The sequence below is a fragment of the Bacillus sp. REN3 genome (assembly GCF_017912555.1).
Taxonomy (GTDB): Bacteria; Bacillota; Bacilli; order Bacillales; family Cytobacillaceae; genus Mesobacillus.
Window position 1 is genome coordinate 1 of record NZ_JAERSD010000016.1, and the last position, 57,671, is coordinate 57,671.

The window sequence follows — 57,671 nt, forward strand, 5'->3', positions numbered from 1 at the left end:
TCAAAGGATAGGACGCTTGGTTGGGGATGCCAATGGATGGCTGGCTAGAATTGTCCGGCCCATTGTAAATATTAATTTATGGATACATACCCGTTCTGCATTCACTGTCCAATAACCTCTGATTTACACTCATGATAGACACAGAGAGGAGTGTATATCATGGGTTATGGTAAGAGATCAGAGGAATTGGCAGTTCAGCGTTATCAGCTGATAGCCCCCCTCTTGGCAGAGGGGCTCGATGCAGGGAAAGCAAAGGAGTTAAAAGATCAAATAACGAAGGCCAGCGGCCTATCGGAGAGGACCATCAGGAGATATTTGGCCCAATACCGAAAAGAGGGATTTGAGGGCTTAAAGCCACAAGCTAGGACAGGTACCCGGAATACAGAAGCCGTTCCCCATCATTTGTTGGAACAGGCGATCATCCTTCGCAAGGAAGTTCCTAGCCGGAGTGTATCGCAGATCATCCAGATTCTCGAATGGGAAGTTACATTAATAGATGTAGTAAAAAGAGGGTCAGTTCCGATAAGGAAGTGACCCTCTTTTTTTAATAAAATAAATAATTATTTTATTGATTTAATTAACGAGTGCAAATTTTGCTACGTTGTTTAATGGAATGGATTAGGTGAATGTAACGAACCAAATCAAGAATCTCCAATAAATATTTAAAGGTAAAAATACTCCAAACTAAATGAGAGGAACGAGTGTTTATGATGAATAAATACACGCACGTAAAGTGTTTAAAAGATGTTTTTATAGATGATGTAATCGTTTTTAAGAAGGATAAAATTTATAAAATAGTGGGGACGGATTTTCGCTCATTTGTTTATTATATCGAACCTGAATATTATGAAGGTGATTGGTTGCCTGAGGAATTTACTGTGACTCCCTTAGATACAAATTTTAAGTTTTTAGTTATCCATGAAAAAAAATAAGGGATTGCAGAAATCACATCTTCAATTCATTAAAATTGTGTAAGTTTAACAAAGTTAATACATTTTAATTTAATACATCCATTTTTTCTCCCTTCTCTACCCTATATGAGCGATAAGGAATAGGACAATCCGACGCTTACATATTTTGTGGTGAGGAGGCGGAGAAATGAAGAAAAAAAAATATACTTTGATATTAAAAGAGGTTTCTTCAGGTAAAACCGCAGATGAAGTTATTGAGGATCTGATTGAAAAAACAATAAAGGAAGTAAGAACAAAGTTTGAATTAAATCATTTTCTGAAAAATAACAACAAAAGAAACATTCCTCATAGCTGAGATGTGGGGACTTTTTATAGGAGTTGAAGGTAATTATGTCAAACGATTATATAACAGCAAGTTACACAAGGGTGTCAACTTTAAAAGCTTCGCAAAAGGATTCTCCTGAGCATCAAAGAATGTTATGTAAAGAAAAGGCAATGGTTGAAGGATTACAGCTGGATTATGAGTATGAGGATAGAAGTTCAGGAACTTCAATTATCAACCGAGATGATATACAAAATATGATTAAAGATGCCGAAAAGGGTTTTTTTAAAACAATAATATTCTCATCATTATCAAGGTTTTCAAGGGATACTTTAGATTCCTTGAGTTTAAAAAGAATTCTTGTTGATAAATTAAATGTTCGTTTAATTTCAATTGAAGAAGGATATGATTCGAAATTTGACAAAGATGAATTAAAATTTCAAATTCTTTCTGCTGTAAATCAAAAACTATCTGAGCAGATATCTATTTCAAGCAGGCGAGGGATTCGGCAATCTGCAAAAAAAGGGAATTTTACAGGTTCCCATGCACCATATGGGTATCGAAAGGAGAATAACGAAAAAATAAAAACTTTAAAGATAGTAGAAAAAGACGCTAACATTGTAAAACTAATCTTCGACCTTTACTGTAATAATAATATGGGGGAAAAAGCAATTACTATTTTTTTAAATGAAAAAGATATCCCTTCACCCAAAGGGGAAATATGGGGAGTTACAACCATCCAGAGGATTTTGCAAAACGAAGCTTATACTGGTCGGAATGTTTATAATAAATATGAGATAAAGAATGTCTACAATGATATAAATAATTTACAAGACCGTTCGAAAAAATTGGTACAAAGGGAAAAAGAAAAATGGGAAAGAAATGAGGGGAAAAATTGGGAGCCAATAGTTGATGATGAAGTTTTTAACAAAGCTCAAATATTGAGATTAAAACGAGGTGGAGGGAAACGTGGAGGAATTAGAAATAATAAAGTGAATCCATTTGCAGGTATTTTAAAATGTGCTCACTGTGGAAGTAATTTTGTTTCTATGAAATCAGGAAACAAAGGAAATGAATATAGATATCTCATTTGTTCTACCCGAAGAAGGAAAGGATCAAAGGGGTGTGAAAATAAAACCTGGCTTCCACTCACTGATTTCCGAAATGATGTTTTAAAGAACATCATACAAAAGTTATCTAAAGTCATTGATTCTAATAAAAGAAGTAATTCTTTAGAAATAATTGAAGAACCCAAATATAGTCATATTAATGAAAAAAAGAAAAAAGAAATCGAAAATAAAATTAACCAAACCCGCAAATTGTTGTTTGAGGCAAGAAGGGATTATAAATTAGGAGAGATTGACCAGGAACAATATGAATTTGACAAAAAAGAGTTTGAGAAAGAACTGGAAGAATGTAAATTTAAATTGGCAAACCTAACAAATAATGTTGATACACACATCAAACAAGAGGTATTTCAACTCGAAGTAAAGAAAGCATTGATTAATTTAACGAATATGGACTTCAAAGATACTGGAAAACTTCAAGAGGTTTTACGAGGCGTGATTTATGAAATATTAGTTGACAAAGATGGGAATTCAGAAGTTTTCTTCCCGGTCGGTTTTTTATCTGACTAGATTGATTTTATTTATTCAAAACACATTTCAAACGCCATGCAAAAGCTTGGTGTAAAGGGGCGTTCCCAAGCTGTTGTAGAGCTCCTGCGAATGGGAGAGCTAAAGCTATAATAACAAAACCGGCTTTCCTTCAGGAGGCCGGTTTTGGATTTCCGATATGCAGATGAGATATCCACACTTTAATTTCGAGGTAAGGGTTAATTTTGCCTCTGGGTAACCTCTGCTTCATACTCCAAGATTTCATTCAAGAAATGGTCTAATGTACGGAACATACGAACCTCCTTGGTTTCCTCTTTTCCAGTGGGCTGCTTAAGCCCACTCTATCAGATTTAACATCGCCTGGAATAAAAGGCGATGGAAAATCGCAAGAGAAGAGCCTAACCTTTTTCCGCCTGAATGCATCCAAATCACTTGGCAGATGTTCCTTATATTATGGATTGCATTGTGCCTTTTTTCTAGGAATGATGAATTGACAGGGCCTGCTTGAGTCTGGCAACGCCTTCTTCTATTTCTTCGTTGTTTAGATGCCCATACCCCAGAATAAGCTGGTTAAGATTTTTTCCTTTTTCAATGGCATGTTCCTGTACAGAATAGACCTTTACTCCAAATTGTTCAATTTTTCCAAGCATTTCTTCTGAAAACGGCATTTCCTCAAACTCAGCAATGAGGTGCAGGCCTGTGGAATGGCCCAGAATTTCAACCTTATTTGAAAAAGAACTTTCTAAACACTGGATAAGGATATCCCTTCTGCTTTTGTAAATTTTTTTCATTTTTGCGATATGTTTTTCTAGATAGCCTTCTTGTATAAAATAGGCAAGAACAAGCTGGTCTATTGAAGGCGTATGGAGATCTGAGAACCATTTTAGCCTGCGGCCTTCCTCAATCAGCTGTGACGGCAGGATTAAATAGCCCATCCTGAGTGCCGGTGACAAAATTTTGCTGAATGAACCAATATAGAGGACACGAGCAGGCTCTACTCCCTGCAATGAACTTACAGGGGGGCCATCATACCGGAACTCACTGTCATAGTCGTCCTCAATGATATAACAATTTCTTTTTCTTGAATAATGGATCAATTGAATTCTTCGCTGAATCGGAAGTGTGCCTCCCAGTGGAAACTGGTGGGAGGGAGTCACATAGACGAGCCTAGGGCTCAGCTCCAAAGGCAGCATCGAGGTCATCATCCCATCTTTATCAACCGGAATTGGGTAAAGCTGTGCGCCAGTTGATTCAAATATTGCTTGAATATCTTGAGTGATTGGATCCTCCATCATAACCGTTTCACCTGGTGATAATAGCAATTTAGAGACAAGTGCCATAGCCTGGGTGGCGCCGGATGTAATTACAATTTGATCAGGGTGGCATTCGACACCTCTCGTTTTCAGTAAATAGAGCGACAAAGCCCGCCTTAATTCCATGCGCCCTTCCGGAATATCATACCCGAACGTATAAGGCGGCGTATCATTCCAGATGGCAGAGGATAATCTGGCCCATATTTTTCGCGGGAATAAATCCAATGCAGGTATACCGGAACGAAAATCAATGATGTTATGGGCAGTATTGTTCTTTTCATCCTCGCCGGACAAACGGAACGGAGACGCGTTTCTATACTGTTCCAGAAAAGTTCCTGAAGCAACATAGGTCCCTGCACCCGTCCGCGAGTTAATGAAACCTTCGGCGGCAAGTTGATCATACGCTTCAATTACGATGTTCCGGGAAACTTTCAATTCAGCTGAAAGCTCTCGCGTAGAGGGGAGCTTATCACCGGATTTTAAATGGCCAGATAAGATTCTTTCGCGGATATGCTGATGAATCTGCCTGATTAACGGAATATCGAGTGATCGGTCAATGGGAATCCAAAGCATCGTTTTCATTTTCTCCTTTGTAAAAGTGGTACCATCAAAAAACATGATAAGTGGTACTAATCCAAACCATTTTATCATGATAAAGTGGACTAAAATATAATAAAAGAGGAGAGATACGATCTTGAAGAGCCCTGAAGTCCAAGTTGCTCAAGCCCTAAAGTCGATTGCGCGAAATCTGCATATTAAATCCTATATCCAGCAATCCGAGGAACTGTACCCTTTATTATTAAAGGCGGCCAACCGGTTTGTTGCCGGTGAAAAGAAAAAAGATGGAATCGAGATCGCAAATGAATTGATTTCCAGAGGATACTCGATCTCACTGGAATATATAGGAGAAAATACAGGCGAGAGTGAAGAATGCATTAAGGCTAAAGACGAATTTTTGCATCTGATTGAAGAAATGGGTTCAATGGCCATAAAGCAAACTGTATCACTGGATCTTTCCCATATTGGATTATTGGCAAGTCGAGAGAAAGCTTACAGCCATTTGCATCAAATAGCCCAAAAAGCAGCCCGGTATGGAATAACAGTTATGATCAGTATGGAAGAATCAGCTAAAACAGATGCCATTTTGAATCTTTACAAAAAAGCTTCGGAACAGTATCAAAATGTAGGGATAACAATTCAGGCACACTTAAATCGGTCTTTTGACGATCTTCAGGAACTCATTCACTATCCAGGAAAAATCCGGGTTGTCAAAGGAGCTTACCAGGAACCTTCCAGCATTGCAATGACAAGGTCAAAGGAATTAGATAATCGCTATCTGGAGTTTGTCGAACGGTTAACTGAAGCCGGGCACCCGGTATCCATAGCAACACATGATGAATACCTTATTCAGGAAATAGAGCGCCGCCAGATATTGGACCAATCGATTACGGAAATTGAAATGCTCTACGGAATACGACCGGATTTATCCAAGACCTTGAGATCAAAAGGGTACAATTGCAAAGTTTACTTAACTTATGGGCAAGAGTGGTATCTGTATTTATGCCATCGAATCGCTGAATATCCGGAGAACCTGTACATTGCGGTAAAAGATATGATTGAACCAAGCGATAAACACAAAAGCCTTTCCTACTATTAAAAAATTGTTGGATTAAGAGTTCAGCCGCACTTAGTTTGGATAGAGCGAATATGAAGGACTTAAAATGGGAGGCAGTAACAGCAATATCCTTTGATAACGGGGGAAAGCTCCAAAACGTAAGCAATGGATGTTTTATTGATCGCAACACATGCTCCATCGATTGATGAATAACGCCAGGGGGAGCGGCTCTTCCTGAGAGAGTGCTTTCCTAATAAAGAATTGCGAAAGCAAAAAGCCATTTGTATAAAAATAAAATTCTTCGAATAACTTCCATTCAGCAAGGAATGGATCAGAATTCCATCATTAAGGCCGGCCACCGTGACAGGGGCCGGTTAAGTTGTTTTTTAGAGTTGTTTTCATCAGCCAGGGTGGTCTATTATGAATTCTTCCTTGAAATTTGTGTGAAAAAAGTAGAAAATAAGGGCAATAGGGCGCTATATTGAAAAGCTTGATCCCTTCAAGGTTTTCTCAGATAAAATAGTGGATGCTGTCATCTAGGAGGTGTGGGTATGAATACAGAAGATGTCCAAAATGAAATGGATCTGGAAACAGTTGCAGGCATAGAAAAAGACTTGCGTTACATAGCGGGGCTCATTAAGCAAAAAGGCCGTGAACTCTTAAGCAATTATACTATTACACCGCCTCAATTCGTTGCTTTGCAATGGTTGTTTGAAGATGGGGATATGACGATCGGGGAATTGTCGAACAAAATGTTCCTTGCGTGCAGCACGACGACGGACCTTGTAGACAGGATGGAGAAAAACGAACTTGTTGTAAGGGTGAAGGATCCGAGTGATAGGAGGGTTGTCAGGATCCATCTGCTCGAAGAAGGAGAAAGGATCATCGATGAGGTAATCAAGAAACGCCAGCTTTACCTTATGGAAATCCTCAGGGACTTTTCGGGGAATGAAATTTTATCCCTGAAAAGCAATTTATCGAAATTACATCATGAAATGCGTAGAGAATGAGGCGAATTTTTTTGAACAAACCAATCGGCATCATTGATTCAGGAGTTGGCGGATTGACTGTCGCAAAAGAAGTGATGCGCCAGCTGCCATATGAGGAAATTATTTATCTGGGCGATACAGCAAGATGCCCTTATGGACCGAGACCGGTTGAAGAAGTGAAGAAGTTCACCTGGGAAATGACCCGGTTCCTGCTGGGGAAAAATATTAAAATGCTAGTGATTGCCTGCAATACGGCAACGGCTGTCGTCCTCGAAGAAATCAGGGAAAAGCTATCCATACCTGTTCTGGGGGTTATCAATCCTGGGGCAAGGACAGCGATCAAGGTGACCGACAATTATAGAATCGGAATCATCGGAACTATAGGCACCGTAAAAAGCCGGGCATACGAGCATGCGCTGAAAGCAATCAATCGCAGCGCCTTCGTGGAAAGCCTGGCATGTCCCAAATTCGTTCCGCTTGTCGAGAGCGGTGAATATGATGGTCCGGTTGCCAAAAAAGTCGTCACAGAAACATTGGAGCCCTTGATTGGGAAAGGGCTGGATACATTGATATTAGGATGCACTCACTATCCCTTGCTGGAACCGCTGATCAAGGATGTCATGGGCGAGGGCATTCAAGTGATCAGCTCAGGTGAGGAAACTGCAAGGGAAGTCAGCACAATCCTCGACCATAATGATATGTTCGCGGATAGAGATGAGCTGCCGGTGCATTCATTTTACACGACCGGATCCAGGACGATTTTCTCGAACATCGCCTCCCAATGGCTAGAACGCCCGATTGATCAAGTGGAAAAAATCAAATTAGGCTGAGGAGGCTGTCCCAAACGCATAACTTTTGGGACAGCCTTTTTACTTTTTCTTGTTAGACAACCTGTTGTTTTGCGCTCCAGGCCCTTCGACGGATAGGAAGTCCTAGTGCCAACTTTGCCCGAGGACGCGGCGGTTTTAGTCGGCCAGCGCTTGTCGGGGCTGGCCAATGGGCTTCCGCTTTTCTTTCTCCTCGTCGTCCTGCTCCTGCGGGGTCTCCCCTGCCCTGTACTCCCGCAGGACACTGAATGGGCTTCCTCAAGTTTGCCCACGTTCGACGGAATTGGGTTAGCATTTTCGAGGAGTCTCCGTGCAACCCACTCTAATGCTAACGCTGGAGAAAGTCTTTACGAATTTTGGCTCGTTCTCACTAAATTAGAAGACAAAAGTGCTAGATAACCGGGAAACCGCCAAAATTCCTGCTATATAATCCGTGGTTCCTTAATCCTCCGGTTGCTGCGCAGTCCGAGGGAAGGCAGGCCCAGATCCTTCGCTCCATGCTTTAAGCTCCCTGAGAAATCTGTCATGAGTAAGGGACTGGAAAAGCAGGAAAACGAGTTTGCTGAGGTACCGATCGGATGGTTTGCCTCTCCCCTGATTGGAAGGATATCAACAAGGTTAAATGCTCCAGGCACGCAAAAAGCTTTCTGTCACTTTCGGCATTCAAACGCATAGACTTAGGCGATAGTAGCAATCATCACATTAAAATCTTTTTCCAAAGACGGTCTAAAATATCCTGAGGCTCGTATACATGATAGTACAAACTGTCTTTGGAGGGATTTACATGCCAAAAAATAAAAAAGCGGCCATTGTGATTGCAGCGACGGTGGCCAGCTCTGTTTTCCTGTCAGGCTGCGGTTTGTTCGGAGGAGAGGAAAAAAAGAAGATTGACCCGCCCCAGGATGTGACATTGACGGAAGATGGCGAAGCTGTAAAGGATAATGATGCGGCCGAAACAAAGCAGGATGGAAAAGAAGCCGTGGAGACGACTGTCCAGACAGAGCTATATTTAATCGACAAAAATGGCTATGTCGTATCACAATCGATGAATCTTCCAAAAACTGAGAGCGTGGCCAAGCAGGCACTTGAATACCTGGTCGCAAACGGACCAGTGGAAGAAATGCTTCCAAATGGTTTCCGGGCAGTCCTCCCAGCCGATACCCAAATGACGGTGAACATAGAGGGTGGAACAGCCACCGTCGATTTCTCGAAGGAGTTTGCCACTTACAAGAAAGAAGATGAGAAAAGGATTCTCCAGGCTATTACCTGGACGCTGACTCAGTTCGATTCGGTCAAAAAGGTCAAGCTGCAGATGAATGGAGAGCCGCTTGAAGAGATGCCAGTCAATGGTACGCCGATTGGGGAAGAATTAAGCAGGGATGACGGCATCAACTTCGATCACTCTGATGTTGTCGATATAACGAACACTAAGGCGGTGACCGTCTACTACCTTGGCGGTGAAGAAGGTTCGTATTATTATGTTCCGGTTACCCGTCGCGTCAGCAATAAAATCAGGAATAACGCAGCTGCTATCGTCAATGAGCTTATAGAGGGGCCTGCATATGCTTCGAACCTGTTGAGCGACTTCCAGGCTGATGTCAAGCTGCTTGATGATCCCAAGCTTGAGGGCGGGAAATTGACTCTTAATTTCAACGAATCGATTTACGGAAGCTTTGAAGAAAAGATGGTATCCGAACATGCCCTTAATTCCCTTGTCTTGTCACTGACAGAACAGGAGGGGATCGAAAGTGTGGCCTTGATGGTCAAGGGAGAGGCGAATGTTTTGACTGAAAAAGGCGAAAAGCTTTCAGAGCCAGTAACTAGACCAGAAAAAGTAAACACCGTTAGTTTTTAATGCGAGGATTTTGGTATACTAGTAAAGACGAAATGAAGGGGCAGTCACTATGCTGCCTCTTCTTTCTTTCCATCCTGATTTACAACGGCATTTGGATAAGAAAATCTGTGAAGAAACCCAAGGAGGTCAACAAAAATGCGATTTGATGGCAGAGAACCTTTACAGTTGAGGCCAATACATATTGAAACAGACTATTTAAAGCATCCTGAAGGCTCCGTCCTGATTTCTGTTGGAGATACAAAGGTGATTTGCACTGCAAGCATTGAAGACAGGGTTCCCCCTTTTATGCGAGGGGAAGGAAAGGGCTGGATCACGGCAGAATATTCAATGCTGCCGAGGGCAACCGACCAGCGGAATATCAGAGAAGCCGCAAAAGGCAAGGTTTCCGGAAGGACGATGGAAATCCAGCGTTTGATTGGCAGGGCATTGAGGGCTGTGGTGAATCTTGAAGTGATCGGGGAAAGAACGGTCTGGATCGATTGCGATGTGATCCAGGCGGATGGGGGAACAAGGACCGCTTCTATCACAGGATCTTTCGTGGCAATGGCAATGGCACTTGACAAGCTTAATAGGGAGAAAAAACTTGCATCTTTTCCTGTTACCGATTTCCTGTCAGCCACAAGTGTCGGGATCCTGGAAGATGGCCAGGCTGTCGTTGATTTGAATTATGTGGAGGATTCTGCTGCGATGGTTGATATGAATGTTGTGATGACCGGAAATGGTGATTTTGTCGAGATTCAGGGTACAGGAGAAGAGGCGACCTTTTCATACATGCAGCTTCAGGACCTGCTGAAAGCTGCTCAGGAAGGGCTCAAGGAATTATTTGAACTACAAAAGGATGTACTCGGTGAAGAATTGGCAGGAAAGATTTCCAGAACAAAACAGGGATAGGAGAGACCGAGCAATGAACACAGTCATTATCGCAACAGGGAACAAGGGAAAAGCAAAGGAATTCGAAAAGCTGTTCCAGCCGCTTGGGATGACAGTAAAGACACTGCAGGATTTTCCAGAACTAGAAGAAGTTGAAGAGACAGGGACAACATTCGAAGAAAATGCTAGGCTGAAAGCAGAAACGATTGCAAAACAGCTAGGCGTCAGGGTGATCGCGGATGATTCAGGGCTTGAAATCGATGCGCTTGGAGGACGGCCTGGCATTTTTTCGGCAAGGTACGCTGGAATCGAAAAGAATGACGAAGCGAATATCGACAAGGTTTTGCAGGAACTTGAAAATGTACAGGAAAGTGAAAGGACTGCAAGGTTTTGCTGTGCTCTGGCGATGGCAGAGCCAGCCAGGGAAACAGTAATGGTGTTTGGGACGTGTGAAGGCAGGATTCTTCATGAGCGAAGAGGAACCAATGGCTTCGGTTATGACCCAATTTTTTATGTACCAGAAGAAGGAAAGACGATGGCAGAGTTGCCATCAGAACATAAAAACAAGATCAGCCACCGTGCCCGGGCGATAGCAAAGCTTGAAAAAATCCTGCGAAGACAGAGTGCTGCCAATGAGTAGGATTGTGGTTGTAAGTGACAGCCATGGGTCAACGGGTCTGCTGGAAGAACTAAAAATGCGCCACGGAAACAATGCCGACTTAATGCTCCATTGCGGTGATTCCGAACTTGCAGAAACGGATCCAGCGATGGATGGTTTCAGGTCGGTAAAGGGAAACTGCGACTTTTTGGGGGATTATCCGGAATATGATACGCATGTCATCGATGGGGTGAAGATTTTTGTCACTCACGGTCATCTCTATTCAGTTAAGTCGACGCTTATGAATTTGTATTATAAAGCAAAAGAACTTAATGCAAGCGTTGTTTGCTTTGGCCATTCACATGAACTCGGAGCTGAGCTGGTCGATGACATCCTTTTCATCAACCCTGGAAGCATCAGGCTGCCTCGGGGACGCCAGGAACGTACCTACGTTATACTCGAGCTGAATCAGGGAAAAGCAGCACTGAGGGTCCATGATATTGGACATGGAGAATTGAAGGAACTTAGGCAGGAGTTCATACTTCACAAAACTGTGTAAAACGGCTATAATGTTTTTTTGAGAGGAGTTTTTAGCTCCTCTCGTAAAAGCTGATTTAGATATTGACATTTAGTTATTTGCCTAATATAATAAATCATGTCTTTCAAAAATGGTTCCTGTCCCAGTAGCTCAGTTGGATAGAGCATACGCCTTCTAAGCGTACGGTCGGGAGTTCGAATCTCTCCTGGGACGCCACTTTTCACTACATACCTTAACTCACCTTTTGAGGGTGAGTTTTTTTTGAATAACTTGTTGATAACAAGCGATTTTCCTCCGATTTTTCCAAGAATATTTTTAATAGAAATTTGCCCTCCGCTTTTTATTATGCAGGATTTCCTAACTTTAACTGGATTTATTAAAAAATTTTATTTTTTAACAAATGTGAATATATCAACAATGTAAGCGGATTCAAGTTCATTAACTAGTCTAAATTATCAAATAATTTAGATAAAACCTGTTGACGCCAGCGACAAATGAGCGTAAGATAATCCTCAAATATAAAAACAAGTTGGCATCATCAACTAAAGAAAAAAACCTTAAATATTGCGGGATGCCGGGATGTATAGGGTGTATTTTTTTAATCTTTCATTTTATTAATTTAAAGCGTCTATTCATTAAAGGAGTGTTGATTGTGCCCGATCAATGGATTTACTTGAACGGTGAATTTGTCACCAAGGAAAATGCTAAAGTTTCCGTTTACGACCATGGATTTTTGTATGGGGACGGTATTTTTGAAGGAATTCGGGTATACAGCGGCAACATTTTCAGGATGGATGAACATATGGACCGGCTTTACCGCTCGGCGAAATCGATCATGCTGAACATACCATACTCTAAGGAGGAGTTCACAGATCTTGTAGTGGAAACCGTGCATCGGAATGACCTGGAAGATGCTTACATCAGGGTTGTAGTATCAAGAGGTATTGGGGATCTCGGGCTGGATCCATATAATTGCCCAAAAGCCAATGTCGTCATCATCGTCGAACCGCTATCCATCTTTCCGAAGGAACTTTATGAACGCGGGCTGGAAATCGTCACGGTCGCAACGAGAAGGAATAGGCCAGATGTCCTGAGCCCGAAAGTTAAATCGCTGAACTATTTGAATAATGTCCTAGTAAGGATTGAGGCTCATCTGGCGAATGTCAGTGAAGCACTTATGCTCAACGACCAGGGATATGTCGCTGAAGGATCCGCTGACAATGTTTTCATTGTCAGGGGCAACACTCTCCTTACCCCGCCAGGCTATATTGGCGCACTTGAAGGCATCACAAGGAATGCGGTGCTTGAAATCGGAAGGGAATTGGGCTACGAAGTGAAGGAGGAGCCATTTACCCGGCATGATGTCTACACTGCAGATGAAGTTTTCCTTACCGGGACTGCTGCGGAAGTCATTGCAGTTGTCAAAGTTGATGGAAGGGTCATTGGAAACGGAGTTCCTGGAAGCCATACCCAGAATATCCTCCGTGAATTCCGCGCAAGAGTAGTAGCAGAGGGAGTCAAGGTTTATCCGGGAAAGACCGCACATCAAGTAAGCTAATAAAATAACGGGAAAGCGAAGACAGGGACAAGTAATTTTTCGTTTGAAGCATGGACAGAGAGCCGGGAGAGCTGAGAACCGGTAATGCTGCGAAAGATGAACTCACCCTCGAGCGCAGGTTTGAAAGGGTCCGCCAAGTAAAACCGGCCGGGTGCCATTGCACTCGTTATCTAAAAGGCAGCAGCAGCTGCCGTGAGCGCACGCGTTAAGCGTGAAGAAGGGTGGTACCGTGGAATAGGTGTTAATAGCCTCTTTCATCCCTTTGCCTGGCAGAGCCAGGCATTTGGGGATGGAAGGGGCTTTTTATCATGAAGTTAAAAGGAGGATCATTCAATGTTGCAGGAAGCTGCCTTGGAGGAAACACAGTCACAGGCAAGCCTTAGTGGAGCGGATTTGTTGCTGAAAGCACTGGAGAGGGAAAACGTTGAGGTCATATTTGGCTATCCAGGAGGAGCGGTTCTCCCGATTTATGACAAATTATACGATTCGAAAATCCTGCATGTACTGCCCAGGCATGAACAGGGCGGAATCCATGCTGCTGAAGGGTACGCAAGGATCAGCGGGAAACCAGGAGTGGTTATTGCTACATCCGGTCCAGGGGCAACTAATATCATCACTGGCCTTGCGGACGCGATGATGGATTCATTGCCGCTCATCGTTTTCACTGGCCAGGTGGCAACGGGGGTCATAGGGACAGATGCCTTCCAGGAGGCAGACATCATTGGGATTACAACCCCAATCACCAAATACAACTACCAGGTACGTGATCCAAAAGACATCCCGCGGATTATCAAAGAAGCATTCTATATTGCCACAAGCGGGCGGCCGGGACCTGTTGTCATCGATTTTCCAAAGGATATGGCAGTCTCGCTGGCAGAGGAGCCTGAAGAACAAGAGGTTTCCCTTCCTGGGTATCAGCCAACCGTGGAGCCAAATTACCTTCAGGTAAGGAAACTTGCAGATGCGGTAAGCCGTGCGAAAAGGCCAGTCATCCTGGCTGGCGCAGGCGTCCTGCACGCAAAAGCTTCGGATCAACTGAAAGAATATGCTGAACAGCAAGGTCTTCCTGTCGTCCACACGCTTTTGGGGCTTGGAGGATTTCCTGCAGGTCACGAACTGTTCCTTGGGATGGCAGGCATGCATGGCTGTTATACGGCAAACATGGCACTATACCATTGCGACCTGCTGATCAACATTGGTGCCAGGTTCGATGACCGGCTTACAGGAAACCTTAAGCATTTCGCGCCAAAGGCAACAGTAGCCCATATCGATATAGACCCGGCGGAAATTGGCAAGAATGTTCCAACTCATATTCCAGTTGTCGGGGATGCTAGAGCAGCGCTGGAACAGCTGATCAGGCAGGATGGAAAGCCGCCGCAGCAGTCAGAATGGAAGGAGACGATCGCATCCTGGAAAGAACAATATCCCTATTATTATGAAGAGAACGGCATATTGAAGCCACAGCAGGTCATGGAGCTGCTGCATAAGAAAACAGGCGGAGAAGCAATCATTGTTACCGATGTCGGCCAGCATCAAATGTGGGCGGCGCAATATTACCCATTCCAGAAGGCTGACTGCTGGGTTACCTCCGGTGGCCTAGGGACGATGGGATTTGGCCTTCCGGCAAGCATTGGCGCCCAGTTCGCCAATCCGCAAGCAAATGTCATAGCGGTACTCGGCGACGGAGGGTTCCAGATGTCGACACAGGAACTGGCGGTCATTGCTGAATATCAGCTGCCGATAAAAATCGCGATCTTTAATAACAAATCTCTCGGAATGGTAAGGCAGTGGCAGGAAATTTTTTACGACGAACGGTATTCCCACAGCAAAATCCCAGTCCAGCCATCCTTCGTCAAGCTCGCTGACGCCTATGGCATAAAAGCTTATGAAATCAATTCCTTTGAGGAGGCAAATGAAATCCTCGAGCAAGTCATCAATGACAGAGAGCCTGTTCTATTCGACTTTAAGATCGATGGCGGCGAAAATGTCTATCCGATGATAGCGCCAGGAAAAGGAATCCATGAAATGGTGGGTGTGAAGAAATGAAAAGAATCATCACGCTGACAGTTTTGAACAGGCCAGGGGTGCTGAACAGGATCACGAATTTGTTCACTAAGCGAAACTATAACATCGAGAGCATCTCTGTCGGCCCGGCAGAACAGGAGGGCATCTCACGCATGACTTGTGTCATCCATGTCGAAGACGAGAGGATGGCCGAGCAAATCACAAAACAGCTTAACAAACAGATTGACGTCATTAAAGTGGCAGATATCAGCGACCAGGCGATTGTTGCAAGGGAACTTGCTCTCGTCAAAGTTCCGGTACTTCCGCACAACCGCTCGGAACTTTACTCGTTGATTGAACCGTTCCGGGCATCAGTGATCGATGTGAGCAAGGACAGCATCATTATCCAGCTGACAGGCGAGGCCGATAAAATCGAGGCGTTCATTGATTTGATCAAGCCATACGGAATCAGGGAACTGGCCCGGACAGGGACAACAGCCTTCCCGCGCGGGAACCAGCGTTCAAGCCAGCAGAAGATGACGTACTCGCTTGTCTAAGCGGATTTTTGAAGAAATGTACAAATAGCCAATCTTAAAAAACTAATCAGAAGAAGGGGAGAGGGAAAATGGCAAAGATGTATTATAACGGAGATGCAAATGAAGCATATTTCAACGGGAAGAAGGTGGCCGTAATCGGTTACGGTTCACAGGGGCATGCACATGCACAAAACCTTCGCGATAGTGGAGTCGATGTGGTCGTCGGTCTCAGGCAGGGAAAGTCATGGGAGAAAGCTGCCAAGGATGGGTTCGATGTCAAAACGGTAGCTGAGGCAGTTGCTGAATCCAATGCGGTTATGATCCTTTTGCCTGACGAACTTCAGCCAGCTGTTTATAAAAATGAAATCGAGCCGCAGCTGAATAATCAATCGCTCATGTTCGCGCATGGCTTCAATGTCCATTTCAAGCAAATTGTCCCACCGGAATCTTGTGATGTCCTGCTTGTTGCTCCAAAGGGGCCAGGACACCTGGTAAGGAGGACGTACCAGGAAGGCGCGGGAGTGCCAGCACTATTTGCGGTCCATCAGGATGTAACAGGGGAAGCCAGGGAACTCGCGCTTGCCTACGCCAGAGCAATCGGGGCGTTGCGTGCGGGAGCGTTGGAAACGTCATTCCAAGAGGAGACAGAAACCGACTTGTTCGGGGAACAGGCAGTCCTTTGCGGGGGGCTGACATCGCTCGTCAAAGCTGGGTTTGAAACTCTTGTTGAAGCAGGCTACCAGCCAGAACTGGCCTATTTCGAAACGATGCACGAGCTGAAGCTGATTGTCGACCTTATGTACGAAGGCGGACTTGAAGGAATGCGTTACTCTATCTCAGACACCGCCCAATGGGGAGATTTTGTCAGCGGCCCGAGAGTCGTGAATGAACAAGTGAAGGACGAAATGAAAAAGGTACTGGAAGATATCCAGGAGGGCAACTTCGCTAAAGGCTGGATATCCGAGAATGAAGCAGGCCGACCGGTGTTCAACGCGATCAATGAAAAAGAAAATCGCCATCAAATTGAGGTGGTAGGAAGGGAACTCAGGAAGATGATGCCTTTCGTCAATAAAGAAAAACAGAGAGAAGTGGCTACTAGTGCAAAAAATTAAAATTTTTGATACAACATTGCGGGATGGCGAACAGTCAGCCGGTGTCAACTTAAATCTTTCAGAGAAGCTTGAAATTGCCAGACAACTGGAACGGTTGAATGTCGACATTATCGAAGCGGGATTTCCAGCAGCTTCGAAAGGGGATTTTGCATCCGTCTCGGAAATTGCCCGTACGGTGACAGGCTGTTCGGTAACAGGCTTGGCGCGATCGGTAATGACGGATATTGATGCGGCATGGGAAGCGTTAAGGCATGGTGCAGAGCCCAGGCTCCATGTATTCATCGCCACCTCCCCGATCCACAGGGTGCATAAGCTGAAGCAAACAAAGGAAGAAGTCATCGAGACTGCAGTCAGGAGCGTGAAGTATGCGGCGGCGAAGTTTCCTGTCATTCAATGGTCAGCTGAGGATGCATGTCGGACAGAGCTTGATTTTCTGGCGGAAATCGTTGAGGAAGTAATCAAGGCCGGGGCACATGTGATCAACATCCCCGACACAGTCGGATACATTTCACCCCAGGAATACGGCAATATTTTCAGATACCTGCAGGATCATGTTCCTTCTATTAATAATATTGAATTGTCCACCCATTGCCATGATGATCTCGGGATGGCAATTGCGAACACACTTGCTGGCGTTTCCGCAGGGGCAACCCAAGTAGAAGGCACGATCAATGGAATCGGGGAACGGGCCGGGAATGCTGCACTTGAAGAATTCGCGGTAGCCCTCCATATCCGGAAAGATTTTTATCAGGCGGAAACGAGGATGAACCTCAAGGAAATCAGCCGAACGAGCAGTCTTGTCAGCAAATTGACGGGGATGGCTGTACCGGCTAATAAGGCTGTTGTCGGCAGGAATGCTTTTGCCCATGAATCCGGGATCCATCAGGATGGCGTTTTGAAGGAGAAAACGACCTATGAAATCATATCACCTGAACTCGTCGGTCTCCAGAATAATTCAATGGTACTCGGAAAGCACTCAGGCAGGCATGCATTCCGCAACCGCCTGATTGAAATGGGGCTTACGGTTCCGGAGCAGGAAATAAATCATTTATTCTCAGTTTTTAAAGAACTCGCAGACCGGAAAAAAGAAATGACGGACGAAGACCTGGCTGCAATCATCCTGGAAGAGAAACTTGCCAAAGAGAAGCAGTATTATCGGCTAGACTCCATCCAGGTGCAATACGGAACAAACCAGGTCCCTACTGCGACGGTCACGCTTTCAGGCTGTCAAAACGAGCAGATCCAGGAGGCGGCGACAGGTTCGGGGAGCATCGAAGCTTTATACAACACCCTTGAAAAATGCATGGATGAAAGGACGAACTTGCTTGACTATAGGATTCAATCAGTCGGTGCCGGTAGGGACGCTCTTGCCCAGGTGTATGTAAAGCTTAGGTTCGGCGATGTGGAAACGAGCGGCAGAGGGCTAGCGCAGGATGTACTTGAAGCATCGGCAAAAGCGTACTTGAATGCTGTGAACAGAGTTTTATATTTGGAGGAAAACAAAAAAGTGGCAGTAACTGGATAAAAAAATGAAAAATTGGAGGCGAGTGTAATGCATAAAAGGATCGCAGTCCTGCCAGGAGATGGCGTAGGCAAAGAAGTAACAAAGGGGGCAGTCAGCGTCCTACAGGCAGCGGGGGAGCTGTTTGGCCATAAGTTCCAGTTTACTTATGGTGAAATCGGCGGGAACGCGATCGATGAACATGGCACACCCCTTCCGCAGCAAACGATCGACCTGTGCAAATCAAGTGATGCTGTCCTTCTGGGAGCGGTCGGAGGACCAAAATGGGATCGGCTGCCAGGACATATCAGGCCTGAAAAAGGCCTATTGAAGATCAGGAAGGATCTTGGGCTGTATGCCAATATCCGCCCAGTCCATTACTACTCCAGCATTTCCGATATTTCACCATTGCGTAGGGAAGTGATCGAAGGTGCTGATATGGTGGTTGTCCGTGAACTCACAGGCGGCCTTTACTTCGGGAAACCAAGTGAGAGGACTGTAGAGAAAGGGGAAGCCTCCGCGGTCGATACATTATTTTACAAGAAGAAAGAAATGGAAAGAGTTCTGCGCTATGCCTTCAAATTGGCATCTGGACGAAGAGGCAAGGTAACTTCTGTCGACAAGGCCAATGTTCTTGAATCAAGCAGGATGTGGCGTGAGACTGCTGAAGAAATTGCTAAGGATTTTCCTGGTATCGAGCTTGACCATATGCTCGTGGATAACGCAGCTATGCAGTTAATCAAAAACCCTCGCCAGTTCGATGTTATGGTCACTGAGAACATGTTTGGCGACATCCTGAGCGATGAAGCTTCCGTACTGACAGGCTCGCTTGGAATGCTTCCTTCTGCAAGCATTTCGGCAAATGGACCATATCTTTATGAGCCAATTCATGGATCCGCGCCGGATATTGCCGGTCAGAATGCCGCAAATCCAATTGCGATGATCTTGTCGGTGGCGATGATGTTGAGGCTTTCATTCGGGCTAAAAGAGGAAGCTGATGCGGTTGAGCATGCTGTTTCCCAGGTGCTCGATTCGGGGAGCAGGACACGCGATATCGCGAGGGATGGAGCGGTGCCGCTGACAACTCAGGAGATGACTGATGAAATCAAGGCGGCTTTGCTGGATAATGAAGCAATCATGAATATCATGGGTGTATATGCATGACTTTTAAAAAAGAAGGAAAGGAGGCGTCCGGTATTGGGGAAAACAATGATTGATAAAATCTGGGAAAGGCATGTTGTCCACAAGGAAGAAGGAAAGCCAGACCTTATTTATATAGATTTGCATTTAGTCCATGAAGTAACTTCCCCTCAAGCTTTTTCAGGGCTCAGGATGAAAAATCGAGCTGTCAGGAGACCGGATTTGACATTCGCCACAATGGACCACAATGTTCCCACGGTGGACCGGACCCGGATTCTTGACCCTGTCGCAAAGAACCAAATGGATACATTGCGCAAGAATTGCCAGGAATACGGGATCCAGCTTGCGGATTTGAATAGCCCTGATCAAGGAATCGTACACGTGATCGGCCCTGAACTCGGGTTGACGAAACCGGGAATGACTATTGTCTGCGGTGACAGCCATACATCGACACATGGTGCTTTTGGTTCGCTTGCTTTTGGAATTGGAACAAGCGAAGTCGAGCATGTTCTTGCTACACAAACATTGTGGCAGACAAAGCCAAGGACGATGAAGGTCGAAGTAAGCGGCAGGCTCGGGCAAGGCGTTAGCGCCAAAGATGTTATCCTGTATATTTTGAGCAGGTATGGAGTGGACTTTGGAACTGGATATGTAATCGAATTTTGCGGAGAGGCCATCAGGCGCATGTCGATGGAGGAGAGAATGACGATCTGCAATATGTCGATCGAAGGCGGCGCGAAAGCATCTGTCGTAGCGCCTGATGAAAAGACATTTGCTTATTTAAGGGGAAGGAAGTATGTTCCAGAGGGTGCCGCGTTTGATTCCCTTACCAGGGAATGGGCTCAGCTTGCTTCGGATCCTGACGCTTTCTATGATGCGGAAATCGAGATTGATGGCGGTGAAGTTGAACCAATGGTTAGCTGGGGCACAAATCCCTCGATGACTGCGCCTGCCTCAGGCAGAGTTCCTTTTTTGCACGAATGCCATAGTGAGGCAGAGAAAAATTCAGTCTGCCGTGCCCTTGAATATATGGGGCTAGAAGAAGGGCAGGCGATCACGGACATCCAGGTGACCAAGGTATTTATTGGTTCGTGTACTAACTCAAGGCTGGAGGATTTACGGGCCGCAGCAGAGATCGTACATGGGAAAAGAACTGCCCCTGGTGTGCAGGCAATCGTTGTGCCAGGGTCGCAGAATGTCAAACTGCTCGCTGAAGCAGAGGGACTTGACAGGATTTTCATCGAGGCGGGGTTTGAATGGAGAGAATCGGGGTGCAGCATGTGTCTGAGCATGAACGCCGATGTCGTGCTTCCGCAGGAACATTGCGCCTCGACTTCAAATCGGAACTTCGAAGGCAGGCAGGGTGCAGGAGCGCGTACCCACCTTGTCAGCCCGGCAATGGCTGCCGCGGCTGCAATCCATGGCCGCTTTGTAGATGTCAGAACACTCGCTGGCGCTGCAGTCTAGCAGGAAGGAGCGTTTCATGAGCTTTAGAAAATTCACCGGGAAAGCGATCGGCATGGACCGGTCAAACGTCGATACAGATCAGATTATCCCTAAACAATTCCTGAAAAGGATAGAAAAGACAGGATTTGGACAATTCTTATTTTACGATTGGCGATTCCGTCCAGACGGCCAGCCTGACGAAAAGTTCGAACTCAATCTGCCAGGGAATGAAAATGCTTCGATTTTGATAGCAAAGCACAACTTTGGCTGCGGTTCTTCAAGGGAGCATGCGCCATGGGCATTGCAGGACTACGGATTTAAAGTTATCATTGCCCCGTCGTTTGCTGATATCTTCCGGCAGAACTGCCTGAAGAATGGAGTGCTTCCGATTGTTTTGAGTGAGGAAAAAGTGGACTATTTATTGGAACAGACGAAAACCCAGCCTTATGAAATGACCGTCTCATTGGAACAAAAGTCAGTCAAGGATGAAAGGGGATTTGAATCAAGCTTTGAAATTCACCCCTACTGGTATAACATGCTGCTGAATGGCTGGGATGAAATCGAATTGACGCTCCAATTGGAGCAGCAGATTGAAAATTTCGAGAAAGAACATTGTCTTGCTTAGAAAAAAACTTAAGGATTGCTGGATTCACAGGCGCTGCCTGTGAATCTTTTTGTTTTTTTCCTGATTCATGCTAAACTAACCTCAATAAAAAATGAGAATAAGGCGGTATGTTTATGAATAAACGGGACGCTAAAAATGATAATGTCATCCTGTTCCCGGGACTTGAAAAACGTCTGTTGGAAAAGGGCCTTGATTATTTGAAGCAAAGGAAGTACAGGGATGCAATCCAATATTTAGAGCAGGCCCTTGAACATAACCCGGATAATAGTGATATCTACGTTGGACTTGTCCTTGCAAACTATGAATCAGGTAATGCAGAGCAGGCGAAAGAGGTTGCTGTTGAAATGCTCCAGGGCGGATTAGGTGATTACATCCAGGTCATTGACCTCTATTTAATGATTCTTGTCCAAATGAATCAATATGATGAGGTAGTTTCCACGATTGAAGCGCTCCTTGAGGAACGGGAGGTTCCGGCGGATAAGCTTGAGCATTTCACCAGGATGCTTGAATTCGGAAAGAAGATGCAGAATGGGTCGGGGGGTAAGGAAGCTTCCCTGTCACTTGAGAAAGAGTCGGAAGAGCTTGGGTTCAGTTTATTCGATTATGAAGATCCAAAGGAACAGGTGATGGTCGCTGCCAGGCTGGCAAAAGAAAATATTCGTCCATATATAGAAGAAATAAGGAAGTACGTTGCTTCTGAAGAAGGTCATCCTTTTCAAAAAACCATGTTGTTGAATATATTAAGAGAACAAGAATATGCAGAAGAATTGGATGTTCGCAAATTTGGCTGGAAAAGTTCATTCATCCCCGCGAAGCTCCCTGACATAAAGGATTATATCGCGATGAATGAAGTCACAAAGCTGTTAAGCGATCAAATTGAAAATGATGATCCTGTCTTGTATGAAAATATTCTCAGCCTGATTGAAAGGAATTTCTTCCTCGTCTATCCTTTTATGTTGCCGGAAAAACAAGCTGAAGCGTGGGCTTCAGCCTATCATTTCATTGCCAATGAATATTATGGCTTTGAGGACCAGTTGGAATCATTCGCCGAGATTTACAATTGCAGCGTGGAAGTAGCGGAGGAGGCCCTATCTTTTATCAGAATGCTAGAAGAAATTTCTTACCCGATAATATAATCATGGCTGTTGAAACAGAAGAAACCTGTGTTATAATGTAGTGGTTGTATTATGTAAAAATCATTCTATTTTACATTTAAATCTGGAATATTGCTTGGATGACAAGAGATATTCATCGTCGAATGAAAATGATAATAGATTGTTGGAGGGAAATAGTATGTCTGCAAAAGTGGAAAAAGTAGAGAGGAACCAAGCGGTTCTGACAATTGAAGTTGAAGCGGAAAAAGTCGGCCAGGGGCTTGACGCTGCATTCAAAAAAGTCGTTAAGCAAATTAATGTGCCGGGATTCCGCAAAGGAAAAATGCCGCGCCAAATGTTCGAGAAGCGCTTTGGCGTAGAATCATTGTATCAGGATGCCATCGATATCCTTCTTCCGGAAGCATATGCGAATGCCATCGCTGAAACAGGAATCGAGCCTGTTGACCGCCCTGAAATCGATGTAGAGCAAATTGAAAAAGGCAAAAGCCTCATCTTCAAGGCGACAGTAACAGTGAAGCCTGAAGTGAAGCTTGGCGAATATAAAGGAATTGAAGTAGAAGCATTTGATACAAATGTAACAGATGAAGAAGTTGAAAATGAATTGAAACAGATGCAGGAACGACAGGCAGAACTGGTTGTCAAAGAAGAGGGAACAGCTTCTGAAGGCGATACTGTCGTTATCGATTTCGAAGGTTTCGTCGATGGAGAAGCATTCGAAGGCGGCAAAGCGGAAAACTACTCTCTTGAGCTCGGAACAGGTTCTTTCATCCCTGGTTTTGAAGACCAGCTGGTTGGAACTGGCACCGGCGAAGAAAAAGACGTAGAAGTAACTTTCCCGGAAGAATACCATGCTGCTGACCTAGCAGGGAAGCCCGCGGTATTCAAAGTGAAGGTACATGAAATCAAAGGGAAAGAGCTTCCTCAACTGGATGATGAGTTCGCGAAAGATGCAGATGAAGAAGTTGAGACTCTCGAAGAACTGAAAACAAAGATCAAGGATCGCCTGGCTCACGACAAGGAGCATCAGAAAGAACACCACGTACGTGATACTGTAGTCGAAAAGGCAGCCGAAAATGCTGAAATCGAAATTCCTGATGCGATGGTTGAGACTGAGATCGACCGCATGGTGAATGAATTCGAACAGCGCCTTCAGATGCAAGGCATGAACCTTGAGCTTTATTATCAGTTCTCAGGGCAAGATGAAGGAGCCCTTCGCGGACAGATGAAGGAAGATGCAGCTTCCCGTGTACGCGCGAACCTGACGCTTGAGGCAATCGCAAAAGCTGAGAACATTGAAGTTACAGATGAAGAAGTCAATGCTGAACTTGAAAAGATGGCTGAAATGTACAATATGACTGTTGATAACATCAAAGCAGCACTTGGCAGCATTGAAGGCTTGAAGGGCGATCTTCAATTGAAAAAAGCAGTTGATTTCCTTGTAGAAAACAGCAAAACTGTTGCATAATAGAATCAGGACAAATAGGAAACAAGGCGCGAGTTGCTCGTGCCTTGTTTTCTACAATAAAAATGGTTATTTTAACGGTTTTGTGGCATATACATACATAAAATTTTCAGTAATTTCCATTCTGCCGACTTAACAGGCATGTTTCTGGATAAGATGTTTTAGTACATATTTTTTGGAAGGATTCATAAGCGCGAAAGTTGTCCATATCGAGTGTTATCATTTCCTGTATGCTGGGAATATATGATACAATGCAATACATAACTGCTGGCACTCCAGCAGAAAAACCGTTAAGTAACATTTCGTTTGCTTATGAATCGCAGCTTTATATATTGTTTAGAAGTATTCAAGGGGTGAAGGCATTGTTCAAATTTAATGATGAAAAAGGACAGCTTAAGTGTTCTTTCTGCGGCAAGACCCAGGAACAAGTCCGCAAGCTGGTTGCGGGGCCTGGCGTCTATATTTGTGACGAGTGTATCGAGTTATGCACTGAAATCGTGGAAGAAGAGCTGGGCACAGAGGAAGAAGTTGAATTCAAAGATGTACCAAAGCCAAAGGAAATCCGCGATATTCTGGATGAGTATGTAATCGGGCAGGACCAGGCAAAGAAGAACCTGTCTGTTGCTGTTTACAACCATTATAAACGGATCAATTCGAATAGCAAGATTGATGAGGTCGAGCTTTCAAAAAGCAATATTGCGATGATTGGACCGACTGGGAGCGGAAAAACATTGCTTGCCCAAACCCTGGCTCGCATCTTGAATGTTCCGTTCGCGATTGCTGACGCTACCTCCCTTACAGAAGCAGGCTATGTTGGGGAAGATGTTGAGAACATCTTATTGAAGCTGATCCAGTCAGCTGATTACGATGTGGAAAAAGCTGAAAAAGGGATCATCTATATCGACGAAATCGATAAAATCGCCAGGAAATCAGAGAATCCTTCGATAACAAGGGATGTATCTGGTGAAGGCGTTCAGCAAGCCTTGCTTAAAATCCTTGAAGGCACAGTCGCCAGTGTGCCGCCACAAGGAGGAAGGAAACATCCGCATCAGGAATTCATCCAGATTGATACGACGAATATCCTGTTCATTTGCGGCGGAGCATTCGATGGCATCGAGTCCATCATCAAACGCCGCCTGGGACAAAAAGTGATCGGCTTCGGTGCCGATACGAAACAGGAAGAGCTGGACAAGAAAGAACTCCTATCAAAGGTACTTCCAGAAGACTTGTTGAAATTCGGATTGATTCCAGAATTCATCGGCCGTCTGCCAGTCATCGCCAGCCTGACTCCTCTTGATGAAGACGCTCTTGTTGAAATCCTGACGAAGCCAAAAAATGCATTGGTGAAGCAATATCAAAAGATGCTTGAGCTGGATAATGTGGAGCTTGAGTTCGAGGATGATGCCCTGATTGAAATCGCAAAAAGGGCAATCGAAAGGAAGACCGGTGCGCGTGGCCTTCGTTCAATCATCGAAAGCGTCATGCTCGATGTCATGTTTGATTTGCCATCTCGTGACGACATTGTCAAGTGCATCATCACAAAAGAAACAATCGAGAAAAATGTGGCTCCAAAGCTTATCCTTGAAGACGGAACTGTCATCGAGGATGAAAGGGACTCTGCATAATAGTCATGATTCGAAAACCCGATGATCTGTCATCGGGTTTTTTGTTGTGAAAATCAGAAGTTTAACTGGAACATCGAACAATTTTTAGCTTAAAGTACCATCGATTCGGGGTTAAAACCAGTTCAGTCCGACCACATTCAGCCGGAGCATTATATGATTTAGGCCATTACCTGGGGAAGCACCGAAAGCACTATTAGCTTTTTAGCGCAACCGGAAAAAGAACGCCTCTTAAAAAGAATGTGGCACAGGAAAATCGCCATTCTTCTCTATGTCGCAGCATAACTTTATTCTTTTCCGATGATTTTTTCAGTAAATATCCTGTTGGAAATTTCATTGGATATATTGTTTATTTTGGCCAGCCGAAGGGGAAACTAGGGTAAAGCGGACAGTCATCAATTTTGGGAGGGAATCTATTTTGAGTTGGACCGGTATCGCCTTATTCATACAGCTGTTTTTTGGGATTGTCATCGGGCTGTATTTCTGGAATTTGCTTAGGAATCAAAGGACTCAAAAAGTGTCGATCGACCGAGAATCCAGGAAAGAAATGGAGCAGCTGAAAAAGATGAGATCGATTTCGCTTAGTGAGCCCCTTGCTGAAAAAGTCAGGCCATCAAGCTTCAAAGATATAGTCGGCCAGGAGGATGGAATCAAAGCATTGAGAGCGGCACTTTGCGGACCTAATCCCCAGCACGTCATCATTTATGGACCGCCGGGAGTAGGCAAGACAGCGGCTGCAAGACTGGTGCTTGAGGAAGCGAAGCAAAATGCGAAAACACCTTTCAAGGATACCTCGGTGTTTGTCGAGCTGGATGCAACAACTGCAAGGTTTGATGAAAGAGGAATTGCTGATCCGTTGATTGGGTCAGTCCATGATCCGATTTACCAGGGGGCAGGCGCAATGGGACAAGCCGGGATCCCACAGCCAAAGCAGGGAGCTGTGACCAACGCACACGGCGGAGTTCTCTTCATTGATGAAATCGGCGAGCTGCACCCTATCCAGATGAATAAACTGTTGAAAGTACTTGAAGACCGAAAAGTGTTCCTCGAAAGCGCCTATTATAGTGAAGAAAATGCCCAAATCCCAAGCCATATCCACGATATTTTCAAAAACGGGCTACCCGCTGATTTCAGGCTCGTCGGCGCGACCACAAGAACGCCAAATGAGATTCCCCCGGCAATCAGGTCGCGGTGTATGGAAGTGTTTTTCCGGGAGCTGACCCAGGAGGAAATCGCCGAGGTGGCAAGGAATGCAGCGGAGAAAGTGAATTTGACAGTGAGCGACGCTGCGATTGAAATTCTTTCGAACTATGCCCGCAATGGAAGAGAAGCTGTTAATATGGTGCAAATCGCGGCTGGGCTTGCCATCACGGATGACCGTTCCTATATAAAGGAAGAGGAAATTGAGTGGGTCGTACATTCAAGCCAGCTTACACCGAGAATGGAACGGAGGATCAATGAAAAATCAGCTGTCGGGCTTGTTAACGGGCTGGCGGTATACGGACCGAATACAGGAGCGCTTCTTGAAATCGAAGTGACGGTCATTAAAGCAAAGGAAAAAGGATTAATAAATATTACCGGGATTGTTGATGAGGAAAGCATTGGCGGGCAGGGCAAATCGATTAGAAGGAAGAGCATGGCGAGAAGTTCGATTGAAAATGTCATTACCGTCCTTAGGTCAATGGGTGTTCCGGCGGATGAATTCGACATTCATGTGAATTTCCCTGGCGGCACGCCGATTGACGGACCCTCCGCTGGTATCGCGATGGCAACAGGGATCTACTCAGCGATCTACAAAATCCCAATGGACAACACAGTTGCGATGACTGGCGAAATCAGCATCCATGGCTATGTTAAACCGATCGGGGGCGTCTATCCGAAGGTAAAGGCAGCGAAAAAAGCTGGCGCCAAGAAAGTAATCATCCCAAAAGAAAACATGCAGACCATCCTGAATGAAATTACAGATATTGAAATCATCCCGGTGACCCACCTTGATGAAGTATTCGATATCGCGCTGGTCAAGGGGCATGCAAGGGAGCAAATGCTTTCAGCCGCACCAGATTTGGCTAAAAAAGAAACGAGCTGAAAAGAACGCCGACCAAGCGTTCTTTTTTTGCGGTCGGATTTCCTTGAAAGGGAATGTAATGAGAGGCCACCAATGAAAAGGAACTGATTGAGGGCTGGTTTTAGAATCGAAAGCATAAGAACCTTAACCCACCTGAATCGTTCCCATTTTGCTTTTTTGAAAAGCGATATCGCCCCTAACAGTCCCGGATAGTTCCCGTTATGCTTATCTGGGAAGTCAATTGGGCATTATCGGTGCCTGATCGTTCTCGTTTTACTAGTTCGGACATCCACTGGATCCCTATCTGTCCCGAAACATTTTCAGGATTGCATATTCCGCGCCTCCACATGTTCCTCAGCAGCCTTGATAAGATCCCGTTTTACCAGTCCAAAAGCGGCATGGTAATTACCTTTCCGCAGGGAAGTCACTTCCGCATAAATGGACACATCCAGAAAAGAAATACGGCCCGCGAATGTGTCCAAAAGACATATTTAAACGCCGAATACAGGATAATAAAATAGAAAGGAGTGAATGGGCATATTAATGCTCCTGAATATTAGACACTGTAAAATAAATACGATAGAATTGAACAACAAAGTATAATTATGCTTATAGATTGATTTCAAGCATGTTGGAGGTGCAATTTCATGGCGAAGGAAAAAGAGCTCACTGTCCCTTTGCTTCCGCTTCGTGGACTTCTCGTCTATCCGACGATGGTCCTCCATCTGGATGTGGGAAGGGAAAAATCGGTACAGGCTCTTGAAAAGGCTATGGTAGATGACCATTTGATCTATCTAACAACACAAAAAGATATTTCCATAGATGACCCGGGTGAAGAGGATGTATACCAGATGGGTACGCTCACCAAGGTGAAGCAGATGCTGAAGCTTCCTAACGGGACGATCCGTGTGCTCGTTGAAGGCTTGTCTAGAGCAGAAATCATCGAGTTTTTTGATGGGAAAGACCATTTCTCCTGTTCGCTGAAAACATTTGAGGACAGGGAAACGAAAGATGTTGAAGATGAAGCATTGATGAGGACGATGCTGGAGTACTTTGAACAGTACATAAAGATGTCCAAGAAAATATCCGCAGAAACATATGCCTCGGTATCTGATATTGAAGAACCAGGAAGAATGGCGGATATCATCGCGTCACATTTGCCTCTCAAGCTGAAGGAAAAGCAGGAAATCCTTGAGACCGTCGATATCAAGGAACGGATGAACAAGGTGATTGAAATCATCCATAATGAAAAAGAAGTACTTGGGCTTGAAAAGAAAATCGGCCAGCGTGTCAAACGATCAATGGAGCGGACACAAAAGGAATACTACTTACGCGAACAGCTGAAAGCGATCCAGAAGGAACTCGGTGAAAAAGAGGGCAAGACAGGGGAAGTCGCTGAGCTTTCCGAGAAAATCGAACTAGCCGGGATGCCGGAACATGTAAAAGAAACGGCGTTGAAGGAATTGGACAGATATGAAAAGGTTCCATCCACTTCAGCAGAAAGTGCAGTCATCCGCAATTACATCGAGTGGCTCGTTTCCCTTCCGTGGTCAAAGGCGACGGAAGATGACCTTGATATCAATAAAGCTGAAAAAATCCTGAACCAGGACCACTATGGGCTTGAGAAGGTTAAAGAGAGGGTCCTAGAGTATCTTGCTGTCCAGCAGCTGACAAACTCGCTGAGGGGCCCGATCCTTTGTCTTGCCGGCCCCCCGGGTGTCGGCAAAACCAGCCTTGCGCGTTCGATCGCGAAATCTATGAACCGGAATTTTGTCCGTGTTTCATTGGGCGGGGTAAGGGATGAATCGGAAATCCGCGGGCACAGGCGCACATATGTCGGGGCAATGCCTGGAAGGATCATACAAGGAATGAAGAAATCCGGTACGGTCAATCCAGTCTTCCTGCTTGATGAAATTGATAAAATGTCGAGCGATTTCAGGGGAGACCCTTCAGCTGCAATGCTCGAAGTACTTGATCCTGAACAAAACCACAACTTCAGCGACCATTATATCGAGGAACCGTATGATCTTTCAAAGGTCATGTTCATTGCGACAGCAAATAACCTGGCAACCGTTCCCGGACCATTGCTTGACAGGATGGAAATCATCAATATCGCGGGATACACGGAGCTCGAAAAACTCCATATCGCCAAAGATCATTTGCTGCCTAGGCAGATCAAGGACCATGGGCTGTCAAAGGCGCAGCTTCAAATAAGGGATGATGGCATCCAGAAAATCATCCGATATTATACACGGGAGTCCGGCGTTCGCTCGCTTGAAAGGCAGCTTGCTGCTATTTGCCGTAAGACGGCAAAAATCGTCGTTTCCGGGGCCAAAAAACGTGTCATCGTCAATGAAAAAAATATCGAAGAATTCCTGGGCAAGCCAAAGTTCAGGTATGGCCAGGCAGAGCTCGAGGACCAGGTTGGCGTTGCGACCGGATTGGCTTACACAACAGTAGGGGGCGACACGCTACAGATTGAAGTGTCATTGTCTCCAGGGAAAGGGAAGCTCGTCCTGACTGGAAAACTGGGAGATGTCATGAAGGAATCGGCACAGGCTGCCTTCAGCTATGTCCGTTCAAGGGCAAAGGAGCTGGGCATCGATCCGGATTTCCATGAGAAGAATGATATCCATATCCACGTCCCTGAAGGGGCTGTCCCTAAAGACGGACCTTCCGCGGGTATTACAATCGCCACAGCCCTCGTATCGGCACTATCAGGAAAATCGATTCGCAGGGAAGTCGGGATGACGGGAGAAATCACGCTAAGAGGCCGTGTCTTGCCAATTGGCGGCGTGAAGGAAAAAACACTGAGCGCGCACAGGGCCGGTTTGACGAAAATCATTCTGCCGAAAGAAAACGAAAAGGACATCGATGATATACCTGAAAGTGTGCGTAAGGAGCTTGAATTCGTGTTGGTATCGCATGTGGATGAAGTGCTGAAGCACGCCCTTGCCAGCGGTGGTTCCCAATGAAAATAACAAGTGCGGAAATCGTGATCAGTGCTGTTAAGCCGAATCAATATCCGGAAGGCAATCTTCCGGAGTTCGCGCTCGCAGGACGATCAAATGTAGGGAAATCGTCCTTCATCAACAAAATGCTGAACCGGAAAAGTCTGGCCCGTACCTCTTCTAAACCGGGAAAGACACAGACATTGAACTTCTACCTGATTAACGAATTGCTTCATTTTGTCGATGTCCCGGGCTATGGCTATGCCAAAGTATCCAAATCCGAGCGGGAAGCATGGGGGAAGATGATTGAGACCTATATCACGGCAAGGGAACAATTAAAAGCAGTGCTGCTGATCGTCGATTTAAGGCATCCGCCGACAAATGACGATGTCATGATGTACGACTTTCTGAAGCATTATGAAATCCCTGTGGTCATCATTGCCACAAAAGCCGATAAGATACCAAAATCGAAATGGCAAAAACATCTAAAAATATCAAAGGAAACACTGAATCTCGATCCCGATGATACTATTATCCTGTTTTCCTCTGAAACAGGGGAGGGCAAGGATAAAGCCTGGTCTGTCCTTGGAAGTTTCATGTGACAAGAGGCTGGGTCTTTTGAGGCCACAAAAAAGCCCGCGCCAGATATATTGGTGCGGGCTTTCATCATTTTTTCTTGAAGAACAACAGGTAGATGCCAATGATAACGAGCGCAGCGGGCCAGAATCTCCATGCGGTAGAAATATCAGTACCCATCAGCCCAAACCAGCGGGTGACACGATCATAGAACAATAGCATCCCTGCAATGATAAGAAAAAGGACCCCGTAGAAAAGGCCGTTCCCTGTCTTCTGATAGCGCAGCAAAAAACCGAGCGCAATGATCAAAATGAATGCCCCAAGATGGTCCGGCCATAGTTCAAACCGATTGACTATATGGAAATGGATGCCGAATCCGACTAGGATCACTCCCGGGAATATCGATTCATAGTCCCGGCCGCGATATCCCTGGACAAGGAAGGCAATGCCGACGATCATCAGTAAGGTCGGCCAGTCATAGAATTCTTGGAACAGGGATACTTTTGCTTGCTCGAGGTAAAAATAGATGCCAAATCCCAATAAGATTATTCCAGGTACTATTTTCTGATTTTTCATTCTTCACCACTTCCAATAAGGCTCACTTGAATTAGCAGACAAACTTTGATAAGGTACATAGGGAGTATGTTTATTTCCCATCATACAGTATAAATGATATAGAAATATTTCGAAACTGTGCCGATTTTCAATTTTAAATTGAAAATTCATATAAAACAGTTTTCCTTAGTTGTTCACATTTCTAGCAATAAGAAAAAAACCATCATGTTATAATTGCCTTAGCCAATTATGCAATTTCTCTGTGGGGGTGTCAATTAATAATGCATATTATCGTTGTTGGCCTAAACTATAAAACTGCCCCTGTCGAAATCCGCGAAAATTTGACATTTCCTGAGGCAGCCCTCGGGGGAGCAATGAGTGCGCTTAAGGATAAAAAGAGCATACTCGAGAATGTGATCGTATCAACCTGCAACCGCACAGAAATTTATGCTGTCGTCGATCAGCTCCATACTGGCAGATATTATATAAAAGAATTCCTATCTGAGTGGTTTGGAATTCCACAGGCTGAATTCACGCCATTCCTGTTCATTTATGAACAAGAGGGAGCAATTGAGCATTTATTCAAGGTATCCTGCGGATTGGACTCAATGGTGCTTGGCGAAACCCAGATCCTCGGCCAGGTTCGTTCAAGCTTTTTGCTTGGACAGGATTGGAAAACAACAGGAACGGTCTTCAACCATCTTTTCAAACAGGCGATTACCTTGGCTAAGCGAGGCCACTCTGAAACAGAAATCGGCGCGAACGCCGTTTCCGTAAGCTATGCCGCTGTTGAACTGGCCAAGAAGATTTTTGGTTCGCTCGATCAAAAGCATGTACTGATCCTTGGGGCCGGGAAGATGGGCGAACTGGCGATCCAAAATCTCCACGCCAATGGTGCGAAGAAGGTAACCGTTATCAACCGTACGTATAAAAAGGCAGAAGACCTGGCATCGCGCTTCTCGGGAAAGGCCAAGACACTGGAAGAGCTGCAGGCTGCACTGGCAGATGCCGATATCCTGATCAGTTCGACTGGCGCCAAAGAGTTCGTCGTGACAAAGGACATGATGGCGAAGGTTGAGCACCAGCGAAAAGGAAAGCCGATATTCATGGTGGACATTGCTGTGCCCCGCGATCTGGATCCGGAAATCGCTTCGATTGAGAATGTATTCCTTTATGACATTGATGACCTTGAAGGAATCGTCGAGGCGAACCTGCAGGAACGCAAGAAAGCAGCTGAGAGAATCCTGCTCATGATTGAAAGCGAGATTGTCCAGTTCAAGCATTGGCTGAATACGCTTGGAGTCGTCCCAGTCATCTCAGCATTGAGGGTAAAGGCCCTGGAAATCCAGGCAGAGACGATGAACAGCATCGAACGGAAACTTACCCATTTATCAGAACGGGACATCAAGGTCCTTAACAAACACACAAAGAGCATCATAAACCAGCTTCTCAAGGATCCGATCCTCCAGGCAAAGGAACTTGCTGCAAGGCCGGATGCTGAGGAAGCACTTGACCTTTTCATCAAGATCTTCAATATCGAACAGCAAGTTGCTGAACAGCAGGAATCGAAAACAGCTGAAACCGAGCAGGTCAGAGTCCCTTCACCTCAGGCTTCCTTTCAGCCTTAAGCGAGGATTCGGCCATGGCTGATTTATACATCACCCGTATCCATGAGTTGACGATTGTTGTTTATGCAGCTAGCGTACTTTTATATTTTATTGACTTCCTTAACAGTAACCGGAAGGCGAATCAAATTGCCTTCTGGTTACTTGCATTTGTATGGGGCATCCAGTCGTTGTTTTTGCTTTATTATATGCTTGATATCGGCCGTTTCCCAGTCCTGACCCTTTTTGAAGGGCTTTACTTTTATGCCTGGGTGCTGGTGAGCCTTTCACTCGCGATCAACAAATTATTAAAAGTAGATTTCATTGTCTTTTTTACGAATGTGCTGGGTTTTATCATCATGGCAATCCATACTTTCGCACCCGTTCAGTTTGATTCACATGTAATGTCAGAGCAGCTGATTTCCGAATTGCTGCTGATCCATATCACGATGGCGATTCTGTCCTACGGTGCTTTCTCGATTTCCTTTGTGCTTTCCTTACTGTATTTGATTCAATATGATCTTTTGAAGCGGAAAAAGTGGAGGAAGCAGTTATGGAGGATTCCAGACCTGACAAGACTCGATTATCTATCATACATATTGAATGTCATTGGCGTGCCAATGCTCATCCTCAGCCTGATTCTTGGACTGCAATGGGCGTGGATCAAGGTTCCGGACCTTGAATGGTATGATGCAAAATTGATCGGGTCTTTCGTCGTCCTTGCATCCTATAGCATTTATTTGTACTTGAAGGTCGGAAAAGGACAATACGGAAAGTCTCTCGCACTATGGAACATCGCTTCATTTCTGATTGTATTAATTAACTTTTTCCTATTCGGCAAACTATCATCATTCCATTTTTGGTATAAGTAGAAGGAGGCTGTCATGAGAAAGATTATCGTAGGTTCCAGACGGAGCAAATTAGCATTGACACAAACAAACTGGGTGATCGACCAGTTAAAGAAACTGGGCGCTCCTTTTGAATTCGAAGTGAAGGAAATCGTCACGAAGGGCGACAAGATATTAGACGTAACCCTCTCAAAGGTAGGCGGAAAAGGGTTGTTTGTAAAAGAAATCGAGCAGGCAATGTTCAACAAGGAAATCGATATGGCTGTCCACAGCATGAAGGACATGCCGGCAGAGCTGCCCGAAGGACTTGTGATTGGTTCGATCCCGGCAAGGGAAGACCATCGAGATGTCCTGATATCAAATGGCAATATCCCGTTCAGTGAGCTGAAGGAGGGAGCCGTTGTTGGTACGAGCAGCCTCCGCAGGAGCTCACAGCTTCTGGCCAAGCGGCCGGACCTTGAGATGAAATGGATTCGCGGCAACATCGATACGAGGATTTCAAAGCTTGAAACAGAGGGATACGATGCTATCATCCTTGCTGCCGCAGGATTAAAACGGATGGGCTGGGCAAGCGATACAGTAACAGAATTCATCGACCCGGAAATTTGTGTACCTGCTGTGGGGCAAGGAGCGCTTGCCATTGAATGCCGCGGAGATGATAATGAGCTTCTAGAGCTGCTTGAAAAGTTCACTTCAAAAGAAACAAGTAACGCTGTCCGGGCGGAACGCGCTTTCCTCCATAAGATGGAAGGAGGCTGCCAGGTCCCGATAGCTGGCTATGCCTATTTGAATGGCCAGGAAGAGATCATCTTAACTGCGCTTGTCGGCTCGCCCGATGGCAAGACCATTTTAAAGGAACAAGTCAAGGGAACTGACCCTGAACAGCTCGGCATCCATGCCGCTGAAAAGCTGATCAGCAAAGGTGCGAAAGACTTGATCGACAGGGTCAAGCAGGAGCTTGAAGCAGAATGACCCCGGATCTCCCGCTGCAAAATAAACTTGTGATGGTGCCAAGAGGAAAAGGACATGCAAAGTCCTTTTCCGACCTTGTAGTCAAGTATGGAGGGATTCCGGTGGAAATTCCTCTAATTGCCTTTAAGCCAGTTGCAGCAACTGAAGAACTGCAGAATATTTTAAAACGTTTACATACCTATGATTGGATTATCTTTACAAGCAATGTAACTGTTGAAACCTTTTATTCTTTTTTCAGCGAGCCCGTCAACCTGCCGAAAATCGCGGTGATTGGAGAAAAAACAAGACAGGTGCTGGAAAAGAAAGGAGAAAAGGTCCGTTTTACCCCTGGCTGCTATGTTGCAGAGGGCTTTATCGAAGACTTTGCTCCGCTGGTAAAGGAAGGGGAACGCATCCTGATTCCGAAAGGGAACCTTGCCAGGGAATACATTGCTGCTTCATTGAAGAAAATCGGCGCTGCGGTCGATGAGCTTGTGATCTATGAAACCTACTTGCCTGAGGAAAGCCGTGCCAAGCTGATTCAGATGCTCACAAACCGAAGTCTTGATATACTTACTTTTACAAGCCCTTCAACGATTGACCATTTCATGGGAATCGTGCAGCAGAATGGGCTGCAGCCACGGATCGAGGATTCCATTGTCGCCTGTATCGGCCCTGTGTCGAAGCAAAAGGCAGAGGAATGGGGATTGACTGTCCATGCCGTTCCCGAAAAATATACAGTGGAAGATATGTTAAAGAGCATCATCGAGTACTTAAGAAAAGTTTCCTGAATTAGGAGGGGAAATAAATGAAACACCTTGAATTCAAACGGCACCGACGCCTTCGCCAGTCTGCGAATATGCGTGCGCTTGTCCGAGAAAACTACTTACGCACCGAGGATTTGATCTATCCTTTATTCATTGTTGAAGGGGAAAATGTTAAAAAAGAAGTCACTTCCATGCCAGGAGTCTACAATCTTTCGCTTGATTTGCTGGACGATGAAATTGCAGAAGTACAATCGCTTGGCATCAAATCTGTGCTTCTATTTGGCGTTCCGAATGAAAAAGACGAGGTCGGCTGCCAGGCTTATCATGATCATGGAATCGTCCAGGAAGCAACGCGCCAGATCAAAAAGAATTTCCCAGAACTGATCGTTATCGCTGATACCTGCCTATGCGAGTATACAAGCCATGGACATTGCGGCGTCATCCAGGATGGAAAGATCCTGAACGATGAGTCGCTCGAATTGCTTGGTAAAACAGCAGTTAGCCAGGCAAAGGCCGGGGCCGATATCATCGCTCCATCGAACATGATGGATGGATTCGTTGCTGCAATCCGCACGGCATTGGATGAAGCAGGTTTCCACGATGTACCGATCATGTCTTATGCCGTGAAATATTCTTCCGCCTTCTACGGCCCATTTCGTGAAGCAGCAGAAAGCACCCCGCAATTCGGTGACCGAAAGTCATACCAGATGGACCCTGCGAATCGGATTGAAGCTATGCGCGAAGCTGAATCAGATGTAACGGAGGGAGCGGATTTCCTCATTATCAAACCAGGTATGCCATACCTTGACATCGTCCGTGATGTTAAAAATTATTTCAACCTGCCTGTCGTCACCTATAATGTCAGCGGCGAGTACTCAATGGTCAAGGCAGCAGCCCAGAATGGCTGGATCGATGAAAAGGGCATTGTGATGGAAATGCTCACAGGAATGAAACGTGCCGGGGCTGACTTGATCATCACTTATCATGCAAAAGACGCAGCTCGCTGGCTGAAGGATCAATAATTCAGGAATAAAATCATTTTTCATTTTGCCAGTGGCATTGATAGGAACGAAAGTGCACGCATTCTGGTGAAAAGGATATCAAGACAGCCAGCGATGGTACATCATACGCCAGGCTGTCCGCTGATCAACCCGCGGATAGCGGAATCCATGATGGAATCAACTGGCAAATCCATCAAGGCCATTCCAATATGGCCGTCTTCACCCTTTAATCAAGCAGAAATGAGGGATTTACATGCGTTCTTACAATAAATCGATTGAAGCTTTCAAGGAAGCGAAGGAGCTTTTGCCTGGGGGCGTCAACAGTCCTGTCCGAGCTTTTAAATCTGTCAACATGGACCCGATCTTCATGGAAAGAGGGAAGGGATCCAAAATCTATGATATTGACGGCAATGAATATATTGATTATGTTCTGTCATGGGGACCGCTAATCCTCGGCCATACAAACGACAGAGTAGTGGAAAGCATCAAGAAAGTGGCTGAACTGGGAACAAGCTTCGGCGCTCCGACAACTGTGGAAAACGAGCTTGCCAGGATTGTCATCGAGCGTGTACCATCAATCGAGATGGTAAGGATGGTCTCTTCAGGGACAGAGGCGACGATGAGTGCGTTGCGACTGGCGAGGGGCTATACTGGAAGGAACAAGATTCTCAAGTTCGAAGGCTGCTACCATGGCCACGGTGACTCGCTGCTGATCAAGGCAGGGTCCGGGGTCGCCACACTCGGTTTGCCGGATAGTCCAGGCGTTCCAGAAGGGGTTGCCAAAAACACGATTACAGTTCCTTACAATGACCTTGAGAGCGTCAAGCACGCGTTTAAACAATATGGGAATGACATCGCTGGTGTAATCGTTGAACCGGTTGCCGGCAATATGGGCGTAGTCCCTCCTGTTGAAGGCTTCCTCGAGGGCTTGCGTGAAATCACAAGCGAATACGGCACTGTCCTGATTTTTGATGAGGTCATGACAGGATTCCGCGTAGGCTATGAATGTGCCCAGGGATATTTCAATGTTACACCGGACCTTACCTGCCTTGGCAAAGTCATTGGCGGAGGGCTTCCAGTCGGCGCTTATGGCGGCAAGAGGGAAATCATGGAGCAAATCGCTCCAAGCGGACCGATCTACCAGGCTGGGACACTATCAGGAAATCCCCTGGCGATGACTGCCGGCCTTGAGACATTGAAGCAGCTGACTCCTGACACGTACAAGGAATTCGAGAGGAAAGCGGATATTCTTGAAGCGGGGCTGAAAGCAGCTGCCGAAAAATATGGAATCCCGCATACTATCAACCGCGCAGGCTCCATGATCGGTATTTTCTTCACAAATGAAAATGTCATCAACTATGAGGCTGCAAAAACATCGAATCTTGAATTCTTTGCTGAATATTACCGTGAAATGGCAAGCGAAGGAGTATTCCTTCCACCTTCCCAGTTCGAAGGATTGTTCCTCTCCACTGCCCATACGGATGAAGATTTGCAAAAGACGGTCGAAGCGGCTGAAAGAGCTTTCTCGAAACTGCGAAAATAATAGTGTAAACCTAAGGCATTTTCCTTGCGGAAAGTGCCTTTTTTACGGGATGGTCAGGAACACTCCGGTACAGGCGCGAACGCTGCCTGGAATGGATTTTCATTAAAAGTAATTTCATTGAGGAGCCGATGTAAATTATCATAAAAGCCAATCCCATGTCATAGAGTTTAATGACATAGTGATTTTACGTGTAAGGAATGAAAGGAGGAGTCGCTTTGTCTCAGGGAAATCAATCGTGCCTGCGATTTTCATTGGAAGAATCGGTATGGTTTCAAAGAGGACAGGAAGTCGCTGAACTTGTGTCGATTTCACTTGATCCCAATATAACCATTCAGGAAAACGAGCAGTATGTGTCCCTTCTTGGCTCGCTTGAATTAACCGGGGAATATACATGCTCTGCCCAGCAGCAGGAAGGAGAGGAAGACGGGATCACTGCTCTTAAATATGTCCATTCGGTCATGGAGAGGGAAGACGGAGTCTGCGAATTCGTCCATCGCTTTCCCATCGATATTACCATTCCAAGAAACAGGATCGAGAGCATTTATGACATCGATATCAATGTTGAAGCATTTGATTATGACTTCCCGGAAAAGGTCCGGCTGAAGCTGACCGCCGACCTAGCGATTACCGGCCTGTATGGTGAACAGCAGCATGAAGCGGAGCAGGAGGAGGACTCCGCGGAAGGCAACCATAAGGATACAGTGGATCGCATTGACGGCACTGAGGAAGATTTGCATATCACCTATCGTGATGAAGCGGATGGTCTTGTAGATGAACCAGCTGAAGAAACGGAGCAGGTTTTTGATTTTCCCGAAGCTCCTGCATTTTCTTTTGTGACCCAAAAAGAGTCAATGGAGCATGAAGAAGAGGAAGAGAAAAACGAATCCGATCTTTATGTGCCGTTCAGGGCTGAAGCTAAGAAAACGGGAGCAGAGGAAAAGAAACATGAATCTTTGATCCAGCCAGAAGAAGAACTGCAGAGTGTTCCAGAATATGCATCCAGTGATTTCCGGAGTGAGATGGAATCTCCGGAAAAAGTGGAGGAACAGGGACCAGCAGGCGGAGCCGGCAAGGAAAAGCCTCAGGAGCAAGAGGAAGGGAGTCCTGATGCGGAAATCCAGGAAGTGGCTGAGGAAAGCTCTTCATCCTCGGATGAAGTGATGAAAAAGAAAAAGCCGAATATGAAAAAAGGCATTTCGATTGCAGAGTTTTTGGCAAGAAAAGATGAGGCAGCCGATGTGGCCAAAATCAGGGTCTGCATCGTCCAGCAGGGCGATACAATCCAGCTAATCTCCGAACGTTATGATGTGTCTGTCCAACAGCTGCTAAAAGTAAATAACTTAAGCCTTGATCATGAAGTAAGTGAAGGGCAGGTCCTATATGTACCTGGAACTGCCGTACAGGTAAAGTGACAAAAAGGAAACATAACGAATGCCTGGCGGTAGCCGTTTTTATCAGGGCAGGTGTCCATCGCCTGCTCCACTTCATTTTTCGGAGACTTTTTGAATGTAGGTGATAGACCGTGGGGGACCGCAAGTTATTGAAGGATGCTTCTCCTGTTCTGAAACATTACCCGATTGAACCCTACTTTGCGGAGGATTATGGGAAAATCAAAAAGATTTACACAAAATCAGGAATATTTGCATTAAAGAAAATCCATCCCTATGAAGGAACGGAATTCATCAAGCAAATCCAATATCTGTACCAAAAAGGATACAACCGGATCGTACCTGTATACCCGACCAATGATGGCAGGTATGCAGTCCTTCATGATCGATCTCTTTTTTATTTAATGCCGTGGCTGCCAAATGAGATAAAAGAAGAACAATCAGAAAGGCATAAACAGTTATTCCGTGAATTGGCAAGGATGCATACTTTATCGGCAAAAGAGCTTGAGGTTGATCCAGCCATGAAGAAGGAACACTATGAACAGACGGTAAAGGAGTGGGAAAAAGAAGAGGAATTTTTGCAGGGGTTCATTGAAAGCTGCGAAGACAAGGTGTATATGTCCCCATTTGAGCTGACCTTCTGTCTGTATTACAGCCAAATCCGCCAGGCGATGTTTTTCGCCCGCCAGAAGCTTGAAAGCTGGTATGAAAAGACGAAGGACCAAAAAAAATCCAGGACTGTCATCCTGCATGGCAAGTTGTCCAATGAGCATTTCATATATGATGAAAGAGGCTATGGGTATTTCATCAATTTCGAGGATGCAAGACAGGGTTCGCCAATCCAGGATTTACTGCCATTCCTGGCAAGGTCTTTAAAAACGATGCCGAAGAAAGCGGATGATTGTGTCGACTGGGTTTATACGTATTTCAAATACTTCCCATTCAGGCCGGATGAGATGGAATTATTCCTGGGCTACCTTGCCTTTCCTTCAGGGCTGATCCGGGTTGCGAAAACCTACCATCAGCGCAGGAAGGGAGTGGATGAAAGGAAGTTTGTCCAAAAGCTTCAGCGTCAATATTGGCTCTCAAGCAACACAGCGTATGTCGTAACGAAGATAGATGAAACGGAAAGACAGAGGCAGCAGGCAAAGGAACAGCAAGAAGGAGCCCAGAGCTGAACGTATGCCCGGGGCTCCTTAAATGACTTCAAAATGGATTGCCAAGGCAATCAGGATAAAGACCGTCAATAAAAAAACATCAAACGTCGTCGGAAAAAATAACGTGCGCAGTCCCTGGAATACGGCAAAAGGAATGATCAATTGCTCACAGATTCCCTTAACGCTCCGTGCCCACCTTGGGAGTGTATACCGATTATACCGCCGCTTCATTGCCATCCCTCCGAACAATCAAGTATTCCCTTGTTTTATCCTATGAGTGAAATGCCCAAAACGTGCGATAAAATGACATCCATACGGCAAAAAGTATAAAATCATGAAAAATAGGATAACATGATTGACGACAATCACCTTTATTCGGTAGTATAACTAATATATATGAACATGATATCCAAAAGCATTGAAAGGGAAGAGTACATTATCATCCGGCTTCAAGAGAGGGGAACCATTTGCTGCGAGGTTTTCCAGGCTGGACAATGGAAGGTCGCCCTTGAGCTTCTCCTGCTAACGGAATGATCATTCCTTTTAACAGGGGACGGCGCAGAGCCGTTATCCATTAAGAGCCAGCACAGTACATCCAATCAAGTGCATGCTGGAAAAAAAGGTGGTACCGCGAACAAACTCCATTCGTCCTTTTATGGCGAGTGGAGTTTTTTATTTTAATTTCTGACAGGAGGAAACACGATGGAAGAGAATTTGTCTATGCCAACGAAATACGATCCGTCTTCGATTGAACAAGGCCGCTATGATTGGTGGATTAAGGGGAAGTTTTTCGAGGCGAAGGGTGAAGAGCAGAAACAGCCATATACCATTGTCATTCCCCCGCCAAACGTGACAGGGAAGCTCCATCTTGGCCACGCCTGGGATACATCGCTTCAGGACATCCTCACGCGTATGAAGCGGATGCAGGGATACGATGTTCTCTGGCTTCCAGGAATGGACCATGCGGGAATTGCGACACAGGCGAAGGTTGAGGAAAAGCTCCGCAACGAAGGGAAGAGCCGGTATGATCTTGGCAGGGAGAAGTTCATGGAAGAAACCTGGAAGTGGAAGGGAGAATATGCGCAGCATATCCGCGACCAATGGGCAAAGCTTGGACTCGGTCTAGATTACAGCCGTGAGCGATTCACGCTCGATGATGGACTTTCAAAGGCTGTCAGGGAAGTATTCGTCACTTTATACCGTAAAGGCCTGATATATCGCGGTGAGTACATCATCAACTGGGATCCTGCGACGAAAACGGCGTTGTCGGACATCGAGGTTATCCATAAAGATGTCCAGGGCGCATTTTATCACATGAGGTACCCGCTTGCGGACGGTTCAGGGCACATCGAAATTGCGACAACCCGTCCGGAAACGATGCTTGGCGATACCGCAGTCGCTGTCCATCCAGAAGATGGGCGCTACAAACACCTAATCGGCAAAACTGTCATCCTGCCAATCGTCGGCCGGGAAATCCCGATTGTCGGTGATGATTATGTTGATATGGAATTTGGGTCCGGCGCTGTCAAAATCACTCCAGCCCATGATCCGAATGACTTTGAAATCGGCAATCGCCACAACCTTGAAAGAGTGCTTGTCATGAATGAGGACGGCACGATGAATCAGAATGCCGGCAAATATCAGGATATGGACCGATTTGACTGCCGGAAGCAGATCATCAAGGACCTGCAGGAGCAGGGGATATTGTTCAAAATCGAAGAGCATATGCACTCTGTCGGCCATTCTGAGCGGAGCGGCGCTGTCGTTGAGCCATACTTGTCAACTCAGTGGTTCGTCAGGATGCAGCCGCTGGCTGACCAGGCAATCGCTCTCCAAAACTCTGAAGAGAAGGTTAACTTTGTTCCTGAGAGGTTCGAGAACACGTATCTCCGCTGGATGGAAAATATCCGGGACTGGTGCATCTCCCGCCAGCTTTGGTGGGGACACAGGATCCCTGCATGGTACCATAAGGAAACCGGCGAAGTGTATGTTGACCATGAGCCGCCTGAAGACATCGAGAATTGGGAGCAGGACAAAGATGTTCTTGATACATGGTTCAGCTCGGCTCTTTGGCCATTCTCGACAATGGGCTGGCCAGATGAAGGCGCTGCGGATTATAAGAGGCATTATCCAACCGATGCTCTCGTGACAGGCTATGACATTATCTTTTTCTGGGTTTCCCGGATGATTTTCCAGGGTCTTGAATTCACTGGAAAGCGCCCATTCAAGGATGTCCTGATCCACGGACTTGTACGTGCCGAGGATGGAAGGAAGATGAGTAAATCACTGGGCAACGGAGTCGATCCGATGGATGTTATCAGTCAATATGGAGCAGACTCGCTCCGCTTTTTCCTGACAACAGGGAGCTCGCCCGGCCAGGACCTCCGTTACAGTACGGAAAAGGTGGAAGCGACATGGAACTTTGCCAATAAAATCTGGAATGCATCACGTTTCGCCCTTATGAATATGAATGGATTGAAGTATGAAGAAATCGACTTGAGCGGCGAAAAGTCCGTAGCTGACAAATGGATCCTGACGAGGTTGAATGAAACGATCGAAACCGTGACAAGGCTGTCAGACCGTTATGAATTCGGTGAAGTCGGCAGGGTGCTGTATAACTTCATCTGGGATGAATTCTGCGATTGGTATATTGAAATGGCGAAACTTCCGCTATATGGGGAAGATGAGGCGGCGAAGAAGACGACAAGGTCGATCCTGGCATACGTCCTTGATAACACGATGCGCCTGCTCCATCCATTCATGCCATTCATCACTGAGGAAATTTGGCAGAACCTCCCTCATGAAGGCGAGTCGATCACCAATGCCAACTGGCCGAAGGTCGATCCTGAGCTATCCGACAACCAGGCAGCGGAAGACATGAAGCTGCTGGTCGAAATCATCCGTTCAGTAAGGAACATCCGCTCAGAAGTCAATACTCCTCTCAGCAAGAAGGTTGATATGTTCCTGAAGGCCAAGGATGAAAAGACACTTCGCATGCTGGAAAAGAACCGCGGCTTCATTGTCCGCTTCTGCAATCCAGACGAGTTGACGATCGGGAATGATGTAAATGCTCCAGAAAAAGCGATGACCGCAGTGGCTACAGGGGTTGAAATCATTATGCCACTTGAAGGCTTGATCAATATCGAAGAAGAGGTCGCCCGCCTTCAAAAAGAAAAAGAGAAGCTCGATAAAGAAGTAGAACGTGTCCAGAAGAAACTCGCGAATGAAGGCTTTGTCAAGAAAGCACCGGAGAAAGTCATTGAAGAGGAGCGGGCAAAGGAAAAGGATTATACGGAAAAACGCTCGGCTGTCGAAGCGCGGATCCGGGAGTTAAGAGGATAGAATAAAGGGGTGGCACCTGGAAGGTGCTACCCCTTTTTCAATGTCTTTTTTATATGTCCCATATACAAAGCAGCCGCATCGACATCAGTAGTCGAATAGAGAGACCGGCAGCCCACTACATCTTCGATTTCATTGAAAACCAATTGGCCGCTGCTGTTCAGCAGGAAATCAATGCCTATGAAATCTGCTTTCAGCGGAGCCGAAATCCGATGAACAATCTCCGCTTCTTCCGGAAAAAGGACATAGGGCGCTACCTTGCCTCCTAATGTGTAATTTGCTTTGAATGAGGTTGCCGATGTCCTCATCACAGCACCAATGATCTCCCCGCCGAGCACAAATACTCTCAAATCTTTTCCAGGCTGTTCGGCAAATTGCTGGAGGACGAATTGTTTGTGAGGATACTGCATCAGGATCTCTTCAATCTCCTCGGTAGAATGAACGAGATACACTTCCTTGCCCCCGCGTCCATCGCTTTGTTTCAATACCATCGGGAAGCGGCAGAAGGGAATCTTTTCCGGATTGAAGGTTCGGCTGGTTATGAACCACGAATCGAGCATCTCTATTCCAAGGCGTGATACATACTGGTAGGACTGTGCTTTGTCATTGCAGAGGGAGGCGACGCTTGAGCTGTTGAAGCATCGGATCCCCGCCGCTTCAAACTGTTTTGTCAACAGCTGATTGATGGTACGCATGAGCACGAAATCCAGGTTCCTGCTATCGTAGATGGGATGCTGGATAGCCGCCAGGCCGCCAGAAATTCCGATACTCAAATCTTCTTCATAAATAAGCTGGAGGGAAAGATTGATTGCTGCCGCCGCTTCCGTCAGCATCATGATGAAGCCCCTGTTTACCTCCGCATCTTTCTGTTTATAGACGAGCCAGCCATGCAGTTCAGCCATGCCTCTGCTCCTCCAAATCCGCGATGATGAAATCGATCATATCATCCGCCACCCAGACGCCGGTACAATCGTAAATATTCCGAAGGTGGGCATTTGAATTGACCTCGCAGATGACCGGTTCATCGTTTTCGCCAAACAGGATATCTATGCCGGTAAAATAAGTGCCCATGATTTTGGTGCATTTGACTGCTAATTCGATTTGTTCCTTTGTCGGCTCATAGGCTTTCATTTTGCCTCCATTCGTCACATTCGCCCGGAAATCCGTCTCGGAATGCCTGTACATCGCCGCGACTGCGCGGTCGCCGACAACGTTGATACGAAGATCGCGCCCGTAGCTCGAAGCGATGAATTTCTGGAACAGAAATGAGATGCCTGACAGTTCATTGATTTTTCCATAAAACTCTTTTTCATTGTGGATCAAGTATACCTTCATACCGAAGGACCCATGGACTTCCTTGATGACCAACGGAAATCCGAGCCGGCTTATGACGTATTCGTAATACTGCTTATCATTGATTTCGAATCCTTTGTAAACCTTCGGGGCAATGATTGTGTCCGGGATCGGGATGCTATTGTTTGCGAGTGTCTGGTACATGATTGCTTTATTGTCGCACCGCTCGATGGATTCAATCGGATTGTAAACCGGGATGCCCAGTTTCTCGAGTTGTCTGCCAAGCAGGATGTCCTTGTCCAAAAAAACGACAAAATCCGGCTTGCTATCCGCTAAGGATCCCCCGAGGGCCAGGTCTCCCTCTGCGATTTCCATCGTCAGTTGATAATTCTTTACAGTCCTGCAATCTATGTTCCTCGTTGTTGCGCTTTGCCTGATCATTTCTGCCTGGTCGATGAACTTTGGGGATGTAAGGCTGCCATTGTAAATCACCCAGCATGAAAGCTTTTGATTGTCCATTCTTTACTCCTTCGCAACTCTGGCAGGTAAGGTTGTTCCCACCTGCGGATCGTTCGTTTATAATATTATTTTAGCGATAATAAATTGTTGTGACAATAAGAGAGAGGGCAATTGGCATGATTAAGGGCTTCGACTTTTACAAAAATAAATTCGGGCTGCGGACGAGCAGCGAAATCCATTTAGGACTGGGGCGGATTGAGGGCTTCCTGGAAAGCATCGGAAATCCACAATATGATTTAAAAGCGGTGCATATCGCCGGGACAAATGGAAAAGGTTCGACCCTCCAGTTTTTAAAAATGATTCTTGCAGAAGCTGGCTATTCGGTCGGTACCTTCACATCGCCTTATATAAAGGATGTCACTGACCAGATTTCAACTGTAGATGGGCCGATTGGCGGGGAAGGGCTTGAAATAGCGATCCAGGAATTGCTGCTGTCAGCAAAAAAAGAAGAAATCAGTCAGTTGACCGATTTCGAACTGCTGACCGTGCTGGCCATCGTATATTTTTCTTGGTCGAATAAGCAAGATATAGTTCTTTTCGAAGCGGGAATGGGTGGGCTGACCGACTCGACCAATGTCCTGCAATCACTCATTTCGATAATTACGAATATCAGTTTGGAGCATACCGCATTTCTTGGAGATACGGTAGGAAAGATTGCCCTCCAAAAGGCAGGCATCATCAAGAAGGATAGGCCGAGCGTCATCGGTGTCCGGGGTATGGAAGCGCTGGCAGCCATCAAAGGTTATGCGAATCAGCAGCAGTCCGCGATCCATATTGTAGATGAAGATTTTTTCATCCTCGCGGAAGAAGGAAACAGCTTTACAGTCAAAACGAGTGCCGCACAATACAGGAGGCTGGTTGCCGGGCTGAAGGGGGGGCATCAAACCGACAATGCAGCACTTGCGGTCATGGCCGCAGAGGTGCTGAAAAATCACTATGGTTTTGGTATCGAGGTGTCTCACATCAGGAACGGCTTAAAGAAAACACATTGGCCGGGGAGGTATGAAATTTTTTCGAAAAACCCCACAATCATTCTTGATGGCGCCCATAATCCCGATGCGGTTTCCAGCCTGGCAGATACATTGAGAACAGATTTTCCGGGCAGGAAGGTCAAGTTCTTGTTTGGAGCTTTGAGGGATAAGGAAGCGGGAGAGATGATCGGCTTGCTGGAACCTCTTGCAGAAGAAATCGCGTTCGCAGATTTCGAGTTTCCAAGGGCAGCAAAGGCCGCTGTTCTTGCGGATCTTTGCCATCACGAAGATAAATCCGTTGCAGCCGACCTTGTGGAAACTCTTCCTTACATCATTGAGAGATTAACGGCGGATGATATTTTTGTGATAACGGGCTCACTGTATTTCATCGCGGAGGTAAAACAGCTTCTGGCACAGATAAATATGCTGCGGCCTTCCTGACATCCCTATTTCCACAAGCGGTTTACCATGCTGCAATCGCTGGATGAAATCTGGAATCATTTAAACCAAACGGGCGTTGTATGCTGGAACAAAACAGAAGTCTGTAACAGAATATATCAATGGGGCTAACCTTAACTGGTTAGCCTTCGTCATACCAGCAGACCAGGGATCGCTTTTTTGGGGGATGTTCATTTCTAAAAGTTGTTAGGATCGTTGGTTTGAAAGCAGACAGAATGCAGGAGAGAGAGTGGACAGACGTCAGCTGGAGCGTCGGGATGGGCGTTACCGCTGAGGGAGACTTACAATCGGGTTCCATGGAAAGCGATTGATTGCTTAAAACGCAACGAAAATTTTGAAACCGCCCTAATGACATACCCCTTTCAGAGCCGAAAAGCGAAGGTGTTATGAAACTTTAGACCTATAAAAATATCTTTTTCTCTTTAATATCTAGTATAATTAGTATAAAATAAAGGAAAAATTGTGAAAAAGTGCAGATGATCACAAAGGGAAACTTTTTTGAAAAAATGATTCTTCAAGTGGAGAGGAGCATGGAAAAAGGATTGATTTTGCTTTTGGCAGGGATAATCACAGCAGGGATGATCCACGTTCTTCCATTGGCCTGTCAATAAGAGAGAAGAACATCTTCACCATTCTATCCTTTGCGAACGGGATGATTGGGCTGCTCGGAGTATCGATTGTCCCGCTCTGGCAGTCCATTCTCATTATCCTGCTGCTCTCTTTCTCTGCCGGAGCGATCCTTTCCGGCCGCTCCATTGTTCAGCCAACAGTCTATTTGCCCTTAACCAATGCAGTTCATCATCTGAACAAAAGGATAAGGGTTTCATGGAGACAGACAAGGAAGCGCTCGCCTCCACCAGCTTGGGTTCTTGGCTGGACTTTGGATCCAAAAGCTTCAGCTGTCTGACTTGAAACCGCCACTTGAGGAACATGCCTCATCGCCTGAAGAAAGGAACAGAGGCGGAAGCAATGGGCTAGATTTTGATGGCGGCAACAGGCATCGGTTTTTTAAGATAGATGAGCCGGAAGAAATCATGGAGCTGGATATGTACCCATGGATCAGGTGGAACAGGTTAGCTGCACATTTCACTGAAACAGGACTAATTCATTCGGGAGGACGGCATTTGTGGGAAAGCAAAAAATATTAAAATTCTTGCTGCTTCTTTTTGTTTGTTCACTTTCCATCTTCAGTCTGACTTATTCCGGAGTGTCTGCTTTCGATTCCCGTTCTTCTAAGAACACAGTATACCCAAAAAATACATATATTGGCATGTTGGATGTTACCGGGAAATCGCAAGAAGAAGCCAGGCGATTCCTTGAGAAGAAAATAAAACGTTGGCATGGAAGCTCCAAATTCGAAATCGTCTATAAAGAACAGGAACTTAGGGTTGAGCCTGCAGATTTCGTTTTTCTGCTGGATGAATCAATCTCCTCGGCAGCTGACGGCAAACAGAATCCACTGCTGATTGAACTGAAGGGTGATGTGTTCAATGGTTTCGAGGCTATCAAGGGGATGGAGGAAGACCTTGATAAACCAAGTCTGGAAAAGGCTCTCATCAAGGCTGGAATGGAATTTGCAGAGGACGTGCGAATCAACTTGGAAGATTATCTTCCCGAGAAAAAGCCAGTTTTGATCTCTTCTTCGACCGTGGAACTGTCCGGTACAAATCGGGTGGCCGCTGATTTGGCTGATGCATTCCCGACCATTGAAATGGCAGCCAAATCGAACTTTTCCATGAAGGAATGGCTTGCGGAAAACAATGCCGATAACATCTCTGCCTCTGCCATCAGCCTGATATCTTCAGCAATCTACAAGGCAGTCCTTCCGACGAACATACTGATTTCCGAGCGGCATATCAGCAGCTCCGTCCTTGAAGCGATGGAGCCAGGATATGAGGCAAGGGTGGACTTTGAAAAAAATCTGGACTTCATGCTGTACAATCCGAATGGGCAACCCATCAAGATACAATTGGAAATGGATGATTCCAGGCTTAAGGTATCGGTAACAGGGGTGCCCCTATTATATAATTATAAGGTTCATGCAGGTGAACAGCAGGAATTCACGCCAAGGACTATAAAGCAATATTCAGCGCTTCTCCAGCAAGGACAAAAGCGAGTCGAGCAAAAGGGGAAAGCGGGCATCCTTGTGAAGGTATCCAGGGATGTATACGCGAAAACCGGAGAATGGCTCAAGACTGAAACGATAGCGGAAGATTTTTATCCACCAGTCCACCGAATCGAAATCCATCCTCTTTCCCCGGCCGGGAAGCCATCAGCATCAGGGCCGGGAGACAGCCCCAAAACATTGAACCGGACAGGGACCCAAACAGCGGGAAAGGAACAGGTGGGCACCGGGGTAAACAGGGATGCCAGCCTGCCGGATCATTCCAATCAACCAGATGATAAAGGCGAAGGAATTTCGGCTTGCGGGACAAATGGCGATGATGGCGGCTTATGGGGGAAGCCGGATGAGGAGCCAAAGTAGGATGGAAGGCGGGGAGATGAAAAATGAAACAAACGAGAAAGCGGCTTGGTGATCTATTGGTCGAAACAGGGATGATAACAGCCGAACAGCTTCAAGAAGCCTTGGCTGAAAAAGCAGACGGCCAGAAGCTCGGCGATGCCTTGCTGCAAAAAGGTCTCATCACTGAACAGCAATTGATAGAAGTCCTGGAATTCCAGCTTGGCATCCCGCACATCAGCCTTTACCGCTATCCTTTTGATACAAAGCTTTTTTCAATGATTCCTAAAGACACAGCAATCAGGAAGTTGGTCATCCCGCTGAAAAAAGAAGGCCATCGGCTATTTGTGGCGATGGCGGACCCGATGGATTTTTTCACGATTGATGACCTCAGGCTTTCGACTGGGTTCCAGATCGAGACAGCGATTGCTGCGAAGGATGATATCATCCGGGCAATCAATAAATATTATGATAGTGATGACGGATTTGAAGAGCTGCTTGGGATTGAAAACACCATCATGGAAACATTGAAGGAAGATAAGCTGGACGAAGCTGATTCCCCTGTCATCAAGCTTGTGAACCAGCTGCTGTCCAATGCGGTGACCAGCAAAGCAAGCGACATCCATATCGATCCCCATGAGACAAAGTTGGTCATCCGTTACCGTGTGGATGGTATTCTCAGGATTGAGAGAGTCTTCCCGAAGCACATGCAAAACGTGCTGATTGCCCGGATCAAGATCATGGCCAATCTCGATATAACAGAAAATCGCATCCCCCAAGATGGAAGAATCAAGGCAACTTTGGACTTCCATCCAGTGGACCTTCGCGTTTCAACCCTGCCGACCGTATATGGGGAGAAGGTGGTGTTGCGGATCCTCGACATGGGCAGCACCCTGAATGATGTCGGGAAACTCGGCTTCAACAGCCACAATCTATCCCGTTTCATGAAGATGATTTCCAGGCCGAATGGGATCGTGCTGATCACAGGGCCTACAGGTTCAGGAAAGTCCTCGACCCTGTATGCAGCCCTTAATAAGCTTAATAGTGAAGAAGTCAACATCATCACGATCGAGGATCCAGTGGAATACCAGCTAGAAGGAATAAGCCAGATCCAAGTCAATCCAAACGTCGGGATGACTTTTGCTGCCGGACTCCGGTCTATCCTGCGCCAAGACCCAAACATCATCATGGTCGGGGAAATCCGTGACAGGGAAACCGCCGAGGTCGCAGTAAGGGCATCGCTGACAGGCCATCTTGTGCTCAGTACAGTCCATACGAATGATGCGCTCAGTTCCATAACAAGGCTGATCGATATGGGAATCGAACCCTTCCTTGTCGCTTCCTCGCTCAGCGGAGTAGTAGCCCAGCGGCTTGTCCGGAAAGTATGCCGGGACTGTGCTGAAGAGATGGCACCAACCAAACGAGAGATTGATATTTTCACCAAAAGGGGAATCCGTATCGAGACCGTCTGGAAAGGCCGGGGCTGCTCTTCATGCAATATGACAGGTTACCGGGGCAGGATTGCCATCCATGAGGTGCTGACAGTCGATGAAGTGCTGCGAAGGGCCATCATGAACGAAGAACCTGTGCAGAAACTAAGGGAAATAGCCATCCAGAACGAGACAACCTTCCTGATTGACGATGGATTGCTGAAAATCAGGCAAGGGCTGACGACAACAGAGGAAGTTTTAAGGGTAGCAATAACAGAATAAGCGGGGAGAAAACATGAAAGAAAGAATCGATCATATGCTTCGTTCAGGCTTCGAGCTGAAGGCATCGGATATACATATAACTGTCGGAGTCCCTCCTGTTATGAGGATCAATGGGGAACTGAGGCGATATGGGAGAGAGTCCATGCTGCCTGGTGATACAGAAGGAATGGCAAAGGCCATCATCCCGGAAAAACTGTGGGAACTGTTCATGGACAAGGGAGAACTCGATTTTTCATACGGAATTCCTGGAATATCACGGTTCAGGGTTAATGCATACCACCAGCGTGGCTGTATTTCGCTCGCGATCCGGGTTGTTCCTACAAGGATTCCGACGCTCGAGGAGCTGAAGCTTCCGGATATCCTGAAGAAGGTGGCCGAAAAGCCCCAGGGTCTCGTGCTTGTGACAGGCCCTACCGGAAGCGGGAAGTCGACGACGCTCGCCTCATTGATCCAATACATGAATATATCGATGAGCAGGCATGTCGTGACGCTCGAGGACCCGATCGAATACTTGCATAAGCATGGCAACTGCATCATCGACCAGCGGGAGATCGGCTTTGATACAAATAATTTTTCCAATGGGTTGAGGGCTGCCCTCCGGCAGGATCCGGATGTCATCCTTGTCGGCGAAATGCGCGACCTTGATACGATCCAGACAGCGATTACCGCTGCTGAAACTGGTCATCTTGTCCTCGGGACACTCCATACCTCAAGTGCGCCGGCGACAATCAATCGGATCATTGATGTTTTCCCGCCAGGGCAGCAGGCGCAAATACGCATCCAGCTCGCTTCCGTACTTGTCTCGGTCGTCTCCCAGCGGCTGTTCCCGACGGCGGACAAAAAAGGGCGCCGGGGCGCGACTGAAATCCTGATCAATAATGCCGCTGTGGCAAACCTGATCAGGAACGAAAAGATCCATCAAATCATCAGCGTGATGCAAACTTCCAAAATCCACGGGATGCATACACTGGAGATGAGCATAAAAGAACTTGTCCTGAAAGGCGTCATTTCAAAAGAATCAGCAGAGCCTTATTTGCAGGAAGCGCTGGTGTAGGATGGCCAGATTCAAATACTCCGGCCGCGACCGGACAAAAAAACGTTCAGGAACGATCACAGCAGGTTCGAAACGGGAGGCACTTGAAAAGCTTCGGGATCAAGGGATCAGGACAACCGAGATGGTTGAAATTGCAGAAACACTGCTGACAAAGGAAATCTCGATCGGCAATCCCGTCAAGCTTCAGCATCTTGTCATTTACTTAAGGCAATTCGCGACACTTTTGAAGGCAGGCGTTTCAGTCGTCGAATCAACAAGGATCCTTGCGTCCCAAACCGAAAGCAAGGCATTGCGAAAAGCGTTGCTTGACATTGAGGCCGAACTCCGCGAAGGGACCCAGCTATCCCAGGCATCTTCACATCATGATAAAATCTTTTCATCGATGTATATCAATATGATCAAGGCAGGTGAAGCGGGCGGAAACATGGATGAGACGCTTGAACGGCTCGCTGAGCATTATGAAAAGCAGCACAGCACGAGGCAAAAAGTGAAGACGGCTTTGACTTATCCCGCTGTGATTGGAGTGCTCGCTATCGGGGTCGTCATTTTTTTGCTTGTCTCTGTCGTCCCGACGTTCGTAGGAATGTTCGCGGACTTCGGCGGCGAGCTGCCGGCCATCACCCGATTCGTGCTTGCGGCGAGTGAATCCATGCAATCGTTCTGGTGGGTGATCTTGCTGATGTTCGCTGCATTCATGGCTGCTATCATTGCGATGCGGAAGAATAGGAACTCGAAGTATTATCTCGATTATGCATTGCTGAGAATGCCGGTTTTCGGGAAGCTGCTGCAGAAGGCAGTGCTTGCCAGGATGGCTCGGACCCTGAGCTCCCTGTTCACAAGCTCTGTCCCGATCCTCCAGGCATTGGCGATTGTCGAAAACGTCGTAGAGAATGAAGTGATTTCCAGAGTGGTCCGCCAATCCCGGGATGCGCTCGAGGTCGGACAATCGATGGCTGGCCCAATGCGCAAACACTGGGCATTCCCGCCACTGGTCACCCAAATGATTGCCATCGGAGAAGAAACCGGGTCGCTTGATGGCATGCTAGGGAAGGTCGCAGACTTCTATGAAAAAGAAGTGGAAACAAGCACCGATCAGCTCAAATCACTGATTGAACCGGCAATGATCATTGTGCTTGCCGCTCTCGTCGGCACCATCGTCACCTCCATCATGGTGCCAATGTTCGACATCTTCAACCATGTCAAATGAAAAAAATACAAAATAAGGGAAATTTTATGTGTTTTTCATATAAATTTAATAGTCTATCATCTATAATAGTGTCGAGAAACTAAATCTAAAGAACTAGTTAAAAAGAACTAAAAAAGGAGAGGAAGAAATGATACAAGCATTGAAGAAGAAATGGGACAACCAAAGAGGATTCACGCTGGTAGAATTGCTGGCAGTCATTGTGATTCTGGGGATCATTGCGGCAATCGCGGTGCCAAGCATTGGCAAGATAATTGATAATTCAAAGGATGACGCTGCTTTGCAAGATGCAATCCAAATTATAAACGCCGCGAAGCTGGCCCATACAGCCGATCCAGCAATATCAACATGGACTAATAAAGAGGGGCTTAAAGATTACCTTACGAATGCCGATGATGAAACCTTCGTAGTGGAGTATTCAGATGGCGTGTTCACGATCAGAGGGCATGAAAAGGCTGTAAAAGTCCTTGGGGCAAGCAAAAATAGGAAAATAACAGAATCCGAATTAATAAAAGGAAAACTGCTTGAATAAATGATGATAAACTACATTGTTTTAGCCTTGTTCGGCCTCATCCTCGGCTCGTTCTTCAATGTTGCCGGCCTCAGGGTTCCTGAGGGGAAATCGATCGTGGCGCCGGGGTCGTCATGCCCGAAATGCGGGCATAAACTGATGCCGATCGAGCTGATACCTGTGCTTTCGTATGTATTTCAAAGGGGGAAATGCCGCCATTGCAAGGCCGGCATTTCGCCCGTTTATCCTTTAATTGAACTGTTGACAGGCGGCCTGTTTGCGCTCGCCCCTATGGCTGTAGGCTGGAGTGCCGAACTGCTGGTCGCCCTAACGCTTATTTCCTTGCTGACCATCATCACGGTTTCTGATCTTGCGTATATGCTCATTCCAGATAAGGTGCTGATTGTCTTCGCTGCCATCCTTGTCATTGAACGTGCTTTTGTACCTCTTTTGCCGTGGTGGGATTCCCTTGCTGGTGCAGCCGCAGGCTTCATGCTCCTCCTATCGATTGCGATCGTGAGCAGGGGAGGGATGGGGGGCGGTGATATCAAGCTTTTCGCGGTGGTCGGGTATGCCATCGGAGTCAAGGCAATGCTGCTCTCCTTCTTTTTTGCGACCTTCTTTGGCGCTATTTTCGGTATCATTGGCATGCTTCTTGGAATATTGAAAAGGAAGCAGCAAATTCCTTTTGGGCCATTCATTGCGCTTGGCACGGTCATTGCCTACTTTTATGGCGAGCAGCTTGCCGGCATGTATCTTAATCTATTAACATCGGGTTCTTAATTGAAGGAGTTCATGAAACATGGCCATTTCCTTTTTTTCTGGCAGAAGAAAAACCGTCAATCTTGTCCTTAATGACCATTCCATCCGCTTTGCGGAATTGAAACAGAAGAATCCTGTCACCCCGCTTCGTTACGGTGAGCGACTTTTGCAGCCGGGAATCATTGTAGACGGCAAAGTCCAGGATTTCGATACACTTGCTAATATCTTCGATGAATGCATTGATGAATGGAAGATTGCCAGGAGGGATATCCGTTTCATCGTTCCGGACTCTCTGGTTATCATCAGGAAGGTGTCGATCCCTGCAGATGTTAAGGAAGATGAAATCCATGGCTACCTGTATCTGGAGTTGGGCTCGACGATCCATTTGCCGTTCGAGGATCCTGTCTTTGATACCTTGGTACTCGATAAAGGAAGCAGGAAGCAGGAGGTCCTTGTCTTTGCGGCTCCAGAAGCGTACGTGAATGAATATGCCAGCCTTTTTAGAAGCGTGAAGCTTAAGCCTGTCGCCGCGGATGTCTCAGCGCTCGCCAATTACAGGCTTTATCATCAAAATGGGCTTGCTTCTGAAGATGAGGTATTGATGTCCATCCAGTTTGATCTCGATTTTGTCAGCATGTGTATTTTTGAAGGGCCAATCCCTGTGTTCTTGCGCCATCTACCTGTTGACGGGAATAATAATTGGAGATTGAAGCTTTCAAGTGGAGGCTATGAATTCGTTTATGATGGAGAAATTACAGAAATAGCCATCCAGTTTGAGGAAATCTATAGGGAAATCGCCAGGCTGATGGATTTTTACCGATACTCTCTGACACGGGGAAACAGGGAAGTCTCGCGGATTTTGCTGAATGGCGACCACCCGGAACTTGATCGAGTGGTCCATGACCTGCAGGACCGCTGGGGGATTCCGGTACATACGCTGAAAGTCGGCGCCAAGGAAGGTGCTGCCGAAGCTTTGCCGCGAGCTTATCATCTGGCAATCGGTCTTGGATTGAAAGAGGTGCCATGATGCTTGTTGAGATTAACCTTTTACCCAAAAAGGAAGCGAAGAAGTCTGCGTTTCTCCTCATTGTCGTGTTGACAGTTGTGCTGCTGGGAATCCTTTCAGCAATCCTTTTCTTTCAGGGCAGAAGTATGGAAATGGAAATGAGGACTGTTGACAAGGAAATCGAAACGATTCAAAAATTGAATGCGCTCCAGCAGGATCAACTGGCCGGGAGCGCAGAGAAAAACTCTGCCAAGAAGCTAAAGGCAGCTGTAAACTGGGTTGGGCAATACTCTGTTGAGACCGTTCCGTTGCTTCGAAATGTCATCGTCCTGCTGCCCGAGCGGGGGTTCATCAAGGAATTCGAATACAGTGGGACTGGTTCGGTCATGGCTGTGTTCCAATTCGATTCTTCAAGGGATGCGGCTTTTTACTTGGGTTCCTTGAATCAGGCAGAATGGGTCAAGGAGGCAAGCATCCTGAGTGTCACAGCCGAAGGAACGGAAGAAATGGCTTTGGAGCCGGAAAGAGATGAAGGATCCTTCCTGCCTCGCTATACCGCCGAATATGAAATCCGCTTCAAACAGGATTATTTCAAAAAGAATTGGGGAGCCGACGTGGAAGGAGGCGAGGGCAAATGAAAGGCCACCTGGAAAAAAAGACGGCCATTTTCTCGCTGACCGCATTCCTGATCGTTGTGTTGTATTATTTGGGAGTTTCCTTCCTATACCTTTCGCCGCTTGAAGACACCCTTGCAGCGAAGGAACGGCAGCTCGATTCCATCCAGAAGCTGAACGTTGCGCTTGAGAAAAGGCTAGCTCCAAAAAATGAGGATGATGCCAATATCATCGCTGAACTGCAAAAACAGGTACCGGCAGAACCGATGATCGAACAGCTGATGTTAGATTTTGAAAAAGCAGAAATCGTTTCCAACAGCCTGATCACATCAATGGAGTTCGACAAAGGATCCACAGCAGGCGGCCGTGATCAGACAACTGTCCGTGAGAAGGAAAAGGAAGCGAAATCGGCTTCTGGTCCGGAAAGGCAAAAGGATGGCCAGGCGGGCGGATCGCTTTGGGATGTCGTAATGCCAGAGGGAATATCAAACTCGCAGGTGACAATCATTGTTGCTTCAGAAAGCTACTTTGAACTTGAACAATTCATTGAAACACTGGAATCCCTGGACAGGGCCGTAGTGGTCGATTCGATTTCCTTTAAGGGACCTGAGGAAGTAGCTGCCCTTTCCGATTCTAATGAATCGATCGAAATGACATTGACTGTGAATGCATTTTTTCTGGAAGAGCCAGAAGACCAGGAAGGTTCAACTCCTAAAATCCAGGTTCCTGAACCAGCAGGCAAGCGGAACCCGTTCCCGGCGCTCAGTGATCTTTCCGAGGGTAGT

50 protein-coding genes, 1 tRNA gene, 2 pseudogenes and 1 other annotated feature (1 of these 54 running past the window's edge) are annotated in these 57,671 nt (G+C 46.2%); of the genes and pseudogenes, 47 read left to right on the plus strand and 6 right to left on the minus strand.

The window, feature by feature from the left end; genetic code table 11:
- Positions 1–159: 159 nt before the first annotated feature.
- From JJQ88_RS14160 to gerE, 5 genes and pseudogenes are all read left to right on the plus strand, one after another.
- A pseudogene (locus JJQ88_RS14160) lies at positions 160–483 on the plus strand (helix-turn-helix domain-containing protein); the annotation flags it as partial.
- A 227-nt stretch (positions 484–710) separates the two neighbouring features.
- Positions 711–932: a hypothetical protein gene (locus tag JJQ88_RS14165; protein WP_210366702.1), complete on the plus strand. Its 222-nt coding sequence runs from the start codon at positions 711–713 to the stop codon at positions 930–932.
- Positions 933–1,098: 166 nt separating this feature from the next.
- On the plus strand, positions 1,099–1,266 hold the full coding sequence (locus tag JJQ88_RS14170) for a hypothetical protein (protein WP_210366703.1): 168 nt from the start codon (positions 1,099–1,101) through the stop codon (positions 1,264–1,266).
- A gap of 35 nt (positions 1,267–1,301) precedes the next feature.
- Positions 1,302–2,870, plus strand: a complete 1,569-nt coding sequence (locus tag JJQ88_RS14175) for a recombinase family protein (RefSeq protein WP_210366704.1) — start codon at positions 1,302–1,304, stop codon at positions 2,868–2,870.
- Positions 2,871–2,891: 21 nt separating this feature from the next.
- Positions 2,892–2,981: pseudogene (gerE, locus tag JJQ88_RS14180) on the plus strand (spore germination transcription factor GerE); the annotation flags it as partial.
- 344 nt (positions 2,982–3,325) lie between these two features.
- Here gerE and pdxR read toward each other — a convergent pair.
- Positions 3,326–4,735 carry a MocR-like pyridoxine biosynthesis transcription factor PdxR gene (gene pdxR / locus JJQ88_RS14185; RefSeq protein ID WP_210366789.1) on the minus strand — a complete coding sequence of 470 codons (1,410 nt, stop codon included), beginning with the start codon at positions 4,733–4,735 and terminating at the stop codon, positions 3,326–3,328.
- Between the two features lie 121 nt (positions 4,736–4,856).
- On the opposite strand from pdxR, the gene JJQ88_RS14190 reads away from it, so the two are divergent.
- The 22 genes from JJQ88_RS14190 to yihA all read left to right on the plus strand — a co-directional run bounded on the left by JJQ88_RS14190 (position 4,857) and on the right by yihA (position 31,193).
- Positions 4,857–5,819, plus strand: a complete 963-nt coding sequence (locus JJQ88_RS14190; RefSeq protein ID WP_210366705.1) for a proline dehydrogenase family protein — start codon at positions 4,857–4,859, stop codon at positions 5,817–5,819.
- Positions 5,820–6,328: 509 nt separating this feature from the next.
- Positions 6,329–6,787: a MarR family winged helix-turn-helix transcriptional regulator gene (locus tag JJQ88_RS14195; protein WP_210366706.1), complete on the plus strand. Its 459-nt coding sequence runs from the start codon at positions 6,329–6,331 to the stop codon at positions 6,785–6,787.
- Between the two features lie 11 nt (positions 6,788–6,798).
- Positions 6,799–7,596 (plus strand): glutamate racemase, encoded by a 798-nt coding sequence (gene racE, locus JJQ88_RS14200; protein WP_282597706.1) that lies wholly within the window; start codon positions 6,799–6,801, stop codon positions 7,594–7,596.
- 781 nt (positions 7,597–8,377) lie between these two features.
- Entirely contained in the window at positions 8,378–9,448 is a 1,071-nt protein-coding gene (locus JJQ88_RS14205; protein WP_210366707.1) for a GerMN domain-containing protein, read from the plus strand.
- Positions 9,449–9,583: 135 nt separating this feature from the next.
- Entirely contained in the window at positions 9,584–10,339 is a 756-nt protein-coding gene (gene rph / locus JJQ88_RS14210; RefSeq protein WP_210366708.1) for a ribonuclease PH, read from the plus strand.
- A gap of 13 nt (positions 10,340–10,352) precedes the next feature.
- Positions 10,353–10,958 (plus strand): XTP/dITP diphosphatase, encoded by a 606-nt coding sequence (locus JJQ88_RS14215; protein WP_210366709.1) that lies wholly within the window; start codon positions 10,353–10,355, stop codon positions 10,956–10,958.
- On the plus strand, positions 10,951–11,475 hold the full coding sequence (locus tag JJQ88_RS14220; RefSeq protein ID WP_210366710.1) for a metallophosphoesterase: 525 nt from the start codon (positions 10,951–10,953) through the stop codon (positions 11,473–11,475). Before JJQ88_RS14215 ends, JJQ88_RS14220 begins: the two co-directional genes overlap by 8 nt.
- A 118-nt stretch (positions 11,476–11,593) precedes the next feature.
- A tRNA-Arg gene (locus JJQ88_RS14225) sits at positions 11,594–11,670 on the plus strand.
- A gap of 436 nt (positions 11,671–12,106) precedes the next feature.
- The gene (ilvE, locus tag JJQ88_RS14230; protein WP_210366711.1) at positions 12,107–13,012 is read left to right on the plus strand and encodes a branched-chain-amino-acid transaminase; all 906 of its coding nucleotides are present in this window, start codon (positions 12,107–12,109) and stop codon (positions 13,010–13,012) included.
- 333 nt (positions 13,013–13,345) lie between these two features.
- Positions 13,346–15,058 carry an acetolactate synthase large subunit gene (ilvB, locus tag JJQ88_RS14235; protein WP_210366712.1) on the plus strand — a complete coding sequence of 571 codons (1,713 nt, stop codon included), beginning with the start codon at positions 13,346–13,348 and terminating at the stop codon, positions 15,056–15,058.
- Positions 15,055–15,573, plus strand: coding sequence for an acetolactate synthase small subunit (gene ilvN, locus JJQ88_RS14240; protein WP_210366713.1), 519 nt, complete (start codon positions 15,055–15,057; stop codon positions 15,571–15,573). The genes ilvB and ilvN overlap by 4 nt, the downstream gene beginning before the upstream one ends.
- 68 nt (positions 15,574–15,641) lie before the next feature.
- Positions 15,642–16,664 carry a ketol-acid reductoisomerase gene (ilvC, locus tag JJQ88_RS14245; RefSeq protein ID WP_210366714.1) on the plus strand — a complete coding sequence of 341 codons (1,023 nt, stop codon included), beginning with the start codon at positions 15,642–15,644 and terminating at the stop codon, positions 16,662–16,664.
- Positions 16,651–18,189: a 2-isopropylmalate synthase gene (locus tag JJQ88_RS14250; protein WP_210366715.1), complete on the plus strand. Its 1,539-nt coding sequence runs from the start codon at positions 16,651–16,653 to the stop codon at positions 18,187–18,189. The genes ilvC and JJQ88_RS14250 overlap by 14 nt, the downstream gene beginning before the upstream one ends.
- Before the next feature lie 27 nt (positions 18,190–18,216).
- Positions 18,217–19,329 (plus strand): 3-isopropylmalate dehydrogenase, encoded by a 1,113-nt coding sequence (gene leuB, locus JJQ88_RS14255; RefSeq protein WP_210366716.1) that lies wholly within the window; start codon positions 18,217–18,219, stop codon positions 19,327–19,329.
- Between the two features lie 45 nt (positions 19,330–19,374).
- Positions 19,375–20,772 (plus strand): 3-isopropylmalate dehydratase large subunit, encoded by a 1,398-nt coding sequence (gene leuC / locus JJQ88_RS14260; RefSeq protein WP_210366791.1) that lies wholly within the window; start codon positions 19,375–19,377, stop codon positions 20,770–20,772.
- A gap of 16 nt (positions 20,773–20,788) precedes the next feature.
- Positions 20,789–21,376 carry a 3-isopropylmalate dehydratase small subunit gene (leuD, locus tag JJQ88_RS14265; RefSeq protein WP_210366717.1) on the plus strand — a complete coding sequence of 196 codons (588 nt, stop codon included), beginning with the start codon at positions 20,789–20,791 and terminating at the stop codon, positions 21,374–21,376.
- A 113-nt stretch (positions 21,377–21,489) separates the two neighbouring features.
- The gene (locus JJQ88_RS14270; RefSeq protein ID WP_210366718.1) at positions 21,490–22,512 is read left to right on the plus strand and encodes a tetratricopeptide repeat protein; all 1,023 of its coding nucleotides are present in this window, start codon (positions 21,490–21,492) and stop codon (positions 22,510–22,512) included.
- Between the two features lie 157 nt (positions 22,513–22,669).
- Positions 22,670–23,956 (plus strand): trigger factor, encoded by a 1,287-nt coding sequence (tig, locus tag JJQ88_RS14275; RefSeq protein WP_210366719.1) that lies wholly within the window; start codon positions 22,670–22,672, stop codon positions 23,954–23,956.
- 359 nt (positions 23,957–24,315) lie between these two features.
- Complete coding sequence (gene clpX, locus JJQ88_RS14280) at positions 24,316–25,578, plus strand: ATP-dependent protease ATP-binding subunit ClpX (RefSeq protein ID WP_210366720.1); 1,263 nt, start codon at positions 24,316–24,318, stop codon at positions 25,576–25,578.
- Positions 25,579–25,993: 415 nt separating this feature from the next.
- Positions 25,994–27,661: an ATP-dependent protease LonB gene (gene lonB, locus JJQ88_RS14285; protein WP_210366721.1), complete on the plus strand. Its 1,668-nt coding sequence runs from the start codon at positions 25,994–25,996 to the stop codon at positions 27,659–27,661.
- A 626-nt stretch (positions 27,662–28,287) separates the two neighbouring features.
- Entirely contained in the window at positions 28,288–30,615 is a 2,328-nt protein-coding gene (gene lon / locus JJQ88_RS14290; protein WP_210366722.1) for an endopeptidase La, read from the plus strand.
- Positions 30,612–31,193, plus strand: a complete 582-nt coding sequence (yihA, locus tag JJQ88_RS14295) for a ribosome biogenesis GTP-binding protein YihA/YsxC (protein WP_210366723.1) — start codon at positions 30,612–30,614, stop codon at positions 31,191–31,193. The genes lon and yihA overlap by 4 nt, the downstream gene beginning before the upstream one ends.
- A gap of 64 nt (positions 31,194–31,257) precedes the next feature.
- Here the strand turns inward: yihA and JJQ88_RS14300 are convergent, their stop codons facing one another.
- Positions 31,258–31,743: a LiaI-LiaF-like domain-containing protein gene (locus tag JJQ88_RS14300; RefSeq protein WP_210366724.1), complete on the minus strand. Its 486-nt coding sequence runs from the start codon at positions 31,741–31,743 to the stop codon at positions 31,258–31,260.
- A gap of 260 nt (positions 31,744–32,003) precedes the next feature.
- Here JJQ88_RS14300 and hemA point away from each other — a divergent pair, with 260 nt between their 5' ends.
- The 8 genes from hemA to ysxE all read left to right on the plus strand — a co-directional run bounded on the left by hemA (position 32,004) and on the right by ysxE (position 41,002).
- Entirely contained in the window at positions 32,004–33,350 is a 1,347-nt protein-coding gene (hemA, locus tag JJQ88_RS14305; protein ID WP_210366725.1) for a glutamyl-tRNA reductase, read from the plus strand.
- 14 nt (positions 33,351–33,364) lie between these two features.
- On the plus strand, positions 33,365–34,198 hold the full coding sequence (locus JJQ88_RS14310; RefSeq protein ID WP_210366726.1) for a cytochrome C assembly family protein: 834 nt from the start codon (positions 33,365–33,367) through the stop codon (positions 34,196–34,198).
- Between the two features lie 12 nt (positions 34,199–34,210).
- The gene (gene hemC / locus JJQ88_RS14315; RefSeq protein WP_210366727.1) at positions 34,211–35,146 is read left to right on the plus strand and encodes a hydroxymethylbilane synthase; all 936 of its coding nucleotides are present in this window, start codon (positions 34,211–34,213) and stop codon (positions 35,144–35,146) included.
- Positions 35,143–35,916: a uroporphyrinogen-III synthase gene (locus JJQ88_RS14320; protein ID WP_210366728.1), complete on the plus strand. Its 774-nt coding sequence runs from the start codon at positions 35,143–35,145 to the stop codon at positions 35,914–35,916. The genes hemC and JJQ88_RS14320 overlap by 4 nt, the downstream gene beginning before the upstream one ends.
- A 17-nt stretch (positions 35,917–35,933) precedes the next feature.
- Positions 35,934–36,914 carry a porphobilinogen synthase gene (gene hemB, locus JJQ88_RS14325; protein WP_210366729.1) on the plus strand — a complete coding sequence of 327 codons (981 nt, stop codon included), beginning with the start codon at positions 35,934–35,936 and terminating at the stop codon, positions 36,912–36,914.
- Positions 36,915–37,146: 232 nt separating this feature from the next.
- Positions 37,147–38,436 (plus strand): glutamate-1-semialdehyde 2,1-aminomutase, encoded by a 1,290-nt coding sequence (hemL, locus tag JJQ88_RS14330; RefSeq protein WP_210366730.1) that lies wholly within the window; start codon positions 37,147–37,149, stop codon positions 38,434–38,436.
- A 215-nt stretch (positions 38,437–38,651) separates the two neighbouring features.
- Entirely contained in the window at positions 38,652–39,848 is a 1,197-nt protein-coding gene (spoVID, locus tag JJQ88_RS14335) for a stage VI sporulation protein D (RefSeq protein WP_210366731.1), read from the plus strand.
- A gap of 110 nt (positions 39,849–39,958) precedes the next feature.
- Entirely contained in the window at positions 39,959–41,002 is a 1,044-nt protein-coding gene (ysxE, locus tag JJQ88_RS14340; RefSeq protein ID WP_210366732.1) for a spore coat protein YsxE, read from the plus strand.
- 18 nt (positions 41,003–41,020) lie between these two features.
- On the opposite strand, the gene JJQ88_RS14345 is transcribed toward ysxE, so the two are convergent.
- Positions 41,021–41,212, minus strand: coding sequence for a hypothetical protein (locus tag JJQ88_RS14345; RefSeq protein ID WP_210366733.1), 192 nt, complete (start codon positions 41,210–41,212; stop codon positions 41,021–41,023).
- A 178-nt stretch (positions 41,213–41,390) separates the two neighbouring features.
- Positions 41,391–41,637, plus strand: a binding site (T-box leader).
- Positions 41,638–41,683: 46 nt separating this feature from the next.
- Between JJQ88_RS14345 and JJQ88_RS14350 the strand changes: the two genes are divergently transcribed.
- On the plus strand, positions 41,684–44,323 hold the full coding sequence (locus tag JJQ88_RS14350) for a valine--tRNA ligase (RefSeq protein ID WP_210366734.1): 2,640 nt from the start codon (positions 41,684–41,686) through the stop codon (positions 44,321–44,323).
- Positions 44,324–44,349: 26 nt separating this feature from the next.
- Here the strand turns inward: JJQ88_RS14350 and JJQ88_RS14355 are convergent, their stop codons facing one another.
- A complete protein-coding gene (locus JJQ88_RS14355; protein WP_210366735.1) occupies positions 44,350–45,222 on the minus strand; it encodes an ATP-grasp domain-containing protein in 873 nt (290 codons plus the stop codon).
- Positions 45,215–46,132, minus strand: a complete 918-nt coding sequence (locus tag JJQ88_RS14360) for an ATP-grasp domain-containing protein (protein ID WP_210366736.1) — start codon at positions 46,130–46,132, stop codon at positions 45,215–45,217. The genes JJQ88_RS14355 and JJQ88_RS14360 overlap by 8 nt, the downstream gene beginning before the upstream one ends.
- A gap of 116 nt (positions 46,133–46,248) precedes the next feature.
- On the opposite strand from JJQ88_RS14360, the gene JJQ88_RS14365 reads away from it, so the two are divergent.
- Positions 46,249–47,544 (plus strand): bifunctional folylpolyglutamate synthase/dihydrofolate synthase, encoded by a 1,296-nt coding sequence (locus JJQ88_RS14365; RefSeq protein ID WP_210366737.1) that lies wholly within the window; start codon positions 46,249–46,251, stop codon positions 47,542–47,544.
- A 585-nt stretch (positions 47,545–48,129) separates the two neighbouring features.
- Here JJQ88_RS14365 and JJQ88_RS21575 read toward each other — a convergent pair.
- A complete protein-coding gene (locus JJQ88_RS21575) occupies positions 48,130–48,261 on the minus strand; it encodes a hypothetical protein (protein WP_282597707.1) in 132 nt (43 codons plus the stop codon).
- A 170-nt stretch (positions 48,262–48,431) separates the two neighbouring features.
- Between JJQ88_RS21575 and JJQ88_RS14370 the strand changes: the two genes are divergently transcribed.
- From JJQ88_RS14370 to JJQ88_RS14415, 10 genes are all read left to right on the plus strand, one after another.
- A complete protein-coding gene (locus JJQ88_RS14370; protein ID WP_210366738.1) occupies positions 48,432–48,710 on the plus strand; it encodes a hypothetical protein in 279 nt (92 codons plus the stop codon).
- Entirely contained in the window at positions 48,689–50,047 is a 1,359-nt protein-coding gene (locus JJQ88_RS21695) for a VanW family protein (RefSeq protein ID WP_210366739.1), read from the plus strand. The genes JJQ88_RS14370 and JJQ88_RS21695 overlap by 22 nt, the downstream gene beginning before the upstream one ends.
- 23 nt (positions 50,048–50,070) lie before the next feature.
- Positions 50,071–51,735 carry a GspE/PulE family protein gene (locus JJQ88_RS14380; RefSeq protein ID WP_210366740.1) on the plus strand — a complete coding sequence of 555 codons (1,665 nt, stop codon included), beginning with the start codon at positions 50,071–50,073 and terminating at the stop codon, positions 51,733–51,735.
- A gap of 13 nt (positions 51,736–51,748) precedes the next feature.
- A complete protein-coding gene (locus JJQ88_RS14385) occupies positions 51,749–52,789 on the plus strand; it encodes a type IV pilus twitching motility protein PilT (protein WP_210366741.1) in 1,041 nt (346 codons plus the stop codon).
- A gap of 1 nt (position 52,790) precedes the next feature.
- Complete coding sequence (locus JJQ88_RS14390) at positions 52,791–53,996, plus strand: type II secretion system F family protein (RefSeq protein ID WP_210366742.1); 1,206 nt, start codon at positions 52,791–52,793, stop codon at positions 53,994–53,996.
- Positions 53,997–54,123: 127 nt separating this feature from the next.
- Positions 54,124–54,525 (plus strand): type II secretion system protein, encoded by a 402-nt coding sequence (locus JJQ88_RS14395; RefSeq protein WP_210366743.1) that lies wholly within the window; start codon positions 54,124–54,126, stop codon positions 54,523–54,525.
- Positions 54,526–55,287, plus strand: a complete 762-nt coding sequence (locus tag JJQ88_RS14400) for a prepilin peptidase (protein ID WP_210366744.1) — start codon at positions 54,526–54,528, stop codon at positions 55,285–55,287.
- A gap of 19 nt (positions 55,288–55,306) precedes the next feature.
- Positions 55,307–56,293 (plus strand): type IV pilus biogenesis protein PilM, encoded by a 987-nt coding sequence (gene pilM, locus JJQ88_RS14405; protein WP_210366745.1) that lies wholly within the window; start codon positions 55,307–55,309, stop codon positions 56,291–56,293.
- Positions 56,293–56,910, plus strand: a complete 618-nt coding sequence (locus JJQ88_RS14410) for a hypothetical protein (protein ID WP_210366746.1) — start codon at positions 56,293–56,295, stop codon at positions 56,908–56,910. The genes pilM and JJQ88_RS14410 overlap by 1 nt, the downstream gene beginning before the upstream one ends.
- A protein-coding gene (locus JJQ88_RS14415) for a hypothetical protein (RefSeq protein ID WP_210366747.1) crosses the window boundary here: on the plus strand, positions 56,907–57,671 show its 5' portion. 45 nt of this gene lie beyond the right edge of the window; the window shows 765 of its 810 coding nt (coding positions 1–765); the start codon lies at positions 56,907–56,909; its stop codon lies beyond the right edge, outside the window. Before JJQ88_RS14410 ends, JJQ88_RS14415 begins: the two co-directional genes overlap by 4 nt.

Excerpts from the sequence above, each read along its gene's own strand:
- yihA (WP_210366723.1), top strand. The coding sequence starts at position 30,612 with ATGAAAATAACAAGTGCGGAAATCGTGATCAGTGCTGTTAAGCCGAAT.
- lon (WP_210366722.1), top strand. The coding sequence starts at position 28,288 with ATGGCGAAGGAAAAAGAGCTCACTGTCCCTTTGCTTCCGCTTCGTGGA.
- JJQ88_RS14380 (WP_210366740.1), top strand. The coding sequence starts at position 50,071 with ATGAAACAAACGAGAAAGCGGCTTGGTGATCTATTGGTCGAAACAGGG.
- JJQ88_RS14355 (WP_210366735.1), bottom strand. The coding sequence starts at position 45,222 with ATGGCTGAACTGCATGGCTGGCTCGTCTATAAACAGAAAGATGCGGAG.
- JJQ88_RS14215 (WP_210366709.1), top strand. The coding sequence starts at position 10,353 with ATGAACACAGTCATTATCGCAACAGGGAACAAGGGAAAAGCAAAGGAA.
- leuB (WP_210366716.1), top strand. The coding sequence starts at position 18,217 with ATGCATAAAAGGATCGCAGTCCTGCCAGGAGATGGCGTAGGCAAAGAA.
- JJQ88_RS14165 (WP_210366702.1), top strand. The coding sequence starts at position 711 with ATGAATAAATACACGCACGTAAAGTGTTTAAAAGATGTTTTTATAGAT.
- rph (WP_210366708.1), top strand. The coding sequence starts at position 9,584 with ATGCGATTTGATGGCAGAGAACCTTTACAGTTGAGGCCAATACATATT.
- ilvB (WP_210366712.1), top strand. The coding sequence starts at position 13,346 with ATGTTGCAGGAAGCTGCCTTGGAGGAAACACAGTCACAGGCAAGCCTT.
- JJQ88_RS14195 (WP_210366706.1), top strand. The coding sequence starts at position 6,329 with ATGAATACAGAAGATGTCCAAAATGAAATGGATCTGGAAACAGTTGCA.
- JJQ88_RS14320 (WP_210366728.1), top strand. The coding sequence starts at position 35,143 with ATGACCCCGGATCTCCCGCTGCAAAATAAACTTGTGATGGTGCCAAGA.
- JJQ88_RS14170 (WP_210366703.1), top strand. The coding sequence starts at position 1,099 with ATGAAGAAAAAAAAATATACTTTGATATTAAAAGAGGTTTCTTCAGGT.
- JJQ88_RS14410 (WP_210366746.1), top strand. The coding sequence starts at position 56,293 with ATGCTTGTTGAGATTAACCTTTTACCCAAAAAGGAAGCGAAGAAGTCT.
- hemL (WP_210366730.1), top strand. The coding sequence starts at position 37,147 with ATGCGTTCTTACAATAAATCGATTGAAGCTTTCAAGGAAGCGAAGGAG.
- JJQ88_RS14390 (WP_210366742.1), top strand. The coding sequence starts at position 52,791 with ATGGCCAGATTCAAATACTCCGGCCGCGACCGGACAAAAAAACGTTCA.
- leuC (WP_210366791.1), top strand. The coding sequence starts at position 19,375 with ATGATTGATAAAATCTGGGAAAGGCATGTTGTCCACAAGGAAGAAGGA.
- JJQ88_RS14220 (WP_210366710.1), top strand. The coding sequence starts at position 10,951 with ATGAGTAGGATTGTGGTTGTAAGTGACAGCCATGGGTCAACGGGTCTG.
- JJQ88_RS14365 (WP_210366737.1), top strand. The coding sequence starts at position 46,249 with ATGATTAAGGGCTTCGACTTTTACAAAAATAAATTCGGGCTGCGGACG.
- hemB (WP_210366729.1), top strand. The coding sequence starts at position 35,934 with ATGAAACACCTTGAATTCAAACGGCACCGACGCCTTCGCCAGTCTGCG.
- pilM (WP_210366745.1), top strand. The coding sequence starts at position 55,307 with ATGGCCATTTCCTTTTTTTCTGGCAGAAGAAAAACCGTCAATCTTGTC.
- JJQ88_RS21575 (WP_282597707.1), bottom strand. The coding sequence starts at position 48,261 with ATGGACTGCCAGAGCGGGACAATCGATACTCCGAGCAGCCCAATCATC.
- JJQ88_RS14360 (WP_210366736.1), bottom strand. The coding sequence starts at position 46,132 with ATGGACAATCAAAAGCTTTCATGCTGGGTGATTTACAATGGCAGCCTT.
- JJQ88_RS14385 (WP_210366741.1), top strand. The coding sequence starts at position 51,749 with ATGAAAGAAAGAATCGATCATATGCTTCGTTCAGGCTTCGAGCTGAAG.
- JJQ88_RS14205 (WP_210366707.1), top strand. The coding sequence starts at position 8,378 with ATGCCAAAAAATAAAAAAGCGGCCATTGTGATTGCAGCGACGGTGGCC.
- ilvC (WP_210366714.1), top strand. The coding sequence starts at position 15,642 with ATGGCAAAGATGTATTATAACGGAGATGCAAATGAAGCATATTTCAAC.
- JJQ88_RS14175 (WP_210366704.1), top strand. The coding sequence starts at position 1,302 with ATGTCAAACGATTATATAACAGCAAGTTACACAAGGGTGTCAACTTTA.
- ilvN (WP_210366713.1), top strand. The coding sequence starts at position 15,055 with ATGAAAAGAATCATCACGCTGACAGTTTTGAACAGGCCAGGGGTGCTG.
- JJQ88_RS14270 (WP_210366718.1), top strand. The coding sequence starts at position 21,490 with ATGAATAAACGGGACGCTAAAAATGATAATGTCATCCTGTTCCCGGGA.
- tig (WP_210366719.1), top strand. The coding sequence starts at position 22,670 with ATGTCTGCAAAAGTGGAAAAAGTAGAGAGGAACCAAGCGGTTCTGACA.
- hemC (WP_210366727.1), top strand. The coding sequence starts at position 34,211 with ATGAGAAAGATTATCGTAGGTTCCAGACGGAGCAAATTAGCATTGACA.
- JJQ88_RS14395 (WP_210366743.1), top strand. The coding sequence starts at position 54,124 with ATGATACAAGCATTGAAGAAGAAATGGGACAACCAAAGAGGATTCACG.
- JJQ88_RS14310 (WP_210366726.1), top strand. The coding sequence starts at position 33,365 with ATGGCTGATTTATACATCACCCGTATCCATGAGTTGACGATTGTTGTT.
- JJQ88_RS14400 (WP_210366744.1), top strand. The coding sequence starts at position 54,526 with ATGATGATAAACTACATTGTTTTAGCCTTGTTCGGCCTCATCCTCGGC.
- leuD (WP_210366717.1), top strand. The coding sequence starts at position 20,789 with ATGAGCTTTAGAAAATTCACCGGGAAAGCGATCGGCATGGACCGGTCA.
- JJQ88_RS14300 (WP_210366724.1), bottom strand. The coding sequence starts at position 31,743 with ATGAAAAATCAGAAAATAGTACCTGGAATAATCTTATTGGGATTTGGC.
- JJQ88_RS14350 (WP_210366734.1), top strand. The coding sequence starts at position 41,684 with ATGGAAGAGAATTTGTCTATGCCAACGAAATACGATCCGTCTTCGATT.
- pdxR (WP_210366789.1), bottom strand. The coding sequence starts at position 4,735 with ATGCTTTGGATTCCCATTGACCGATCACTCGATATTCCGTTAATCAGG.
- JJQ88_RS14345 (WP_210366733.1), bottom strand. The coding sequence starts at position 41,212 with ATGAAGCGGCGGTATAATCGGTATACACTCCCAAGGTGGGCACGGAGC.
- hemA (WP_210366725.1), top strand. The coding sequence starts at position 32,004 with ATGCATATTATCGTTGTTGGCCTAAACTATAAAACTGCCCCTGTCGAA.